Consider the following 57671-nt stretch of genomic DNA (forward strand, 5'->3'; position numbering starts at 1 on the left):
ATACAAAACGCCCGATGCGGTGCATCGAGCGTTAGGGTGAAATAGGTGTAAACCTATTTCAGGACTAGACAAACTGTTTCCGATTAATGCGGAGTTGTTTCCAGGGGTTCCTGCACAGGCACCGGAACAGTTTCAACACTGTCCACGTCCTTCTGGATCTGGTCCAGCAGCGAGCCTGGCTTGGCTGGCGCTTCGGGCGCTTGTTGTGGCTGGTTTTCAGCTGGAACTGTCTGGTTGCTGCTATTACCGAGAATGGCTTCATCGCGGCTTACGCCAGGCATGAAGTCGCCGGACAGGCTGACCAGTTGGTCGTTACCGTTGAAGATCAGGCTGACACGTTCCTGCTGGCGTTCACCGCCACCAGGCTGCAGGCTGTACAGGTAGTCCCAGCGATCAGTGTGAAATGTATCTGTCAACAGAGGGTTGCCCATGATAAACCGTACTTGTCGCCGGGTCATTCCGGGACGTAACTGGTCTATCATGTCCTGCGTGACGACATTTCCCTGTTGGATGTCGATTTTGTAAACCCCGGGGAATGAACAACCGGCGAGTGCGAGCAGTCCCACAAGGGTGAAACTGGTTAGCAAGAGCTTGGTGTTTTGCATCGGTGGGCGACTTCCACTATCTTGGCTGGGACAACGTAAACCCGGATCATACCTGCATTAAGAGAAGCTGCGAAGCAGCGTCTGCGAGAAAGCTGACCATGGTTGAAAATAGCGAACTACGTAAAGCAGGACTTAAGGTGACCTTACCACGGGTCAAAATCCTTCAAATGCTCGATTCTGCCGAGCAGCGCCACATGAGTGCCGAAGATGTCTACAAGGCGCTGATGGAGGCTAGCGAGGATGTCGGTCTGGCCACGGTCTACCGTGTTCTGACTCAGTTTGAAGCTGCTGGATTGGTGGTTCGCCACAATTTCGACGGCGGTCATGCTGTGTTCGAGCTGGCTGATGGCGGCCACCACGACCATATGGTCAATGTGGAGTCCGGCGAGGTGATCGAGTTCTTCGACGAAGAAATCGAGAAACTGCAAAAGGCTATCGTCGAGAGACACGGTTACGATCTGGTAGATCACAATCTTGTGCTCTACGTTCGTAACAAAAAGGCGTAAGCCAGCGACGACAAAGGCGACCTCAGGGTCGCCTTTGTGCTTTATGGGGCATCAGTTTTTGGCGGTGATGACCATTTTCTTCGCGTGGGCCAGGGACTCCTTGGTCAGATCGATGCCGCCAAGCATGCGCGCCACTTCTTCTATGCGTTCGTTCTTGTTGAGCTTCGAGACGGCGGTGCGGGTCGCGTCGCTGCCTCTGACCTTGTGTACGAACAAATGCTGATGGCCCTGCGCTGCCACCTGCGGCAGGTGGGTCACGGTCATCACTTGCCCGCGCTCGCCCAGTCGGCGCAGCAACTGGCCGACAATCTCGGCTGTCGGGCCGCCGATGCCCACGTCCACTTCGTCGAATACCAGAGTCGGCACGCGTGAGGTCTGTGCGGTAATCACCTGGATGGCCAGACTGATTCGTGACAGCTCACCACCCGAGGCTACTTTGGCCAGTGCTTTCAGTGGTTGCCCAGGGTTGGCACTGACCAGCAATTCGACTTGTTCCAGCCCATGGGGAAGCAGGTCGCTGCCGGTATTGGGCTTCAGCTCGATGGTGAATCGCCCGCCGGGCATGCCCAGTCGGTGGATTTCTTCCTCCACGGCGCCGGCCAGCTGGTTTGCGGCGCGCTGGCGCAAATCGCTCAGCTCTCTGGCTTTCTCCTGATAGTGACGGGCAAATGAAGCCAGTTCGTGCTCAAGTCGCTCGATGGATTCATCGTTGGCATTCAGGGTTTCAATTTCATCCAGCAGCTTCTGTTGCAGTTCGCTCAGTTCGGTTGGCTGGATGCGGTGCTTGCGAGCCAGTGTGTAGATGCTGTCCAGACGCTCTTCGAGCTGTTGCAGGCGGGCCGGGTCGGCATCGAAGTGATCCAGGAAGCGATTCAATTCGCCGACGGCTTCTTCTATCTGGATCTGTGCGCTGGACAGCAGGCCTGTGGCTTCACTCAGGGCTGTGGGTGAATTGTTGATGCTGCCCAGGCGGTTCAGGCTGGCGGTCAATGCATTCAGCACATTGCCCGAATCGCTCTCGCTGCATTGCTCCACGACCTGACGGCAGATGCTCAGAAGGCTTTCGGCGTTGGTCAGGTTCTTGTGTTCCTGCTCGAGCTGCTCCAGCTCGTTCTCGCCCAGGCTCAGGCTTTCCAGCTCTTCCAGTTGATAGCTGAGCAACTGGTGCCGTGCGCGCTGTTCGTCGCCGGAGTTGGAAAGGCGCTCCAGCTCCTGACGGGTCTGGCGCCAGCGCTGGGCGGCCAGTTGAACCTGGCGCGCCAGTTCGGTCGCGCCGGCGTATTCATCCAGCAAGCGTCTGTGGGTATCGGTTTTCAGCAGCGACTGGTGTTCATGCTGGCTGTGGATATCGATCAGCAGTTCGCCCAGCGCCTTCAGGTCGCCTTGAGGGCAGGGCGTGCCATTTATATAGGAGCGAGAGCGCCCTTCGGCGGTAATGACCCGCCGCAGAATGCACGGGCCGTCGTTATCCAGGTCGCGCTCCTTGAGCCAGCCTTGCGCTTCGGGAATATCGGCCAGATCGAAGGTGGCCAGGATGTCTGCCTTGTCGGCACCGGGACGAACGACGCCACTGTCGGCGCGATCGCCGAGCGTCAGGCCCAGAGCGTCGAGCATGATCGACTTGCCGGCACCGGTTTCGCCAGTGATTACGCTCATGCCCCGATCCAGTTCCAGATCAAGGTGTTCGACGATGGCGTAGTTATGTACGGAAAGGTGCACCAGCATGGAGTGGCTCCCAAGCGATTTGTCTGGTTATTTATACAGTGTTTTATTTGGTTCTGACAATGCTTGGGTTTAGCTCGTTTTGATCGGGTTGCACGCTTTTTTAGTCCGGAAAGCGATGAAAACCCCTCGGTTCTGTGTGTGCGGCATCCGGGAAATTTTCAGGCAATCCGCATATCCGTGATGCCGAGCCCTTGAAGCCTGAAAATCCGTTCCCATATAGGGGGGCAGAAGCGCGAGATGGGTTCGCGGACGTTTTTGAGAGGAGAACACTATGGCTGACGAACAGAATCTGGATGCGCAGAACCAGGACCAGGCTGGCGAGACAGCTTCGGGTGACGATCTTGCAACTCGTGTGCAGGTGCTCGAAGAGCAACTGGCTGCGGCACAGGATCAGTCCCTGCGTGTAGCTGCGGATCTGCAGAACGTACGTCGTCGTGCAGAACAGGATGTGGAAAAGGCTCACAAATTCGCTCTTGAGAAGTTCGCAGGCGATCTGCTGCCTATCGTCGACAGTCTGGAGCGCGGCCTGGACCTGTCCAGTCCGGACGACGAAAGCATTCGTCCGATGCGTGAAGGTATCGAGCTGACGCTCAAGATGTTCAACGACACCCTCAAGCGCTATCAACTGGAAGCAATCGACCCGCACGGCCAGCCATTCAATGCCGAACATCATCAGGCAATGGCGATGCAGGAAAGCGCGGATGTCGAACCAAACAGCGTTCTGAAAGTGTTCCAGAAGGGTTATCAGCTCAACGGTCGTCTGCTGCGTCCGGCCATGGTCGTGGTCAGCAAGGCACCGTCGCCTGTTTCGCCATCAATTGATGAGCAGGCTTGAAATCGGCTGTCTGGCCCCCATTTATAGGCCAAGCGTTTAAGAGCTACCGCAATTTGTAAACGCAGTTGCGGCAACCAAATCAAAAGTTTCGGGAGAGTCAAAAGATGGGCAAGATTATCGGTATTGACCTGGGGACCACCAACTCCTGCGTCTCTATTCTGGAAAACGGCAACGTCAAGGTTATCGAGAACGCTGAAGGCGCTCGTACTACTCCTTCGATCATTGCCTACGCCAACGATGGCGAAATCCTTGTCGGCCAGTCTGCCAAGCGTCAGGCGGTGACCAACCCGCACAACACCCTGTACGCAGTAAAGCGTCTGATCGGTCGTCGTTTTGAAGAAGACGTCGTACAGAAAGACATCCAGATGGTTCCGTACAAGATCGCCAAGGCTGACAACGGCGACGCCTGGGTTGAAGTCAATGGCCAGAAGATGGCTCCTCCTCAGATTTCTGCCGAAATCCTGAAGAAAATGAAGAAGACCGCCGAAGACTACCTCGGCGAGACAGTCACCGAAGCGGTCATCACCGTTCCGGCCTACTTCAACGACAGCCAGCGTCAAGCCACCAAGGATGCCGGCCGCATCGCGGGTCTGGACGTTAAACGTATCATCAACGAACCCACCGCAGCCGCTCTGGCTTACGGTATGGACAAGGCGAAGGGCGACCACACTGTCATCGTTTATGACCTGGGTGGCGGTACTTTCGACGTGTCGGTCATCGAAATCGCTGAAGTTGACGGCGAGCACCAGTTCGAAGTGCTGGCAACCAACGGTGACACCTTCCTGGGTGGTGAGGACTTCGACATTCGTCTGATCGACTACCTCGTCGACGAATTCAAGAAAGAAAGCGGCATGAACCTCAAGGGTGACCCGCTGGCAATGCAGCGTCTGAAAGAAGCTGCTGAAAAAGCCAAGATCGAGCTGTCTTCCAGCATGCAGACCGACGTCAACCTGCCGTACATCACTGCAGACGCCACCGGTCCCAAGCACTTGAACGTGAAAATCTCCCGTTCCAAGCTGGAATCGCTGGTTGAAGACCTGGTACAGCGCACCATCGAGCCTTGCCGTATCGCATTGAAAGATGCCGGTATCGACATCGGTTCGATCAACGACGTGATCCTGGTCGGTGGCCAGACTCGTATGCCGCTGGTTCAGAAGCTGGTAACCGAGTTCTTCGGTAAAGAAGCGCGTAAAGACGTCAACCCTGACGAAGCTGTTGCAATGGGTGCTGCCATCCAGGGCGCGGTACTGGCTGGTGACGTCAAGGACGTTCTGCTGCTGGACGTCAGCCCGCTGACTCTGGGTATCGAAACCATGGGCGGCGTGATGACTGCGCTGATCGAGAAAAACACCACGATTCCTACCAAGAAATCGCAAGTGTTCTCGACTGCCGATGACAACCAGAACGCTGTAACCATTCACGTACTGCAAGGTGAGCGTAAGCAAGCCGGTCAGAACAAGTCCCTGGGCAAGTTCGACCTGGCCGAGATTCCACCGGCTCCACGTGGTGTTCCACAGATCGAAGTCACCTTCGACATCGACGCCAACGGCATCCTGCACGTAGGCGCGAAAGACAAGGCGACTGGCAAGCAGCAGTCCATCGTGATCAAGGCCAACTCGGGTCTGTCGGATGAAGAAATCCAGCAGATGATCCGCGACGCTGAAGCCAACAGCGAAGAAGACCGCAAGTTCGAAGAGCTGGCATCTGCCCGTAACCAGGGTGATGCACTGGTTCACTCGACTCGCAAAATGATCAGCGATGCTGGCGACAAAGTGACCGCAGAAGAGAAGACCGCTGTTGAAGCTGCTCTGGTTGCTCTGGAAGCTGCCGTCAAAGGCGACGACAAGGCTGCCATCGAAGCCAAGATCGAAGAGCTGTCCAAGGTTTCCGCGCCAATCGCTCAGAAAATGTACGCTGAGCAGGCTGAAAACCCTGAAGCGGCTGCCAAGCCTGCTGAAGAAAAAGCCAAGGCTGATGATGTGGTCGACGCCGAGTTCGAAGAAGTGAAAGACAACAAGTAAGCGCAGGCTTGCTTGAAAGCCAGTTGACCCGTTCCGAGCGGTGGCTGGTAGGATGTCGCCGCGCGGGAGCTTGCTCCCGCGTTGGCGTGTCTGGAACAGGCAAAATTCCGGCGTTCGGGTCAAGGCCCGTACGCCCTGTGGCAAGGTCGTCATGCTCCTGCGTGGCGATTCGTTCTGCCGCTTTCTCGGTCAGGCAACTGGCTGTCTAAACAAGACCAGGATCGTTGAATTGACGTGAGTTGGGTCCGGGCCTGTATGGGGCTCAACGAGTTTGGCAAGGCTCAGGAGGGTTTTGCCGAACGTCCTCAAGAGTGCGGAAGAATTATGGCAAAGCGTGATTATTACGAAGTGTTGGGGGTGGAGCGGGGTGCCAGCGAGGCTGAGCTGAAGAAGGCTTATCGCCGCCTTGCGATGAAGCATCACCCTGACCGCAACCCTGATGACAAGGCTGCGGAAGAGCTGTTCAAAGAGGCCAACGAGGCCTATGAAGTTCTGTCCGATGCCAGCAAACGTGCGGCATACGATCAGTACGGTCACGCCGGCATAGACCCGAGCATGGGTGGCGGTGGTTTCGGTGGCGGTGCTGGCGGTGCGAACTTCTCCGATATTTTCGGTGACGTGTTCAGCGATTTCTTTGGTGGTGGCCGCGGTGGTGGCGGTCGTGGCGGCGCACAGCGCGGCAGCGATCTGCGTTACACCCTGGAGCTGGACCTCGAAGAGGCGGTTCGCGGTACGACCGTGAATATCCGTGTTCCGACGCTGGTCAATTGCAAACCTTGCGATGGCAGTGGCGCGAAGAAAGGTTCTTCGCCGGTCACTTGCCCGACCTGCGGCGGTATTGGTCAGGTGCGCATGCAGCAGGGGTTCTTCTCTGTGCAGCAAACCTGCCCTCGTTGCCATGGCCACGGCAAGATCATTTCCGATCCGTGCGATTCGTGCCATGGCGAAGGCCGTGTCGAAGAGTCCAAGACCCTGTCGGTCAAAGTGCCGCCAGGCGTCGATACCGGTGACCGCATTCGTCTCTCTGGCGAAGGCGAAGTGGGTTCCCAGGGCGGGCCGACCGGCGACCTGTATGTTGTGATCAATGTGCGTGAACACGCCATATTCCAGCGCGACGGCAAGCACCTGTATTGCGAAGTGCCAATCAGCTTCACTGACGCGGCCCTGGGTGGCGAACTTGAAGTGCCGACGCTGGATGGTCGGGTCAAGCTGAAGATCCCTGAAGGTACGCAGACCGGTAAGCAGTTCCGCTTGCGTGGCAAGGGTGTGGCTCCGGTGCGTGGCGGCGGTGCTGGCGACCTGATGTGCCGTGTTGCGGTTGAAACGCCGGTCAATCTCGGCAAGCGTCAGCGTGAACTGCTCGAAGAGTTCCGTACCTCGCTTGAAGGCGACGACTCTCATTCTCCGAAAGCCAGTGGCTGGTTCGAGGGTGTGAAGCGTTTCTTCGGTGATTTGTAAGGGCTGATTCAGCAGGAGAAGGTTATGCGACGTATTGCTGTGGTAGGCGCCGCCGGGCGCATGGGTAAGACTTTGATCGAGGCTGTTCTGTCGGCGCCAGGTGCGGGGTTGACGGCTGCCATTGATCGTCCGGACAGCACGCTGGTGGGGGCTGATGCCGGAGAGTTGGCTGCATTGGGCCGTATCGGCGTGCCTCTATCGGGTGATGTTGCCCGGGTTGCCGATGACTTCGACGTGTTGATCGATTTCACGCACCCTACGGTGACGCTCAAGAACCTGGCTTTCTGCCGCAAGGCGGGCAAGGCCATGATCATTGGCACCACGGGTTTCAGTGCTGAAGAAAAGCTGCAACTGGTTGAGGCGGCGAAAGAGATTCCTATCGTTTTTGCTGCCAACTTCAGTGTCGGTGTGAATCTTTGTCTGAAGCTGCTGGATACGGCTGCTCGCGTGCTGGGTGACGACGTCGATATCGAAATCACCGAAGCTCACCACCGTCACAAGGTCGATGCGCCTTCGGGTACGGCATTGCGCATGGGCGAAGTGGTTGCCGAGGCGTTGGGTCGTGATCTGGAAAAGGTCGCTGTCCATAGCCGTGAAGGCCAGACCGGTGCTCGTGATCGTCAGACCATTGGTTTTGCGACCATCAGGGCTGGGGATATCGTGGGCGACCATACGGTTCTGTTCGCTGCCGATGGCGAGCGCGTCGAAATCACTCACAAGGCTTCCAGTCGCATGACGTTTGCCAAGGGAGCCGTCCGTGCTGCCATGTGGCTCGATGGCAAGGCTCCAGGTCTTTATGACATGCAGGACGTGCTGGAGCTGCGTTGATTGTGAGTGCCGGATTCAGCCTTGTCGCATTCCGTGGGTTTTCGGGCTCATTGGTGGTAGACCAAAAAAGGCTTTTTCTGTAAGCTACAGCTTTAGTGTGTCCACTAAAAGCGCGCAGATGAATCTATAAGAAAGCGGGGTGACGTATCTACGTCATTCCGCTTTTTTGCAACCTGCGAACGCCCTTTCAGGCTTTATTTACGGGAGGTCTTCTTGACTAAGCCAGCCATACTTGCCCTTGCTGATGGCAGCATTTTTCGCGGCGAAGCCATTGGAGCCGACGGCCAGACCGTTGGTGAGGTGGTGTTCAACACCGCAATGACCGGCTATCAGGAAATCCTTACCGATCCTTCCTATGCCCAGCAAATCGTTACTCTGACTTACCCGCACATCGGCAACACAGGCACCACGCCTGAAGACGCCGAGTCGAATCGCGTATGGTCCGCAGGCCTGGTTATCCGTGACCTGCCTCTGGTCTCCAGCAACTGGCGTAACAAGCAGCCACTGGACGAATACCTCAAGGCCAACAACGTTGTTGCCATCGCAGGTATCGATACTCGCCGCCTGACCCGCATCCTGCGTGAGAAAGGCGCACAGAACGGCTGCATCATCGCCGGTGACAACATTTCCGAAGAGGCCGCAATCGCAGCCGCTCGCGGCTTCCCGGGCCTCAAGGGCATGGACCTGGCCAAGGAAGTCAGCACCAAGGAAAGCTACGAGTGGCGTTCCAGTGTCTGGAGCCTGAAAACCGACAGCCATCCTGAAATCGCCGCTGCCGAGCTGCCGTACCACGTCGTGGCCTACGACTACGGCGTCAAGGTCAACATCCTGCGCATGCTGGTCGAGCGCGGTTGCCGCGTTACTGTTGTTCCGGCGCAAACGCCTGCCAGCGATGTACTGGCCTACAGCCCGGACGGTGTTTTCCTTTCCAACGGCCCTGGCGACCCGGAGCCATGCGACTACGCCATCAAGGCCATCAAGGAAGTCCTGGAAACCGAGATCCCGGTTTTCGGTATCTGCCTGGGTCACCAGTTGCTGGCTCTGGCTTCCGGCGCCAAGACGGTAAAAATGGGTCACGGCCACCACGGTGCCAACCACCCGGTCCAGGACCTGGACACCGGCGTTGTCATGATCACCAGCCAGAACCACGGTTTTGCAGTTGATGAGTCGACCCTGCCAGGTAACGTTCGCGCCATCCACAAGTCGCTGTTCGACGGCACCCTGCAAGGTATCGAGCGCACCGACAAGAGCGCGTTCAGCTTCCAGGGTCACCCTGAAGCAAGCCCGGGCCCGAATGACGTTGCCCCGCTGTTTGATCGCTTTATCGAAGCCATGGCCAAGCGTCGCTGACCGGTTGCCTTGAGAATGTAGTAAGCAGGTGCCTTGGGTGGCCCCGGACGGCAAGTCCGGTTGTCGCCACCCAGGTCACCGCAAAGAAATGTTCAAGACGGCTTGCCGACTGACCTACGGATTTGAGTGACAACCCATGCCAAAACGTACAGATATTAAAAGCATCCTGATTCTTGGCGCCGGCCCCATCGTGATCGGCCAGGCCTGTGAATTCGACTACTCCGGCGCCCAGGCCTGCAAGGCTCTGCGCGAAGAGGGTTACCGCGTCATTCTGGTGAACTCCAACCCGGCGACCATCATGACCGACCCGGCCATGGCCGACGCGACCTACATCGAGCCGATCAAGTGGCAGACCGTTGCCAAGATCATCGAAAAAGAGCGTCCGGATGCCGTGCTGCCGACCATGGGCGGCCAGACTGCACTGAACTGCGCACTGGACCTGGAGCGCGAAGGCGTTCTGGAGAAGTTCGGCGTGGAAATGATCGGTGCCAATGCCGACACCATCGACAAGGCCGAAGACCGTTCGCGCTTCGACAAGGCCATGAAGTCCATCGGTCTGGAATGCCCGCGCTCCGGCATTGCCCACACCATGGAAGAAGCCAACGCAGTTCTCGAAAAACTGGGCTTCCCTTGCATCATCCGTCCATCGTTCACCATGGGTGGCACCGGTGGCGGTATTGCCTACAACCGTGAAGAGTTCGAAGAAATCTGTGCTCGTGGTCTGGACCTTTCGCCGACCAAAGAGCTGCTGATCGACGAATCGCTGATCGGATGGAAAGAGTATGAAATGGAAGTTGTCCGCGACAAGAAGGACAACTGCATCATCGTCTGCTCCATCGAAAACTTCGACCCGATGGGCGTGCATACCGGTGACTCGATCACTGTTGCGCCAGCACAGACCCTGACGGACAAGGAATACCAGATCCTGCGTAACGCCTCGCTGGCTGTTCTGCGCGAGATCGGCGTCGAAACCGGCGGTTCCAACGTGCAGTTCGGTATCTGCCCGGACACTGGCCGCATGGTCGTGATCGAGATGAACCCGCGTGTTTCGCGGTCCTCGGCACTGGCTTCCAAGGCTACCGGTTTCCCGATTGCCAAGGTCGCTGCCAAGCTGGCAGTCGGCTACACCCTCGACGAACTGCAGAACGACATCACCGGTGGCAAGACCCCGGCGTCCTTCGAGCCGTCCATCGACTACGTCGTGACCAAGCTGCCGCGCTTTGCCTTCGAGAAGTTCTCCAAGGCCGACGCTCGCCTGACCACTCAGATGAAGTCGGTCGGTGAAGTCATGGCTATCGGCCGTACCTTCCAGGAATCCCTGCAGAAAGCCCTGCGCGGTCTGGAAGTCGGCGTCTGCGGTCTCGATCCAAAGCTGGATCTGAGCCATCCGGAAAGCATGAGCACCCTCAAGCGCGAGCTGACCGTTCCGGGTGCAGAGCGCATCTGGTACGTCGCCGACGCTTTCCGTGCCGGGCTGACCGTCGAAGAAATCTTCGAAATGAACATGATCGACCCTTGGTTCCTGGTGCAGATCGAAGATCTGATCAAGGAAGAAGAGAAGGTCAAGACCCTGGGTCTTTCGGCCATCGATCGTGATCTGATGTTCCGCCTCAAGCGCAAGGGCTTCTCCGATGCGCGTCTGGCCAAGCTGCTGGGCGTTACCGAGAAGAACCTGCGTACTCACCGTCAGAAGCTGGAAGTGTTCCCGGTCTATAAGCGCGTCGACACCTGCGCTGCCGAGTTCGCGACCGACACCGCTTACCTGTACTCGACGTACGAAGAAGAGTGCGAAGCCAACCCGTCGACTCGTGACAAGATCATGATCCTGGGTGGCGGTCCTAACCGTATCGGTCAGGGCATCGAGTTCGACTACTGCTGCGTACACGCAGCTCTGGCGCTGCGCGACGATGGTTACGAGACCATCATGGTCAACTGCAACCCGGAAACCGTTTCTACCGATTACGACACGTCCGACCGTCTGTACTTTGAACCAGTCACTCTGGAAGACGTTCTGGAAATCGTGCGCGTCGAGAAGCCTAAAGGCGTCATCGTCCAGTACGGCGGCCAGACCCCTCTGAAACTGGCTCGCGCCCTGGAAGCTGCTGGCGTGCCGATTATCGGCACCAGCCCTGACGCCATCGACCGTGCAGAAGACCGTGAGCGCTTCCAGCAGATGGTTGAGCGCCTGAACCTGCGTCAGCCGCCAAACGCCACTGTGCGCAGCGAAGACGAAGCCATTCGTGCCGCCGCAAAAATCGGTTACCCGCTGGTTGTGCGTCCGTCCTACGTGCTGGGCGGCCGGGCGATGGAAATCGTCTACCAGGAAGAAGAACTCAAGCGCTACCTGCGTGAAGCCGTTCAGGTTTCCAACGATAGCCCGGTCCTGCTGGATCACTTCCTGAACTGTGCCATCGAAATGGACGTCGACGCTGTCTGCGACGGTACCGATGTCGTGATCGGCGCGATCATGCAGCACATCGAGCAGGCGGGCGTTCACTCCGGTGACTCCGCATGTTCGCTGCCGCCTTACTCGCTGCCGGCTCACATCCAGGACGAGATGCGCGAACAGGTCAAGAAAATGGCTCTGGAATTGGGCGTTGTCGGTCTGATGAACGTTCAGCTCGCGCTGCAAGGCGAAGACATCTACGTCATCGAAGTGAACCCGCGTGCATCCCGTACCGTACCTTTCGTGTCCAAGTGCATCGGTGTTTCCCTGGCGATGATCGCTGCTCGCGTCATGGCGGGTAAAACCCTGAAAGAGCTGGGTTTCACCAAGGAAATCATTCCGAACTTCTACAGCGTGAAAGAGGCGGTCTTCCCGTTCGCCAAGTTCCCGGGTGTTGACCCGATCCTCGGCCCGGAGATGAAGTCGACCGGTGAAGTGATGGGCGTGGGCGACACCTTCGGTGAAGCTTTTGCCAAGGCCCAGGTTGGCGCCAGCGAGATTCTGCCGACAGGTGGTACTGCATTCATCAGCGTGCGCAATGACGACAAGCCACTGGTGGCCGGCGTCGCTCGCGACCTGATCAACCTCGGTTTCGAGATCGTGGCGACCGCCGGTACGGCCAAGCTGATCGAAGCTGCTGGCCTGAAGGTGCGTCGCGTCAACAAGGTGACCGAAGGCCGTCCACACGTGGTCGACATGATCAAGAATGACGAAGTCACTCTGATCATCAACACCACAGAAGGCCGTCAGTCCATCGCTGACTCCTACTCCATTCGTCGTAACGCCTTGCAGCACAAGATTTATTGCACCACTACTATTGCTGCAGGCGAAGCCATCTGCGAAGCGCTCAAGTTCGGTCCGGAAAAGACCGTGCGTCGCTTGCAGGATCTACATGCAGGACTGAAGGCATGATCAAATACCCAATGACTGTCCAGGGCGCTCGCGCCCTGGAAGAAGAGTTGACGCATCTGACCAAGGTGATTCGTCCAAAGCTCAGCCAGGACATCGGTACTGCGCGTGAACTGGGCGACCTCAAGGAAAACGCCGAATACCATGCTGCCCGCGAGCAGCAGGGTATGGTCGAGGCGCGGATCCGTGATATCGAAGGCCGTATGCAGAATGCGGTCATCATCGACGTCACCACCATTCCTCATACCGGGAAGGTGATTTTCGGGACGACGGTCCAGATCGCCAACGTTGAAACCGACGAGTCTGTGACCTATCAGATCGTGGGTGAAGATGAGGCCGACATCAAGCTGGGCAAGATTTCCGTTGGTTCGCCTATCGCTCGCGCCTTGATTGCCAAGGAGGAGGGCGATGTGGTGACGGTGAAAACGCCTAGCGGTGTCATCGAGTACGAGATCGTTGAAGTCCGTCACGTTTGATGGGTTGCGCCCGTTTCCAGCGGGCGCAATAGTCTGGCAGCTTGTCCAGACCTTATGGGTGGGCGGGCTGGTCCTTTTGCACCTGGCGACATTGGCGGTGCTCGATCAGACAGGCCTTGCGCCGCTGTTCATCGACCAGTTCGCCAGTCGTGCGAGTGCTCTGCTGGTAGCTTTTGCGGCAGCCTGTGTGGTGTTGCAACTGGTGTTGCTGGTTCGCTTCGAGCGTCTGGCAAGTGTCTGGCGGGATTTTCGCGGGCAATTGCTTTCAATTGCATTGTTGTCGTCAGCGGTTTATTACGTGCTGCGGCACTGGTTTGCCGGTGCATTGCACTGGCAACTGCTGAGTTATCTGGTGCTGGCGTTGAGCGGCTTGTTGCTGGTCTTGCAGCCGGTGCCGGGAAGGAGCAGCAGGGCGCGCTGAAGGCGCCCTGGCTTTTAAAATCAGCTTGCGCGGTGGACGTTGGACAGTTGCTTGTTTACCTTTTGGTTCTTGCGATAGATCAGCGCCATTTTGCCGATGACCTGTACGAGGTCCGCTGAACCGACCTTGCAGAGTTCTGCAATGGTCTGAAGGCGGCTTTCGCGATCGAGGATATTGAGTTTGATCTTGATCAGCTCGTGATCGCTCAGTGCGCGCTCGAGTTCGGCGAGCACACCTTCAGTCAAACCATTGTCAGCCACTATCAATACTGGTTTCAGATGGTGGCCAATGGATTTGTATTGTTTCTTCTGCTCTTGAGTGAGCGGCATAATCTGACCCCTGCGTCTGATCTTGTAAAAAAGCGGCGGCCAGTTTACCCGAGCGAGTCCGGGACCGCCCAGTTAATCACGACTCGTTTTATTTTTGAGGTGCCCCGTGGCCCGTTCCAAGACAAGCCATAACTGGCTCAAAGAACACTTTGATGACAAATACGTCAAAATGGCGCAGAAGGACGGCTACCGTTCTCGTGCCAGCTACAAGCTTCTGGAGATCCAGGAGAAGGACAAGATCATCCGTCCGGGCATGACGGTCATCGACCTGGGCGCGGCTCCAGGCGGGTGGTCGCAGGTGACCAGTCGTCTGATTGGTGGTCAGGGTCGCCTGATTGCGTCCGATATCCTGGAGATGGACAGCATCCCCGATGTGACCTTCATCAAGGGTGACTTCACCGAGGACGCCGTTCTCGCTCAAATTCTGGAAGCTGTAGGTAATACACAGGTAGACCTTGTGATTTCCGATATGGCCCCCAATATGAGTGGATTGAGCGCAGTGGACATGCCTCGGGCAATGTTCCTGTGTGAGCTGGCTCTGGATCTTGCCGGTCGGGTCTTGCGCCCGGGTGGCGATTTTCTGATCAAGGTCTTCCAGGGTGAAGGCTTCGATGTGTACCACAAGGATATTCGCAAGCTGTTCGACAAGGTGCAGATGCGCAAGCCATTGTCGTCGCGCGACAGGTCTCGTGAGCAATATCTGCTGGCTCGCGGTTTCCGCGCAGTCGAAGGCGCTGCCAGTGATGAGCGTCTTTGAGGGCAGTCGATAGGTTTTTTCAAATGGCTATGCGGATGGCGCATGTATGACCATCATGTAGTCAAAGTTTCACAAAGGGTTACAGACGGTGCCTGCCACATCTGTAGGTTCTGTAGTAAGTTAGGCCGGTGAATATCATGCGAGGCACGCTTCCTGCGTGGAGCTTGCTTCAGAGGGTAGCTAATTGAACGATATGGCAAAGAATTTGATCCTGTGGTTGATCATCGCGGCAGTCCTTGTGACGGTGATGAACAACTTCTCCAGCCCGAACGAGCCGCAGACCCTCAACTACTCCGAGTTCATCCAGCAGGTCAAGGATGGCAAGGTCGAGAAGGTTTCCGTGGACGGCGCTGTCATTACAGGCAAGCGCAGCGATGGCGACACCTTCAAGACCATTCGCCCGGCCATTGCAGACAACGGTCTGATTGGTGATCTGGTCGATAACAATGTAGTTGTCGAAGGCAAGCAGCCTGAGCAGCAGAGCATCTGGACCCAGTTGCTGGTAGCCAGCTTCCCGATCCTGGTCATCATTGCCGTGTTCATGTTCTTCATGCGCCAGATGCAAGGTGGCGCGGGCGGCAAGGGCGGCCCGATGAGCTTCGGCAAGAGCAAGGCGCGCCTGCTTTCCGAAGATCAGGTGAAGACGACCCTGGCCGATGTGGCGGGTTGTGATGAGGCCAAGGAAGAAGTGGGCGAGCTCGTCGAGTTCCTGCGCGATCCGGGCAAGTTCCAGCGTCTGGGCGGTCGTATTCCTCGCGGTGTGCTGATGGTCGGTCCTCCGGGTACCGGTAAGACCCTGCTTGCCAAGGCAATTGCCGGCGAAGCGAAAGTGCCGTTCTTCACCATTTCCGGTTCCGACTTTGTCGAAATGTTCGTGGGTGTCGGTGCAAGCCGTGTCCGTGACATGTTTGAACAAGCCAAGAAGCACGCACCGTGCATCATCTTCATCGATGAAATCGATGCCGTGGGTCGCCATCGTGGCGCCGGCATGGGTGGCGGTCATGATGAGCGCGAGCAAACCCTCAACCAGTTGCTGGTCGAGATGGATGGCTTTGAAATGAACGATGGCATCATTGTCATCGCGGCGACCAACCGTCCTGACGTACTGGACCCCGCGCTGCTGCGTCCGGGCCGTTTCGACCGTCAGGTGGTTGTAGGTCTGCCGGACATTCGTGGTCGTGAGCAGATCCTCAAGGTTCACATGCGCAAAGTGCCGATGGGCGAGGATGTGAATCCTGCGGTCATCGCACGTGGTACCCCGGGCTTCTCGGGTGCCGACCTTGCCAACCTGGTCAACGAGGCTTCCCTGTTCGCAGCCCGTGCCGGCAAGCGCATCGTCGAAATGAAGGAGTTCGAGCTGGCCAAAGACAAGATCATGATGGGCGCCGAGCGCAAGAGCATGGTCATGTCCGAGAAGGAAAAACAGAACACGGCCTACCACGAAGCTGGTCACGCTATCGTGGGTCGTCTGGTGCCTGAGCATGATCCGGTCTACAAGGTGTCGATCATTCCGCGCGGTCGTGCGCTGGGTGTGACCATGTTCCTGCCGGAAGAAGATCGCTACAGCCTGTCCAAGCGTGCTCTGGTCAGCCAGATCTGCTCCCTGTACGGCGGTCGTATTGCCGAGGAAATGACTCTGGGCTTCGACGGTGTGACCACCGGTGCTTCCAACGACATCATGCGTGCAAGTCAGATTGCCCGGAACATGGTGACCAAGTGGGGGTTGTCGGAAAAACTCGGTCCGTTGATGTATTCCGAAGATGAAGATTCAGGTTACCTGGGTCGTGGCGGCAGCCAGAACTCGAACTTCTCTGGCGATACCGCCAAGCTGATCGATCTGGAAGTTCGCAGCATCATCGATCACAGCTACAACACTGCCAAACAGCTTCTCACTGACAACCGTGACAAGCTGGATGCGATGGCTGATGCGCTCATGAAATATGAGACCATCGATTCGGATCAGATCGATGACATCATGGCAGGCCGACCTCCCCGTGAACCGCGGGACTGGGAAGGCGGTTCCGGTACCAAAGGCACGCCTGTACCGGATGCCCGCCCGGAAGCTCCGATCGGCGGTCCTGCTGCTGAACATTAAGGTCTGACATGACTTCTACGCTGTACCCGACCCGGTTGCCTTGCGGCAACCGGGTTCTTGATTTGGCCCGTACGCACGTGATGGGCATTCTCAACGCAACTCCAGACTCATTCTCGGATGGCGGTCGTTACAGTCAGCTCGATGCTGCCTTGCGTCATGCCGAGGCCATGGTGCTGGCTGGTGCAACCCTGATCGATGTCGGTGGCGAGTCAACTCGTCCTGGCGCGCCTCCTGTTTCTCCTGTCGAGGAGCTTGAACGGGTCGCGCCGGTAGTAGAAGCTATTGGCCGCGAACTCGACGTCATTGTCTCGGTTGATACTTCTACGCCTGAGGTGATACTCGAAACGGCTCGTCTCGGGGCAGGGCTCATCAACGATGTACGTTCGCTGGGTCGGCCTGGTGCTCTGGAGGCTGCCGCCCGGACAGGTTTGCCCGTGTGCCTGATGCACATGCTTGGCGAGCCCGGCAATATGCAGGATGACCCGCGTTACACCGATCTGGTGGGCGAGGTTGGTGCCTTTCTGCGGGAGCGAATGACTCAGTGTGCGGCGGCAGGTATCGATCGTGAGCGGATCATCCTTGATCCCGGTTTCGGTTTTGCCAAGACGCTGGATCACAACCTGAGCCTGTTCAAGCACATGGAGGTCCTGCATTCCCTGGGGCGTCCGCTGCTGGTCGGGGTGTCGCGCAAAAGCATGATCGGTGCCGTGCTGGGTCGTCCTGTCGGGGAGCGCCTTTACGGCGGTCTGGCTTTGGCTGCTCTGGCGATGGCCAAAGGGGCTCGAATTCTACGTGTGCACGATGTCGCCGAAACGGCTGATGTGGTGCGCATGATTGCAGCTGTCGAATCGGCTGAGTAAGAAACTGTGGAGCAGCATTTATGACTACAAGAAAGTATTTCGGAACTGACGGCATTCGTGGTCGGGTAGGGCAGTTTCCAATCACGCCTGAATTCATGCTCAAGCTCGGCTGGGCTGCGGGCATGGCCTTCCGTCGCATGGGGGCTTGCAGGATTCTTGTCGGCAAGGACACCCGTATTTCCGGTTATATGTTCGAGTCTGCCCTGGAGGCCGGTATTTCGGCTGCCGGTGCCGATGTCATGCTGCTTGGTCCGATGCCGACACCGGCTATCGCGTACCTGACCCGCACCTTTCATGCCGAAGCGGGTATCGTGATCAGTGCTTCTCACAATCCGCATTACGACAACGGCATCAAGTTCTTCTCGGGCAAGGGCACCAAGCTGCCTGACGAGATCGAGCAGATGATCGAAGAGCTGCTGGATACGCCGATGACCGTCGCCGAATCCGAAAAGCTCGGCAAGGTTTCCCGTATCAACGATGCGGCCGGTCGTTACATCGAATTCTGCAAGAGCAGCGTGCCGACCAGTACCAGCTTTGCTGGTCTGAAAGTGGTGATCGATTGCGCCCACGGTGCTACCTATAAAGTGGCCCCAAGCGTTTTCCGTGAGCTGGGTGCCCAGGTTGTCGTGCTGTCGGCGCAGCCTGACGGGCTCAACATCAACAAGGATTGCGGTTCCACTCATACGGAAGCGCTGCAGGCTGCCGTGGTGGCCGAAAAGGCGGATCTGGGTATCGCCTTTGACGGTGATGGTGATCGGGTCCTGATGGTCGATCATACGGGCGTGGTCGTCGATGGTGACGAGCTTCTGTACATCATCGCCAGTGATCTGCAGGAGCGTGGTCGTCTGCAGGGTGGCGTGGTCGGTACCCTGATGAGCAACCTGGGTCTGGAGCTGGCGCTGGCCGAGCTGAATATTCCGTTCGTGCGTGCCAATGTCGGTGACCGCTATGTGATCGCCGAACTGCTGGAGCGTGACTGGCAGATCGGTGGTGAGAACTCCGGCCATATCGTCTGCTTCCAGCACACCACCACGGGTGACGCAATCATTGCTGCCCTGCAGGTGCTGCTTGCCTTGCGTCGCCGTGGCGTAAGCCTGTGCGAAATCCGTCAGAAGCTGCGCAAGTGTCCTCAGGTCCTGGTCAATGTCCGTTTTGGTGGTGGTGTGGATCCGGTCAATCACCCGTCCGTAAAAGAGGCCTGTGCCCGTGTTACGTCGGAAATGGCGGGTCGCGGTCGCGTCCTGTTGCGCAAGTCTGGCACCGAGCCATTGGTGCGTGTCATGGTCGAGGGTGAGGACGAAACCCAGGTCAGAAACTATGCCGATGAGCTGGCAAAACTGGTTGCTGAAGTTTGCGCCTGATTTTGGCTTGCCAGTGTTGAAAGTGTTGGGTAACATCTGCGCCCACTTTGACCGACGAGGTGTAGCATGCGTCGCCCTATGGTAGCTGGTAACTGGAAGATGCACGGTACCCGCGCCAGCGTCGCTGAGCTGATCGACGGGCTTGCCGGGCAGGTTCTGCCAAGCGATGTTGATATCGCGGTTATGCCTCCAAGTCTCTACATCGCCCAGGCGATCGAAGGGCTGAAAGGTCAGTCAATCGCTGTTGGTGCCCAGGATGCTGCGATTCAGGCAGCACAAGGTGCGCTGACAGGTGAGATAGCGTCGAGTCAGCTGGCTGATGCAGGTTGCAGGTTTGTACTGGTTGGGCACTCCGAGCGCCGCCAATTGATTGGTGAGCAGGATGATGTCCTCAACCGCAAGTTTGCGGCGATTCAGGCGAGCGGCCTGATACCGGTGTTGTGCATAGGGGAAACCCTGGAGCAGCGCGAAGCGGGTCAGACGCTGGAAGTTGTCGGGCAGCAGCTCGACAGCATCATCGCCGAATTTGGCATCGGTGCATTTGTTGAAGCAGTAATCGCTTACGAGCCGGTCTGGGCCATTGGTACCGGGCTGACAGCCTCGCCTCAACAGGCGCAGGAAGTGCACGCAGCTATTCGCGCGCAACTGGCGAAAGAGAATTCCGAAGTCGCACAAGGCGTGCGTCTTCTTTATGGCGGCAGCGTGAAGGCGGCCAATGCGGTCGAGTTGTTCAGCATGCCGGATATCGATGGGGGGCTCATTGGTGGAGCTTCCCTGAATGCAGAAGAGTTCGGTGCGATCTGTCGCGCCGCGGGAAACTGAAAAAATGCTGGAAACAGTCGTAATCGTTTTTCATCTGCTGGGTGCTCTGGGCGTTGTTGTCCTGGTATTGCTGCAGCAGGGTAAAGGTGCGGACGCCGGTGCGTCTTTCGGAGCAGGTGCATCAAATACTGTGTTCGGAGGGCAAGGAACCTCTACCTTTCTCAGTAAGTTTACTGCTATACTCGCCGCAGCTTTTTTCATAACCAGCTTGGGGTTAGGTTACTTTGCTAAAGAGAAAGCTCAAGGGCTGAATCAAGCAGGTTTGCCAGATCCAACAGTTTTGGAAACGAAACAAAAACCGGCAGCAGATGATGTTCCGGTGCTCGAAGCGCAAAAGCCAGCTGTTGTTCCAGCTGACGTACCTCAAGCGCCAGAGCAGAAGTAAAAAGGAATTCGGCGATGTTTGTTGAGGTCGCCAAAAAGAGTTGTAATGCCGAGGTGGTGGAATTGGTAGACACGCAACCTTGAGGTGGTTGTGCCCATAGGGTGTAGGGGTTCGAGTCCCCTTCTCGGTACCAATTAAGCAAGATAGCCCGCACTAGCGGGCTTTCTTGTAGGTGGATGTTGGATTGATTCTTTAGGGGATCGGTCGTATACTTCTGCCCCAGCTTTGTCGCGGGGTGGAGCAGTCTGGTAGCTCGTCGGGCTCATAACCCGAAGGTCGTTGGTTCAAATCCAGCCCCCGCAACCAGTTTCGCGAAGCCCCTATTCTAGGGGCTTTTTGTTAGCTGGACAGTACATGACGCCGATGTTCAACGGCGTTTTCATGATGGGCTTTTGCCCATTTTTTTATTTCTAAAGCATGCACGAGGGGGTTCAGGTGTCGAGCAAGCTAGAACAGTTGCAGGCCTTGTTGGCCCCGGTGGTCGAGGCTCTTGGCTATCAATGCTGGGGAATTGAGTTTCTTTCCCAGGGCCGACATTCACTGCTGCGCATTTATATCGACAAAGAAGGCGGCGTTCTGGTGGAGGACTGCGAAACAGTCAGTCGCCAGGTCAGCGGTGTTCTGGATGTTGAAGATCCCATCAGTGCTGAATACACGCTTGAAGTGTCTTCTCCTGGCATGGATCGCCCGCTGTTCACTCTTGAACAGTTTGCTTTGCACGCTGGGGAACAAGTGAAAATAAAGCTGCGCTCGCCCTTCGATGGTCGACGCAACTTTCAAGGCCTTCTCCGCGGGGTGGAGGAGCAGGATGTCGTGGTGCATGTAGAAGACCACGAATACCTTTTGCCGATCGACTTGATCGACAAAGCCAACATTATTCCCACGTTTGACTGAGACGTGCCAGATACAGCGGATCCCGCGGATCCAATGGCTTGCGAAAGGCGAGGCGTACGATGAGCAAAGAAGTACTGCTGGTTGTTGAGTCGGTGTCCAATGAAAAGGGCGTTCCGGCAGGAGTAATTTTTGAAGCGCTGGAGCTGGCTCTTGCCACTGCTACCAAGAAGCGTTTTGAAGATGAGGTTGAGCTGCGTGTGGAAATCAACCGCCACACCGGTAACTACGAGACTTTCCGTCGCTGGAATGTGGTCGAAGACGAAGATCTGGACGATCCGGCCTACGAGCTGGCTGTAGACCAGGCCCAGGCCAGAAAGCCGGGTGCTGTCGCTGGCGATCTGATCGAAGAGAAGATCGAGTCCATCGAATTCGGTCGTATTGCTGCACAGACCGCCAAGCAAGTCATTGTGCAGAAGGTTCGTGAAGCCGAGCGTGCTCAGGTGGTCGATGCCTATCGCGAGCGTCTGGGCGAAATCATTTCCGGTACTGTTAAAAAGGTTACGCGTGACAATGTCATCGTTGATCTGGGTAACAATGCCGAAGCATTGCTGGCTCGTGAAGACATCATCTCCCGTGAGACTTTCCGGGTAGGTGTGCGTCTGCGGGCTTTGCTGAAAGAAATCCGCACTGAAAACCGCGGCCCTCAGCTGATTCTGTCGCGTACTGCGCCAGAAATGCTGATCGAGCTTTTCCGTATCGAAGTACCGGAAATTGCCGAAGGTCTGATCGAGGTGATGGCTGCCTCCCGTGACCCGGGTTCGCGTGCAAAAATCGCTGTTCGCTCCAAGGACAAACGAATCGACCCGCAAGGCGCCTGCATCGGCATGCGCGGTTCGCGTGTTCAGGCCGTATCCGGCGAGTTGGGTGGCGAGCGTGTGGATATCGTGCTCTGGGACGATAACCCGGCACAGTTCGTGATCAACGCAATGTCCCCTGCTGAAGTGGCTGCAATCATCGTCGATGAAGATGCCCATGCAATGGATATCGCTGTTGGTGCGGACAACCTGGCTCAGGCCATTGGTCGTGGCGGTCAGAACGTGCGTCTGGCAAGTCAGTTGACTGGCTGGACCCTGAACGTGATGACCGAATCGGACATCCAGGCCAAGCAGCAGGCAGAGACTGGCGACATTCTGCGCAACTTCATCGACGAGCTGGAAGTCGACGAAGATCTGGCGCAGGTGCTGGTCGATGAAGGCTTCACCAGCCTGGAAGAGATTGCCTACGTACCGCTGGAAGAAATGCTCAACATCGATGGCTTTGACGAAGAAACCGTCAACGAGCTTCGCGCTCGTGCCAAGGATCGCTTGTTGACTAAAGCCATCGCTACTGAGGAAAAGCTGGCAGACGCCCATCCGGCCGAAGACCTGCTCTCGCTTGAGGGTATGGACAAGGATTTGGCGATGGAACTGGCGGTGCGCGGCGTAATTACCCGCGAAGACCTGGCCGAGCAGTCTATAGATGACCTGCTCGACATCGACGGCATTGACGATGATCGTGCCGGCAAGTTGATCATGGCCGCCCGAGCCCATTGGTTCGAGTAACAGGCGCGGCCTGAGGAGAGAAGTGCATGACGCAAGTCACGGTGAAACAACTGGCCGATGAGGTCAAAACACCGGTAGAGCGCCTGCTGCAGCAGATGCGTGAGGCAGGTCTGCCGCACACCGCCGCCGAGGAACATGTGTCCGACAGTGAAAAGCAATCGTTGCTGACTCACTTGAAAAGCAGCCACAAGGCTAAAGTGGAAGAGCCGCGCAAGATTACCTTGCAGCGCAAGACCACCAGCACCCTGCGCGTTGCCGGCAGCAAAAGTATCAGCGTTGAAGTGCGCAAGAAGAAAGTTTTCGTGCAACGCAGCCCGGAAGAAATCGAAGCCGAGCGCAAACGTGAGCTGGATGAACGCCGTGCGGTAGAAAATGCCGCCCGTCAAAAGGCTGAAGAAGAAGCCAAGCGTCGCGCCGAAGAAGAAGCGCGTCGCCAGCCTGCTGCTGAACAGACCGCGGCACCTGCTGCTGCGCCAGCCCCTGTGGCTGCCGAGCCAGTGCGTGAAGCGCCTGCTGCCCCTGCGGCACCTGCGCCAACATCCGCACCTGCTGCGCCTGTTGTCGAAGTTCGCAAGCGTGACGATCAGCGTCGCCCGGACAAGACCCGTGGCGATGACCGCAATGCTCGTGGCGGCGACGGCGAGCGCAAGAACGCTCCGCATCGCGCTTCGGTAAAAGAGAAGGCACCGGCTGTTCGCGTTGCGCCTCGTACTACCGACGAAGAAAGCGATGGTTTCCGTCGTGGTGGTCGTGGCAAGTCCAAGCTGAAGAAACGCAATGCCCACGGTTTCCAGAACCCTACCGGTCCGGTTATTCGTGACGTTGCCATCGGCGAGACCATCACTGTCGGCGAACTGTCGGCGCAGATGTCCGTCAAGGCAGCTGAAGTCATCAAGTTCATGTTCAAGCTGGGCACTCCGGTGACCATCAACCAGGTACTGGATCAGGAAACTGCCCAGTTGATCGCCGAAGAGCTGGGCCACAAGGTCACGCTGGTCAGCGACAACGCCCTGGAAGACTCCCTGGCCGAATCCCTGAAGTTCGTGGGTGAAACCTTCTCCCGTGCTCCGGTCGTGACCGTAATGGGCCACGTTGACCACGGCAAGACTTCCCTGCTCGACTACATTCGTCGTGCCAAGGTTGCTGCTGGCGAAGCCGGTGGTATCACCCAGCACATCGGTGCCTACCACGTTGAAACCGAACGCGGCATGGTTACCTTCCTCGACACCCCGGGTCACGCCGCGTTTACCGCAATGCGTGCACGTGGTGCCAAGGCAACCGATATCGTCATCCTGGTTGTTGCAGCAGACGACGGCGTAATGCCGCAAACCATCGAAGCCGTTCAGCATGCCGTGGCTGCTGGCGTACCGCTGGTTGTTGCAGTGAACAAGATCGACAAGCCGGGCGCAGACCTTGATCGCATCCGTAGCGAACTGTCGGTCCATGGCGTGACTTCCGAAGAGTGGGGCGGTGATACGCCTTTCGTTCCGGTTTCCGCGAAAATGGGTACCGGCGTCGACGAACTGCTCGAAGCGGTCCTGCTGCAGGCTGAAGTTCTGGAACTCAAGGCCACTCCATCGGCTCCTGGTCGTGGTGTTGTCGTTGAGTCCCGTCTGGACAAAGGCCGTGGCCCGGTTGCCACGGTTCTGGTTCAGGACGGTACGCTGCGTCAGGGCGACATGGTTCTGGTCGGCTCGAACTTCGGTCGCATCCGCGCCATGCTCGACGAAAACGGCAAGCCTGTAAAAGAAGCTGGCCCGTCGATTCCGGTCGAGATCCTTGGTCTGGATGGCACGCCGGATGCTGGCGACGAGATGAGCGTACTGGCTGACGAGAAGAAGGCCCGTGAAGTCGCTCTGTTCCGTCAAGGCAAGTTCCGTGAAGTCAAACTGGCTCGCGCACATGCTGGCAAGCTGGAAAACATCTTCGAGAACATGGGCCAGGAAGAGAAGAAGACGCTTAACATCGTCCTCAAATCCGACGTTCGTGGTTCGCTGGAAGCACTGCAGGGCGCCCTGGGCGGCCTGGGTAACGACGAAGTGCAAGTGCGTGTCGTCGGTGGCGGTGTCGGTGGTATCACCGAGAGCGACGCCAACCTGGCACTGGCCTCCAACGCTGTACTGTTCGGCTTCAACGTGCGTGCCGATGCCGGCGCTCGCAAGATCGTCGAGCAGGAAGGTCTGGATATGCGTTACTACAACGTGATCTACGACATCATCGAGGACGTCAAGAAAGCACTGACCGGTATGCTGGGCAGCGATGTTCGCGAGAACATCCTCGGTATTGCCGAAGTGCGTGACGTGTTCCGCTCGCCGAAATTCGGCGCGATCGCAGGCTGTATGGTCGTTGAAGGTGTTGTCCACCGTAACCGTCCAATCCGCGTTCTGCGTGACGACATCGTTATCTTTGAAGGCGAGCTGGAATCCCTGCGCCGCTTCAAGGACGATGCTTCTGAAGTCCGTGCCGGCATGGAATGCGGTATCGGCGTCAAGAGCTACAACGACGTCAAGGTCGGTGACAAGATCGAAGTCTTCGAGAAGGTCCAGGTTGCTCGCAGCCTCTAAATCGCGAGCTACAGGAGCCATGGCAGAACCACGCATGCAAATGCACGGGCTGTCATGGGCTCTCAACGCAACGCCCGGTCTGGCAATTGTCAGGCCGGGCGTTTGCCGCTTTCAGACTGTCAGGGTTTGGTCCCGAGTCAGTAACAGGTAGCAAACCATGGCAAAAGAATATAGCCGTACCCAACGAATCGGCGATCAGATGCAGCGCGAACTGGCGCAGTTGATCCGTCGCGAAATCAAGGACCCACGTGTGGGTCTGGTCACTATCACTGCTGTCGATGTCAGTCGTGATGTGGGTCATGCCAAGATTTTCATGACCGTAATGGGGCAGGACAGCGCCGAGGAAATCGCGCAGAGCATCAAGGTGCTCAACTCCGCCGCCGGCTTCCTGCGCATGCAGCTGGCCCGTGAGATGAAACTGCGCAGCGTGCCGCAGTTGCATTTCCATTACGACGAAAGCGTGGCTCGTGGCGCACATCTCTCGGCATTGATCGAGCGTGCAGTGGCCGAAGACGGACAACATCAGGAAGGTTCCGCGCCACAAGGCGTGAAGCCGGACAGTAGCGAGGAGTAAGGCGTGGCTCAGGTCAAGCGTATACGCCGCAACGTCAGCGGAATCATCCTGCTCGACAAGCCACTGGGCTTTACTTCCAATGCGGCCCTGCAAAAGGTGCGCTGGTTGCTCAATGCCGAAAAGGCCGGGCATACCGGCAGCCTCGACCCACTGGCAACAGGTGTGTTGCCGTTGTGCTTCGGTGAAGCCACCAAGTTCTCTCAGTACCTGCTCGATTCGGACAAGTCCTACGAGACGCTGATGCAACTGGGCAAGACCACCACCACGGCAGACTCCGAAGGCGAAGTGTTGCAGACTCGCCCGGTGACCGTTGGTCGTGAAGATATCGAAGCGGTATTGCCGGATTTTCGCGGTCAAATCAGCCAGATACCTCCGATGTACTCGGCTCTCAAGCGTGATGGCCAGCCTCTTTACAAGCTGGCTCGTGCAGGTGAAGTAGTGGAGCGTGAGCCTCGTTCTGTTACTATTGCGCGCCTGGAATTGCTGGCTTGCGAGTCTTCCGAGACCGCGCGTCTTTCGGTCGATTGCAGCAAAGGCACCTATATTCGGACCCTGGTCGAGGATATCGGTGAGAAACTGGGCTGTGGAGCCTATGTTGCAGAGCTGCGTCGTACCCAGGCCGGGCCTTTCAACCTGAGCCAGACGGTCACGCTGGAAGAGCTCGAGCAGGTCCACGCCGACGGTGGCAACGAAGCGGTCGACCGTTTCCTGATGCCATCGGACAGCGGTCTGCTACATTGGCCACTGCTGCAGTTTTCGGAACACAGTTCTTTCTACTGGCTGCATGGTCAGCCGGTAAGAGCACCGGATGCGCCGAAGTTCGGCATGGTCCGGGTGCAGGATCACGAAGGTCGCTTCATCGGTATCGGTGAAGTAAGCGAGGACGGGCGTATAGCGCCGCGTCGTCTGATTCGGTCAGAATGACCGGAACCAGGCTGTCTGCATGCAGGCGGACTGGAACGAGGGTGGCTGTCAACAGGCACGGTCACATCTCATTTTTTAATACGGGGTTTGTCCCCGGCCTGTTGGAACCGTCTTCTCCGGAAGCGGCTCCTTTACTGAAGGATTGCCCACATGGCACTCAGCGTTGAAGAAAAAGCTCAGATCGTAACCGACTACCAGCAAGCTGTTGGTGACACTGGTTCGCCAGAAGTGCAAGTTGCACTGCTGACCGCCAACATCAACAAACTGCAAGGCCACTTCAAGGCCAACGGTAAGGACCACCACTCGCGTCGTGGTCTGATCCGTATGGTAAACCAGCGTCGCAAGCTGCTGGATTACCTGAAAGGTAAGGACGTTAGCCGTTACAGCGCCCTGATCGGTCGTCTGGGTCTGCGTCGCTAATAACGACGTTGCGAGAGGTTGGTTGTCTGTCACGATTCATCGGTATACCGATGGTTCTGGCAGGCTTCCAGCCTCTAGTTTTATCTGGACTGCCGAAGGGTCCGATTCCCCTCGCTGCCCAAGAATTCGCAAGAAACCAGTTCCCCAAGAGCCACAGAAAAGGTAGGAAACCGTGAACCCGGTAATCAAGAAATTTCAGTTCGGTCAATCGACCGTAACCCTGGAGACTGGCCGCATCGCCCGTCAGGCTTCCGGCGCAGTACTGGTCACCGTTGACGACGACGTCAGCGTATTGGTGACAGTGGTCGGTGCCAAGAACGCCGATGCCAGCAAAGGCTTCTTCCCTCTGTCAGTGCACTACCAGGAAAAAACCTACGCTGCCGGCAAGATCCCTGGTGGTTTCTTCAAGCGTGAAGGCCGTCCTTCCGAGAAAGAAACCCTGACTTCGCGTCTGATCGACCGTCCGATCCGTCCGTTGTTTCCAGAAGGCTTCATGAACGAAGTGCAGGTTGTCTGCACCGTTGTTTCCACCAGCAAGAAAACCGATCCGGACATCGCTGCGATGATCGGTACTTCGGCTGCCCTGGCCATCTCCGGCATTCCGTTCGACGGTCCTGTCGGCGCTGCCCGTGTTGCTTTCCACGAAAGCACCGGTTACCTGCTGAACCCGACTTACGAGCAACTGCAGGCTTCGAGCCTGGACATGGTCGTAGCCGGTACTTCCGAAGCTGTTCTGATGGTTGAATCCGAAGCCAAGGAACTGACCGAAGACCAGATGCTGGGCGCCGTTCTGTTCGCCCACGACGAGTTCCAGGTCGTGATCAACGCTGTCAAGGAACTGGCCGCCGAAGCCGCCAAGCCTCTCTGGAGCTGGCAGCCAAAGCCGGAAGCCACCGAGCTGCTGGGCGCGATCCGTTCCGAGTTCGGCGACGCGATCTCCCAGGCCTACACCATCACCGTCAAGGCCGACCGCTATGCGCGTCTGGGCGAGCTGCGTGATCAGGTCGTTGCCAAGCTGGCTGTTGAAGAAGGCAGCCCGTCTGCTGGCGAAGTCAAAGCGGCTTTCGGCGAAATCGAATACCGCACCGTGCGTGAGAACATCGTCAACGGCAAGCCACGTATCGATGGCCGTGACACCCGCACCGTTCGTCCTCTGAACATCGAAGTCGGCGTTCTGCCAAAGACCCACGGTTCGGCACTGTTCACCCGTGGCGAAACCCAGGCTCTGGTTGTCGCGACGCTGGGTACTGCCCGTGACGCACAGCTGCTGGACACCCTCGAAGGCGAGAAAAAAGACCCCTTCATGCTGCACTACAACTTCCCTCCGTTCTCGGTAGGCGAGTGTGGCCGCATGGGTGGCGCTGGTCGTCGTGAAATCGGCCACGGCCGTCTGGCTCGTCGCAGCGTTCAGGCCATGCTGCCTGAAACCGACGTGTTCCCGTACACCATCCGTGTCGTATCGGAAATCACCGAGTCCAACGGTTCCAGCTCCATGGCTTCGGTCTGCGGTGCTTCCCTGGCTCTGATGGACGCCGGTGTACCGATGAAGGCTCCTGTTGCCGGTATCGCCATGGGTCTGGTCAAGGAAGGCGGTAAATTCGCCGTTCTGACTGACATCCTGGGTGACGAAGACCACCTGGGCGACATGGACTTCAAAGTGGCCGGTACCTCCAAAGGTGTTACCGCGCTGCAGATGGACATCAAGATCAAAGGCATCACCGAAGAAATCATGGAGATCGCCCTGGGCCAAGCCCTGGAAGCTCGCCTGAACATCCTCGGCCAGATGAACCAGATCATTGGTCAGTCGCGTACCGAACTGTCGGCCAACGCTCCGACCATGATCGCGATGAAGATCGACACCGACAAAATCCGTGACGTCATCGGTAAAGGCGGCGCGACCATCCGTGCAATCTGTGAAGAAACCAAGGCTTCGATCGACATCGAAGACGACGGCTCGATCAAGATCTTCGGCGAAACCAAGGAAGCGGCTGAAGCAGCACGTCAGCGCGTTCTGGGTATCACCGCAGAAGCGGAAATTGGCAAGATCTACGTGGGCAAGGTTGAGCGCATCGTCGACTTCGGCGCATTCGTGAACATCCTGCCTGGCAAGGACGGTCTGGTTCACATCTCCATGCTGAGCGATGCCCGCGTAGAGAAAGTGACCGACATTCTGAAAGAAGGCCAGGAAGTCGAAGTTCTGGTACTGGACGTGGACAACCGCGGCCGTATCAAGCTGTCGATCAAAGACGTAGCCGCTGCAAAAGCGTCTGGCGTCTGATAGCTCGCCAGGCTTCGCCAAAGAAAGGATCCTTCGGGATCCTTTTTTTATGAGCCTAAATAAAGGCTTGCGTAAAACCCACTCAAAACGCCCGATGGGAACATGCATCTTGCAAGTGGGGTTTTTGGTCGAGCGGGCAATCTGCACGATCGTGCAAAATGGTAAAAATTATAACCTGTTGTATTTAAAGGATTTTATTTTTTGTGGCAGATTGGCACACCCCTTGCGATATAACCAATAACCCTGCAACCAATGATGTTGGTGCAGTTTCTGAGAAAAACAGGAGTTATCGTATGAAGAAGTTTGCTATCGCTGCTGCCACTGCAACTGCCCTGACACTGACCATGGCTAACGCTGCATTCGCTCAGACCAACACCCAGGCTCCACTGATGCTGGCTGCCGGTGAAGCGGCCCAAGCCAAGGAAGCGACTACCGATACCTGGATCACCACCAAGGTCAAAGCTGACCTGCTGACTGAAAAAGGCATCCCAGGCTCGGACATCAAGGTTGAAACCAACAAAGGCGTGGTTTCCCTGTCCTCGACAGTAGCAGTGACTGAAGCCCAGAAGAAAACTGCTGTGGCTATCACCAAGAAAATCAAAGGCGTTCAGGCTGTTTCGGCTGATGGCCTGAAGGCTGAGTAACCCTTTGTAATGAGCATCTGACGTCGAGTCGACGGCCTTACAGGTCGTCGGCAGACAGGAAGTTCATGCGAGAGGCCACAAGGATGTGGCCATTACAGGCCCCGGTGTTCGCACTGGGGCCTGTTCTATTTCAGGCGGTCAATTGCCGCGCTTGCTATCGATACGGACCAGCCGGCCACCCTCGAAACGCAGGTATTGATACATGCCGTTAAAGGGGCCGTAAACCCACTCCTCAATCCTCACTTCCTCGGACCTTCGGTAGTTGCTGCTGTAGGTTTCCTTGCTCCCGATAACCTCCTGGCTCAGGGGCGCGCCGCACTTCTGTTGAACCTCGAAAACCCTGTCCCCGGTGCTGATCAACTGGCTACCGCAACGCAAGGTCGAAGCCTGTACGGTTGTTGCCGCCAGCGCTCCAGAGAGCGCCAGCAGAGTGAAGCCAGTGATCGGGGATTTAGCCAAGTCGTTTACTCGCTGTCCAGATGAAGTGGGCTGATAACCCGGCCATCCGCTTGTGCCTGGCCCAGGTGCGCATCGACGAAATAGATACGTTCGTCTTCCAGTTGCCCCTTCTGTACCAGATAGTCCTTGATACTGCCAGCCCGGTCCTGACCCAGCTCACGCAACAGGACCTCGTTGCTGCTCCAGAACTTGAGTACGGCGGCGCGCATTCTGTTCAGGCGTTCTTCCTTGCCCAGGTCTGCCCACTCTGCCGGTGGTTGCTGCTTGAGACGAGCGCGATAGATGCCTTCGAGCATCGGACCTTTCTCGTCATCAGGCACTTGCAGCAAGGCGGCTCTGGCCGGGACCTTGTCGCCACGGCGTTGCATGATCTTGTAGTAAGTGGACTGATATTCGCGCTCCAGACGCTGCTGGGCGATCAATGGGCCGTCGCTGCTGGCCGCGCTGGTGCCTTCGATCTCCAGGCGCAGTGTCGGGCGCTCCTTGAGTGCGGCTGCAAGCGTATCCAGAGCTTTTGTGGCGTCACTGCTCAGTTCGCTGGAACCTGCTGCGAAACTGATATTGCCCAGGTCCTCTGAACCTCCACCGCTCACCAGACCTCCCAGCATCTTGAAAGGTGCCTGCGCCGCCCGCAGCACAAGGTTGCGCAGGGTTTGCCAGACAATCGGCATGACGCTGAATTGCGGGTTGTTCAGATCGCCTTCGACCGGCAGTTCAAGGGCAATCCTGCCCTGAGTGTCCTTGAGCAAGGCGACCGCCAGACGAATCGGCAAGTCCACGGCATCGGGACTGTCGACTTTCTCGCCCAGTTGCAGTTGCTCGACGAGCACCTTGTTTTCGGCCTTCAGCTTGCCTTGGGTAATCAGGTAATGCAGGTCGAGATTGAGGCGACCCTTGCGGATTCGGAACCCGGCGAACTTCCCGGAGTAGGGCGTCAGTGTGGTCAGTTCCACACGTTTGAAGCTGGTGGCGATATCGAGGCTGGCCATCGGGTTGAACGGGTTGAGGCTGCCTTTGATGGTGACCGGTGCATAACGGTCCACCTTGCCCTCGACATTCACTGGTGCCGGTTTGGTCTGGCGGTTATCGATGGTCCCGATGCGGCCATTGAGCTGCTGCACGGCGGTGATGAAGTTGGGCGTCAGGGTCAGGTCGGCGAAGTTGGCCGAGCCGTCCTTGATGTTCACCTCGCCGATATGAATGCCCAGCGGTTTGTCATTGCTGGCGGTCTTGGGTGATGCGGAAGCGGGCTGCTTGTCGGCAGGCTGCGGAATAAGCAGGTCATCGATGTTGGTGCTGCGATCATCATTGATCATGAAGCGGGCGTAAGGCTGCTCCAGATTGACCTGGGTAATCGACAGATTGTCGCCATGCTGATAATTCAGGCCCTCAACCTCCAGCCTCTGCCACTTCATGAAGTCGCGTTGCTTGAGGGTGTCCAGCGTATGCAGTTGGTTGACCTGAGCCTTGCCGGTCACACCCAAGGCCAGAGGCTCGGTGCTTTTCAGGTCTACGGCGAGGTCGCTGTCCAGCATCCCGCTGCGCATTTCCAGGCGAATGAACGGGCTGATATAGGCTTGGGCAAGACGCAGGTCGATATCCCGTGTCGTGACATTCAGGTGCGCACTGACCGGGCTGAGATTGACGTCCCCGGCGGCTGTCAGCTTGCCCTGTTTGCCCAGCCCGGTATCGAGCTTGAGGGTGAAAGGCGATTTGTTCAGGCTGTCGAAGTTCTGCAGATCCAGATTCAAGGGGCCGACGTCCAGCGTAACGGCTTCTGCTGGCACTCGATCAGCCAGGTGAACCTGATAGTCGCGCAATTGCACGTCCCGCAGCAGCACTTGCCAGGGTTTGGACGCGACGGCAGTTTTTGGCTTGGCATCGGCAACCGGTGGTGGCTCTACGGCCTTGGCATCGATTTCCGGTTTTTTCGGCGATGGTTTTGCCGGTTGGCTGGTAAACAGTTTCTGCCAGTCCAGCTGGCCATCGGCTTCACGGGCAGCCCAGGTTTCCAGCTTGTTGCTGCGTATCTTGCCGACGGTGACAAGCTGTCTGGCCAGATCCACCGAAGTCTCGCTGACTTCCAGGCGTTGCAGGCGCACCAGAGGTCGTCCATCAGGTGCATCGAGCGCGAATGGTGAGACGCTGGCGGCGGCGTTGCTGAGCTTGAGTTCGGTCTCTTTGCTCAGGTCGAGGGTGTAGCTGGTGCTGAAGTTCAGGATGCCGTCTTTCAGTGCCAGTGGCAGTGCATCGCGTACATAAGGCCACCAGAGCTTCATCTTGCTGTCGGTGACCTTGAGTGTGCCTTCGGAGGTGATCGGCACCAGACTGATACGTCCCTTCCAGTCGATCTGGCCGCCGTCGGGGCCGATGGCGACCATGGTCATGTCGGCGTTGTCTTGCGGGAGCGTGCTGAGGTTTTTCAGCTCCAGGTTCAGTTTGTCGTAAAGGAATTCGATGGGCTCGCCGGGGCGCATGTCCTGAAAGTGTACATAGCCGTCAGCCAGTCTTATTTCATCGATACGCAGCGGGAAGGGTTTGCCGGCAGGCTCATTGGTTGCAGGTTCGCTGGGTGGCAGCTTGAACAGTTGCGCCAGATTCAATTTGCCTGTCTTGTCGAACAGCACCTCGGTTCTGGGATTGGTCAGCTCCACCTTCAGCAGATGCAGGGCACCGCTCCAGAGGCTGTCGATCTGCAGATTGGCATATAGCTTCTCGAATGCAATCTGCTCTTTGCCGGGAACGCCGATGTTCAGGCCCCAGAGCGTCAGCTCCAGAGTGTATGGATTGAGCTCCAGGCGTTCGAGCTTTGCCGGAACGGTGGAATAGTTGCTCAATTGCTGGTTGGCAATACGCAAGGCAACGCCGGGCAGAATGAAAAAGCCCAGCAGGCTGTAAAGCACACCTACAGCCAGCAAAGTGCCAAGAGTACGTTTCAATCCTTTGGACATTGGGGCGTTGTCTCTTTCTTTCGGAGCTCCTTGGAGTATGGCACGCCCATTGGGTTCAAAAGGCCAAGCCGTCTAGTGCTGTAGGAAATTTCCTTTAAAACGGGGCGATATCAGAACTGCAGAATCAGTGTCTTGAGTGGAGGCTGATTGTCCTGGGACGGAAAGTCTTCGGCAGGCTTCATGACCTGGCAATCACGTACTGGTCGGCCCGCTTTGCTGGCGCAACGCAGAACCTGCTCGCGCCAATCGTCCATGCTGACTTTTGCCAGGTTATTGCAGCAGATCAACACGCCGTCTTCGGCAGTGCTCAAGAGTGCCGGTTTGAGCAGGCTCTGGTAATCACGCAGCAGATCGACCGTGCCGAAAGCGCTCTTGGCCCAGGCAGGTGGATCGAGCAGCACCAGATCATATTGGCGCTGTTCAAGCTTTAGGTAATCCGGAAGTTTTTGTCCGCGACGCGAGCTGATCGGCAAGCCTGCCAGTTGCCGGATGGCCGGGAAGTAGTCCGACTGGATGAACTGCATCGGTGGCAATTGCGGGTTGAGTGCGCCGTTCTCGCGGCCCACGGCCAGGTTGCTCTCGGCAAAGTCCAGATTGCAGACTTCACTCGCGCCACCGGCAGCAGCGCTCAGGCCGACGCCGCAGGTGTAGGAAAACAGGTTCAGTACGCTCTTGCCCTTGCTGTGTGCCTTGACCCAGCCGCGGGTATTGCGCAGGTCGAGAAACAGCAGCGGGTCTTGACCGTTATGACGGCCGCGTACCCGGTAGTTCAGGCCCCATTCGTGGCCGATCAGGTCTTGTAGCGCGGCCTCATGAGCCTTGTAGATCGGGTCCTGGCGGTTGATGCGCGAGTTGCCCTGCGAACGGTCGTTATAGACCAGCAAGGTTTCCAGACCCAGCCGGGCATTGACCAGCGCATGCAGCCCAAGCAGCGAGTCCAGATCCAGCGTGTGATGAAAGCTTTGTACCAGCAGTTGCGGGCCATAGCGGTCGATGCTCATGCCGCTGGCACCTTCCTGGCTGCCGTGAAACAGGCGATAGCAGTCCGTCCCTTGCTGATGCAGCTCGGCCAGCAGGTTTTGACGGTTATCGAGGGCGACGCTGAGCGCCTGATTCAAGGAAGACATGCAGAGCGCCTTGGGCTGGAATTAGGCGCGGGAGTTTACCAGTTACAGGGCGAAGGTAGATTGCCGATCGCTCCCATGAACCTGAGAACGATCGGTCAGACACCATAAATCAGCGTGCCAGCGCCAGCGCTACACCCTGACCGCCACCAATGCAGAGCGTGGCCAGGCCCTTTTTGGCGTCGCGTTTGATCATTTCATGCAGCAGTGTCACCAGCACGCGGCAACCCGAAGCACCAATGGGATGGCCCAAGGCGATGGCTCCGCCATTGACGTTGACCTTGTCCAGGTTCAGGCCCAGCTCCTTGGCGACCGACAGCGACTGAGCGGCAAACGCTTCGTTGGCTTCTATCAGGTCCAGCTCTTCCAGTGACCAGCCAGCCTTGTCCAGGCAGCGGCGGGTCGCGCTGACCGGGCCGATGCCCATGATGGCCGGGTCTACGCCCGCATTGGCATAACCGGCTATGCGCGCCAGTACCGGCAGGCCCAGTTGCTCGGCCTTGGCTGCACTCATCAGCATGACGGCCGCTGCGCCGTCGTTGATGGACGAAGCGTTGCCAGCGGTGACTGTGCCGTCTTTCTTGAAGGCTGCCTTGAGCTTGCCCAAAGACTCGGCGGTGGTGCCCGCGCGTGGTTGTTCATCGGTGTCGAAGCGCAGCGGATCGCCTTTGCGCTGGGGAATCAGGATCGGAGTGATTTCATCCGCGAAACGTCCGGCTTCGATGGCGGCAACGGCGTGCTGCTGGGACGTGGCAGCGAATTCGTCTTGTGCCTGACGGCTGATGTCGTACTTGTCGGCGAGGTTTTCTGCGGTAATGCCCATGTGATAGTCGTTGAAGGCGTCCCACAGGCCGTCGCTGATCATGGTGTCTACCAGAGAGGCGTGGCCCATGCGCAGACCGGTGCGTGCGCCGGGCATCACATAGTTGGAGAGGCTCATGTTTTCCTGGCCACCGGCGATGATGATCTCGGCATCGCCGCAACGAATCGCCTGGGTGGCCAGGTGCAGCGCCTTGAGGCCTGAGCCACAGACCTTGTTCAGCGTCATGGCGGGCACTGCAAACGGCAGCCCGGCCTTGATTGCGGCCTGACGCGCCGGGTTTTGTCCGGCACCTGCGGTCAGAACCTGGCCCATGATGACTTCATCGATCTGCCCGCCATCCACGCCGGTCTGGGTCAGGAGCTGGCGAATGACGGCTGCGCCCAGCTCCACGGCAGGAATACTGGCCAGTGAGCCCTGGAAGCTGCCGACGGCAGTCCGGGTGGCGGCAACGATAACGACGTCTTGCATGGTGCTGATCCTCATTGTTATTGGGCTGGGCCGGCTGACGGCGCGGCGTGATCAATGGACTCATGTTGGCACATATGCAAAGCCCGATTCCAACCGGGAACCCGGTGGTCATCTTATACAGGGGCCATTCTTCGTTGCGCCCGATGAATGGAACCGTTGCGCACCGCCCAGCGCAGGATCGGCGCGCAGCCATTGACGCCTGTGCGAATCATCCTGCGCCGCCAGGGACCTTGTTCGACATCGAGCATTTCGCAGGCCCAGAGTGGCAGCAGGTCGATCCCGGCCTGCATCATCAGGGCGCCAAAGGGTTTGACCAGCCTGTTGGGGGCTGGCTCGTTGAGCAGCAGGCGCATCACCTCGCGGCTGCGGTCGTCGCACAGCAGATGCCCGCGAATGTTGTCCAGATAATCGGCAATCTGTTGGCGTGAGCGCGGTACATCACGGGCGCCCAGGCGTTCGGCGATGAGGGCGGTTTCGGCGTAGTAGGTATCCTGCCCGTCCAGTGACAGCTCAGGGTCGAGATAGCGCAGGTGCGCAGCAAGAAAACTGCTGACTTCCGCCACATGCACCCAGGTCAGCAAGTCAGGGTCGCTGGCGGCATAAGGCCGGCCGTCTGGTGCAGTACCCGTGACTTGCAGATGGATGGTGCGGACCTTTTCGATCAGCCAGTTCGCGTCATGGGTGGCGCCGAACGTGGTGCCTGCAAGGAACTGTCCGGTTCTTCGCAAGCGGCCGAGCATGTCCTCGCGAAAACTGGAGTGATCCCAGACCCCGGCCAGCGCCAGTGGGTGCAGCGCCTGAAGCATCAAGGCGCTGATGCCGCCGATCAGCATGCTGGTGAAGTCTCCATGCACTCGCCAGCAAATGGCTTGAGGGCCGAACAGGCCGGGATCTCCCTTGGGATTTTCCAGATCCAGTTGGCCCAATGACAATCCGGTCAGGCTCATGACCTGGGTTTCTATATGACGACGAATGAATTCCATGTGCTCTCGGTTACAGCGGCGGGCATGGTGCAGACCATGCCTCGCTTGCCTCATCGATTCAAGCGTTTGTCGATCAGGTTATCCACAACCCCGGGATCGGCCAGGGTCGAGGTATCGCCCAGGTTATCGAGTTCGTTGCTGGCGATCTTGCGCAGGATACGCCGCATGATCTTGCCCGAGCGGGTCTTGGGCAGTGCAGGCGCCCACTGGATCAGGTCGGGCCGGGCGAATTTGCCGATCTCCTTGCTGACATGGGCCAGCAACTCGTTTTGCAGGTCATCGCTGGGTTCGATGCCGTTGATGAGGGTGACAAAGGCATAGATGCCCATGCCTTTCACGTCGTGGGGATAACCCACCACCGCGGCTTCGGCGATCTTGTCGTGCAGCACCAGCGCGCTTTCGACTTCGGCTGTCCCGATCCGGTGGCCAGACACATTGAGCACGTCGTCCACACGGCCGGTGATCCAGTAATCGCCATCTTCGTCACGGCGTGCCCCGTCGCCGGTGAAGTAATACCCTGCACAAGGTTTGAAGTAGGTGTCGATCATGCGTTGCGGGTCGCCGTAGACACTGCGGATCTGTCCCGGCCAACTGGCTTTGATGGCCAGCAGGCCGCTGCCGGGGCCCTGGATTTCCTGGCCTTGCTCATCAAGCAGTACGGGCTGCACGCCAAACATGGGCTGTGTCGCGCAGCCGGGTTTGAACTGGCTGGCGCCGATCAGGGGCGTGAGCATGATGCCGCCGGTTTCGGTCTGCCACCAGGTATCGACGATAGGGCAGCGCTCTTTGCCCACTTGATGAAAATACCATTCCCAGGCTTGGGGATTGATCGGTTCGCCGACACTGCCCAGCAGCCGCAGGCTTTCCCGTGAAGTACCTTGCAGAGGCGCCGGGCCTTCGCGCATCAAGGCTCGCAGGGCGGTGGGTGCGGTGTAGAAGATATTGACCTGATGCTTGTCGATGACCTTCCAGAAGCGTGAGGCATCCGGGTAATTGGGTACGCCCTCGAACATCAGCGTCGTCGCGCCATTGGCAAGCGGGCCGTAGACGATGTAGCTGTGGCCGGTGACCCAGCCGACGTCCGCCGTACACCAGAAAACCTCGCCATCGCGGTAATCGAACACATGCTTGTAAGTCATGGCCGCCTGCAGCAGATAGCCGCCGGTGGTATGCATCACGCCCTTGGGTTTGCCGGTGCTGCCGGAGGTATAAAGAATAAACAGCGGGTCTTCGGCGTCCATGGGTTCTGGCGGGCAGTCATCGCTGATGCCGTGAAGTGCCTCGTGATACCAGAGGTCGCGGCCCTTGACCCAGTCGACTTCTCCCTGGGTTCGCTCCACTACCAGCACGGTGCTCACGTTCGGGCAGCTTTGCAGCGCCTTGTCGACGTTGTGTTTCATGGGGATATATTTGCCGCCCCGTATGCCTTCATCGGCGGTGATGACCGTGTGGCAGTCCGAGTCCAGGATCCGGTCGCGCAGGGCATCGGGAGAAAAGCCGCCAAATACCACCGAATGCACGGCGCCGATGCGAGCGCAGGCGAGCATGGCGTAGGCGGCTTCAGGAATCATCGGCATGTAGATACACACCCGGTCGCCTTTGCGGACGCCGCGAATCTTCAGGACATTGGCCAGCCGGGAAACGTTGTGGTGCAGCTTCCTGTAGGTGACTTCTGCGGATTCGGTCGGGTTGTCGCCTTCCCAGATCAGCGCGATCCGGTCGCCTCTGCCTTGCAGGTGACGGTCGATGTAGTTGTAACTGACATTGAGTTTGCCGCCCTTGAACCAGCTTGCCTGTCCGGTGCTGAAGTCTGAGCTGTGGACCTCGTCCCAGGGCGCCGACCAGTCGAGAAAAGTGGCGGCTTGTTCGGCCCAGAATTGCTCGGGGTTATCCACAGACTGGCGATACAGGCGTTTATAATCGACCGGGCTCAGTTGTGCGGCCAGGCTTGTGGCGTAGGCTTTGGGGAATGCGCGGATATCGAACATGATCGGCTTCCTTGTTCTTGTGTGGGTACAAGAATAGAAGCCGGTGAGGGATAGCGAATGGATTCACTCCCACACTGCAGGAGCGGATTCATTCGCGAGGGCGGGCAGGCGCGGTGGCGGCCCCGGGAGGTGTTGATCAGGCCTTGGGTCGAAGCATCTTCGGCAGGGTCTTCGATACCGCCTGTCAGGCGCTGGTAAACACCTTTGCCCAGCTCCTTGCCCAGCTCGACGCCCCATTGGTCGAAGGCGTTGATGCCCCAGATCACGCTCTGTACGAAAACCTTGTGTTCGTACATTGCCACCAGTGCGCCCAGACGGCGCGGGCTGATGCGCTCCACCACCAGGGTGTTGCTCGGACGGTTGCCCGGAATGACCTTGTGCGGCGCAATCTGCTGCACCTGTTCTTCCGGTACGCCCTTTTCACGCAACTCGGCTTCGGCTTCGGCGCGGGTCTTGCCCAGCATCAGCGCCTGGCTCTGGGACAGGCAGTTGGCGTACAGCCACTGGTGATGGTCGGCAACCGGGTTGAAGCTGACGATCGGCACGATGAAATCCGCCGGGATCAGTTGGGTGCCTTGATGCAGCAACTGGTGATAAGCGTGCTGACCGTTGCAGCCTACGCCGCCCCAGATGACCGGACCGGTATCGGTGGACACCGGCGTGCCGTCCTGGCGTACGCTCTTGCCGTTGGATTCCATGTCCAGCTGCTGCAAGTGCTTGGTGATGTTACGCAGGTAGTGGTCGTAAGGCAGGATCGCGTGGCTCTGGGAGCCCCAGAAGTTGCCATACCACACGCCCAGCAAGGCCAGCAGCACCGGCATGTTCTTCTCGAACGGCGCGCTCTGGAAGTGCTGGTCCATGGTGTAGGCACCCGACAACAGCTCCTTGAAGTTGGACATGCCGATGGCCAGCGCGATAGGCAGGCCGATGGCCGACCACAGCGAGTAACGACCGCCGACCCAGTCCCACATCGGGAAGATATTCTCTTCACGGATACCGAATGCAACCGCTGCCGCGTTGTTGCTCGATACCGCGATGAAGTGACGGTACAGCTCGGCCTCGGAGCCCCCTTGAGCCAGATACCAGGCGCGTGCTGCCTGGGCGTTCTTCAGGGTTTCCAGGGTGTTGAAGGATTTCGACGAAACGATGAACAGCGTGGTTTCGGCGCGGATCTTCATCGACAGTTCGTGGAATTCACTGCCGTCGATATTGGCCAGGTAATGGCAGCGCACGCCTTTGTGGGCGTACGACAACAGGGCTTCGGACACCAGCTCCGGGCCGAGGAACGAGCCACCGATGCCGATGTTCACCACGTCGGTGATGGGCTTCTCGGTGTAACCGCGCCACAGGCCATCGTGAATGCGTCCGACCAGCTCGGTGATCTGGTTGAGAACCTTGTGGACTTCCGGCATCACGTTGACGCCATTGACCAGCAGCTTGTCGCCAACCGGGCGGCGCAGCGCGGTGTGCAGCGCCGGACGACCTTCGGAGGAGTTGACCAGTTCGCCGTCGTATTGTGCCTGGATAGCTTCCTTCAGGCCGACCTCATTGGCCAGGTTGACCAGCAGGTCCTGGGTTTCGCCGGTAATCAGGTTTTTCGAGTAGTCGAGAAACAGGCCGCAACTGCTGAGGGTGAATTGGCTGAAGCGTTGCGGATCTGCATTGAACGCATCGCGCATGCTGAAATCCTGCATGGCTTGGCGGTGTTGACTCAGCGCCTGCCAGGCGGGCAGAGCGGTCACATCAGAAGGATTGCGGTAGTACGCCATCGCTGCGGGTTTCCTTTAACTTGAACTGCCTTGGAGGTTGAAAAGCCAGATCGCAAACTTGAATGCTCGGCAACTCAACGGAGACTACCCCCCGCATGCCTGTTTGTCTGCGCTCTGTCTTACATGAGGCCGGTACTATTTCACACAAGCTGAGTGTTGTGCTGTGTATGGGATTGCCTAAGCAACCTGTACCGGTATGGCATTACTGGTATGGCTAAGTTCATTGCCCGGCGCCATATAAAGCATGCGTGGCTTGAAATCGACCAGTTCGGCATCGGAATACTGAGCATAGGCGCAGATGATCACACGGTCGCCGACTTTCGCCTTGTGAGCGGCGGCACCGTTGACCGAAATCATGCGCGAACCTTCTTCACCACGGATGGCATAGGTGGTGAAACGCTCGCCGTTATCGATGTTGTAGATCTGGATCTGCTCGTATTCGCGAATCCCCGACAGGTCCAGCCACTCGCCATCGATGGCGCATGAGCCTTCGTAGTCGAGCACGGCGTGAGTGACTTCTGCACGGTGCAGTTTGGCTTTGAGCATCACGGTGTGCATCTTGTTGTTATTCCTTGGTCAGGTGCAGATTGTCGATCAGGCGGGTCTTGCCCAGAAAGGCGGCAACCAGAATGACCAGATCACGGTCTTCTTCGGTGGCAGGGCGCAGGCTGGTGGCGTCGCGCACTTCCAGATAGTCGATACGGAAACCTTCGGCTTCCAGGGTTTTCTTGCCGATGTCGACCAAGCTGTTGATCGCTTCGTTGCTGCGAATGCCATCGGCTACGGTGCTGAGAACGCGATACAGCGCAGGCGCCTTGGCGCGCTGCTCTTCGCTCAGGTAACCGTTGCGCGACGACAAGGCCAGGCCATCGGCGGCGCGAACGGTCGGCTCGCCAATGATCTGGATCGGCATGTTCAGATCCCGGACCAGTGCCCGGATCACTGCCAGTTGCTGAAAGTCTTTCTCGCCAAACACGGCCAGGTCAGGCTGAACCATGTTGAACAGCTTGCTGACCACGGTGGCAACGCCGTCGAAATGGCCGGGTCGGCTGGCACCGCACAGTCCTTCGGACAGATGTGGAACGCTGACCAGCGTCTGATCGGCCATGCCGTGTGGGTACATTTCTTCGACGCTGGGCGTGAACAGCAGGTTGCAACCGGCTTCCAGCAGTTTTTCCTTGTCGGCATCGAGGGTGCGCGGGTAGCTCGCCAGGTCTTCGTTGGGGCCGAACTGCAGCGGGTTGACGAAAATGGTGGCGACCACGAAGTCCGCCCGCTGGCTCGCCCGGGTCACCAGTGCGGCGTGACCGCTGTGCAGGTTGCCCATCGTGGGCGTCAAGGCAATCCGTTTACCTTCGCTGCGGGCGCGAGCGACGGCGGCGCGCAGGTCCAGTACGGTTTTTACTGTGTTCATGCCGAGAATCCGTGTTCAGTTGCCGGGAAGCTGACGTTTTTGACTGCGCTGACGTAGGCCTGGATGGCCGACTGAATGTCAGGCTGGCCGACCATGAAGTTCTTGACGAACTTGGGGACGCGACCGCTGATGGACAGGCCGAGCATGTCATGCAGCACCAGCACCTGACCGTCGGTGGCGCTGCCGGCGCCGATACCGATGACAGGGACTTTCACCGCCTGGGTGATTTCCTCGGCCAGTTCGCTCGGTACGCACTCCAGCAGGATCATGGCGGCGCCAGCCTGTTCCAGGGTAATGGCATCGGCACGCATCTGGCGGGCCTGGGCTTCCAGACGGCCCTGAACCTTGTAGCCACCCAGCACGTTCACCGATTGTGGCGTGAGGCCCATGTGGGCGCAGACCGGAATGCCACGGTCGGCGAGCAGGCGTATCGACTCGGCCAGCCACGCAGCACCTTCGACCTTGACCATGTGCGCACCCGCCTGCATGAGCGTGGTGCTGTTGGTGAAGGTCTGTTCGAGGGTGGCGTTGGCCATGAACGGCAGGTCGGCAAGAATCAGCGCGCCCTGATTGCCGCGTTTGACGCAGGCAACGTGATAGGCCATTTCGGCGGTCGTCACCGGCAAGGTGCTGTCATGGCCCTGCAGGACCATACCCAGCGAGTCACCCACCAGCAACACTTCGACACCCGCCTGGCTGGCGGTATGGGCGAAGGTCGCGTCGTAGCAGGTCAGCATGGTGATTTTCTCACCTTTCTGCTTGAGGGCCAGCAGCGACGTAACAGTTATATCAGGCATCTAAAAGTCTCCATCAGGCGCTGTGCACACTGCGGCGATTCATCTTGGAAAAGCAGGCACACCGTCGTGTCGCGGTGTTTCGCAAAGGCCTGTTTCGCGCCCATTCACCAACGGGTTGGCGGCGGGAGGCCTATCTTCGTGAGGAGGGGGCATGAAGTCAATTGCAGGTGTTACCCGTTTTCATCATCGGTTACAGATGTGTAGTAACGGGTGACACGTCAGGTTTACGCCGTAGCGGACAAACGCTCCAGGCCCTCGTATGGGCAAGCGGCCAGTAACTGCTCCAGCGTGCGCCCGTCAGCCAGATCCAGCCGGGGAGCGAGTTCTGCCAGCGGGTAGAGAACGAAGGGGCGGGCCTGCATGTGATAGTGCGGCACTTTCAGGCGTGGCTCGTCGATCAGCCGCTCGCCGAACAGAAGAATATCCAGGTCCAGCGTGCGCGGGCCCCAGCGTTCATGACGCTCGCGGCCCTGGTCCAGTTCGATGACTTGCAAGGCATCGAGCAGTTCCAGCGGTGCCAGTGCGGTGTCCAGTGCTGCAACGGCATTGGTATAGCGGGGCTGGCCGGGCAGCAGCGAGTCGCTGACGTAAAAGGACGAAACGCCTGCCAACTGGCTCTGTGGCAATAGCGCCAGTGCGTCGAGTGCATGGCGCAACTGCTCGGCCGGGTCAGCGAGGTTGCTGCCCAGGCCTATATAGACACGTTCGCGGCTCGAGACCTTACTCACCGGACGCCTCGGCGTCCCGTTTGCGTTTGGCGCCGCTGCTGCGACGACGCTTGCGAGGGCCTGTGCCGGTTGCTTCGGGCTTGTTGCCCAAGTCACGAATCATGTCTCGGCGCTGGCTGTCGTTGCTGTCCTGATAATCGGTCCACCACTCGCCCAGACCGTCGGTCTGCTCGCCTGCGGTTTCGCGCAGCAGCAGGAAGTCGTAACCGGCACGGAAGCGTGGATTGTCGAGCAGCAGGTCGGCGCGTTTGCCGGAGCGGCGCGGCAGACGTTCCTGCATGTCCCAGATCTCGCGGATCGGCATGGTGAAACGCTTGGGAATCGCGATGCGCTGGCATTGCTCGATGATCAACTCGTGCGCGGCTTCCTGCATGGCCGCAATCGGCGGCATGCCGCGCTCTTGCAGGCGCAGCACCTTGGCAGGCAGGGCTGGCCACAGCAGGGCGGCGAACAGGAACGCCGGTGTTACCGGCTTGTTCTGCTTGATGCGCAGGTCGGTGTTGATCAAGGCATTGCTGATCAGGGTATGGGTGTAGGTCGGGTTGTATTCCAGGGCCTTGGAGCTGGCCGGGAACAGGGGATCGAACAGCTCCAGGTCCACCAGCATTTCAAAGGTGGGTTCGGCGTGGCCGGACAGGAACAGCTTGAGCACTTCTTCGAACAGACGGGCCGAGGGTATATCACGCAGCATCGGCGCCAGCGGGCGAATCGGCAGGGTGCTGTGCTTTTCGATACCGAAATCCAGCTTGGCTGCGAAACGCACGGCGCGCAGCATGCGCACCGGATCTTCCTTGTAACGCTGCTCGGGGTCGCCGATCAGGCGGATCAGGCGGTTGCGAATGTCGTGTACGCCGTTGGCGTAATCGAGCACCCGTTCGCTGACCGGATCGTAATACAGCGCGTTGATCGTGAAGTCCCGGCGCTGGGCGTCTTCTTCCAGCGTGCCATAGACGTTGTCACGCAGGATGCGGCCGCTTTCATTGCGCGAGGACTGGTTGCTGTCCTCTTCTTCCTCGTCCTGAGGATGATTGGCGCGGAAGGTCGCAACTTCGATGATTTCCCGGCCAAAGTGGATATGGACCAGCTTGAAGCGGCGTCCAATGATCCGGGCGTTACGGAATTCTGCACGCACCTGTTCAGGTGTGGCGCTGGTTGCTACGTCGAAATCCTTGGGCTCGATATTGAGCATCAGGTCGCGCACGCAGCCACCGACCAGATAGGCCTGGTAGCCAGCGTTTTGCAGGCGCTCGACGATATTGACCGCATGACGGCTGAACTGGCTGCGCTGCAGCGAATGCTGGCTGCTATTGAGCACTTCAGGCGTGGTGCGCGTGTGTTGCTGCGGTTTACGCACCGGGGAACGGAATGACTGGAACAGCTTCTTCAGCATGGGATGCACTGTTTGAAGGAATATTCGGCCAAAATGAAGAATGGCCGCACGATGGGCGGGGATTCTAGCATTTAGTCGGGGGATGGTGTAGGACGCTGCGCATCGGGCATCAAAGGAAGGGATTCAAAAGCTCTGGAAGCTACTGGGGGAGCCGAAGCTCCCCCAAAGTGCGTGCTCTTTATTTTTATTGTCTTGTCGGGCTTCTTGTTTTTGTTGAGTGCCCATTCACAGGGTTTAGCCTGTGAAATCTCCCAATCGGGAGTCAAGAGCAAACGGATTGCTTTGGTCGCTGCGTTGCAATGATCATTCGATCCAACCAGTTCAGGCGCTACCTAAGGGTAGTTTTTATTATTCTCGGCCTGGTTGCGGGGCAAGCCCCAAATACAACTCCTCTCCAAAAGAATCAGTTAGCTGCGCCTCCGCGGTCTTGTTCTTGTTATGCGTGAGTCGATTCGTCTTATTTTTATTATGGGTGTCGTACTGCTTGTTGTTCTTCTTGTACTAAGCATATAGCAGAAGGTGTGCCAACTTTGTTAAACCCAATGAAACCGGGGCTTTGCGGGGTTTCGGCTTTTTGGGCAGGTACAAAAAAGCCGGGCTTCGTTACCGTAAGACCCGGCTTTTGTTACGTAGGAGGTACGAAGGTAACAGTTTTGTTAACTGGCCTGCGCATCCCGACGCAGAGCCTTTTCAGGTTTCGTTGGCGACCCCTTTGCGGCGCGGAATACCCAGTCGCTGGCGGCGTTCCCACAGGCACTTGCGGCTGACGCCCAGTTTGCGTGCCAGTTCGGTCTCTGTCATGTGATCCTGATGTTCCAGGACGAAGTGCTGGAAGTAGTCTTCCAGTGACAGGTCTTCGGTGGGCTCGCTGTTGGTCGAGTTCGCCGAGGCGGGCAGGGGCGCCAGGCCCATGTACTCGTCGTCATTCAGACCGTCGAGCTCGATGTCGATACCCAGCAGGTCGGCAGAGATTTCCGGGTTCTCGCACAGAATCACCGAGCGTTCCACGGCGTTTTCCAGCTCTCGCACGTTACCCGGCCAGCTGTAATGACGGATGGCCTGTTCGGCGTCGGGGGCAAACTTCAGATCATTGCGGCCAGCCTTGGCGCTTTGGCGAACCAGAAAGGCGCGGGCGATTTCGAGCACGTCGTTACCGCGTTCGCGCAATGCAGGCAGTTTCAGCGCGATCACGTGCAGACGGTAATAAAGGTCTTCGCGAAACTCGCCATTCTTGGCCAGGGTCTTGAGGTCCCGGTGGGTCGCGGCGATCAGGCGTACATCGACTTTCTGTGACTGCACGGAGCCGACGCGACGAATCTCGCCTTCCTGCAGGACGCGCAGGAGCCTGGCCTGTGCTTCCAGAGGCAGCTCACCGATTTCGTCGAGAAACAGGGTGCCGCCATCGGCCGCTTCAACCAGACCTGCGCGACCTGCGCTGGCACCGGTAAAGGCACCTTTTTCATGGCCGAACAGCTCGGACTCGATCAGGGATTCGGGAATCGCTGCGCAGTTCACGGAAATCATCGGTGCCTTGGCGCGTCGCGACAGATTATGCAGTGCGCGGGCGACCAGTTCCTTGCCGGTCCCGGATTCGCCCTGAACCAGAACGTTGGAATCTGTGGGCGCGACTTTGCGGATCTTGCTGTAGAGATCGAGCATGGGCGGGCAGGAGCCGATGATGCCGATCTCGCCGTTCTGCGTAGCGCCCTTGTCGGCACCGTTGGCTTTGGCGGGGGCGTTGCGTTCGGCCTGCTGGTTTGAGCTGGTCTGACGATCACGCAGGATGCGCGCAACAGCCTGCAGCATTTCATCGTGGTCAAAGGGTTTGGCGATGTAATCCACCGCGCCCATTTTCATGGAGTCCACGGCCGAGCGCAGGCTGGCATAGCTGGTCATGATCAGCACAGGCTTGCCTTCACCGAGCTTGATCAGTTCGGTGCCAGGAGCGCCAGGCAGTCGCAGGTCGCTGACGATCAGGTCGAACGAGGGGATGTTGAAACGCTCCTGAGCCTCGGGTACCGAACCTGCCTCGCTGACTTCGTACTGGTTACGCTCAAGCAGACGGCGCAGGGCCGAGCGGATAATGGTTTCGTCTTCGACGATCAAAATATGCGGCATCGATTCAGTTCTCTCGACGGTCTCAGTTCACGGCGGACGTCGCTTCGACATGGCGCGGCAAGGTTATCCGGATACGGGTTCCTCGCTGCTGCTCGGGGTCAGCCGGGCTGTCGATGGTGATTTGTCCATAATGCTCTTCAACGATGGAATAGACCAGTGCGAGACCTAGCCCGGTTCCTTCTCCCGGTTCCTTGGTGGTGAAGAATGGTTCAAACAATCGATCCATGATTGCCTTGGGAATTCCACTGCCTTCGTCTTCGACGATCAGATCCACAGTATGTTCGGATGCTTCGCTCTTGACCCTGACAGCGCTGCCGGAGGGCGAGGCGTCACGGGCGTTGGAGAGCAGATTGATCAGGACCTGTGCCAGCCGTTGCGGGTCGCCATCGACCTTGTGCTGCGGGTTGCACAGGTTATAGAAATGGACTTCGAAGTTGCGACGGTTGAGCGCCAGCAGACCAATGGCATCCTGCGCGACCTCGGCCAGACAGACGGCCTCGTCGTTATGCTGGTGAGCGCCGGCGTGAGCGAAGCTCATCAAGGATTGCACGATGCGCGAGACACGTTTGGTCTGTTCGAGGATCTGACTGCTGATCTCTTTGATCTCGTCATCTTCCTCTCGTTCCTCGCGCAGGTTCTGTGCAAGGCAGGCGATGCCGGTAATGGGGTTGCCGATTTCATGAGCTACGCCGGCCGCCAGACGACCGATGCTGGCCAGACGTTCCGAGTGCACCAGCTTGTCTTCCAGCATCTGGGTTTCGGTCAGGTCTTCGACCAGCACTACCAGACCGCTGCTACCGGGGGCCAGCGGCTCGTCGATAGCGGCCTTGTGCAGGTTGAGCCAGCGGGTCTGGCCGTCCAGGGCGAGCTTCTGTTTGTGCAAGTGCTCATCCGGCACATTGATAAAACCCGTCAGCAGGCCTTTCCAGGGTTCGCCGATGGTTTCCAGTCGCGAGCCCACGACACGCTGGGCGACAATGCCGGTCAGTTCTTCCATGGCCCGGTTCCACATCAGGATTTCCTGATCCTTGGCCAGCGAGCACACCCCCATGGGCAGTTCCTGAAGCGTCTGGCGGTGATAGCGGCGCAAGGCATCGAGCTCGGCGGCAAGACCGGTCAGGCGCGAGTGATAGTCTTCGAGGCGACTCTCGATGAAGTGAATGTCTTCGGTGACGTATTTCTCGTTGCCGGACTTATAAGGCAGAAAGGTTTCCACCATGTCCTGGGCCACGCTCGGCCCCATCAGGCCGGACAGGTTGGCTTCGATCCGGTCACGCAGGCGACGCAAGGCATAAGGACGGCGCTCGTCAAAAGGCAGATACAGGTCGCGCAGCGCCTGCTCGACTTCCTTCTGTGCGGCCTTTGCACCCAGCGGTTTGGCCAGTTGCGTGGCGAACTCCTGGGGCGACACGGCATACAGTTCGCGGCGCTGCGGGCGACGAACATTGTCGACGGCACAGGCCTCGGCGGCGCTGACTTCTTCCGGGCTTGCATTGGTGAACAGCGAGATCAGGGTGAACAACAGGACGTTGGCTGCCAGCGAGGCGATGGCTGCCATGTGCCAACTGGTGTCGTCCAGCACGTAGATCATGTTCAGCAAGGGAATATAGAAACCCTGCAGGTTGCCGATCAGCGGTAGCAGCATGCCGACGATCCAGACCACCGTTCCGGCCAGCAGGCCTGCAATGAAACCGCGCCGGTTGGCGGTCGGCCAATACAGCACCGACAGCACGCCGGGCAGGAATTGCAGGGTCGCGACGAAGGCGACGATGCCCAGGTTGGCCAGATCCTGTTGCGCGCCGAGCATGAGGTAGAAGCAGTAGCCCGCCGTGATGATCGCCACGATCAGGCCGCGACGTGTCCACTTCAGCCAGCGATAGATATTGCCCTCGGCCGGTGGCTGATAAAGCGGCAGCACCAGATGGTTGAGGGCCATGCCCGACAGCGCCAGGGTGGTGACGATAATCAGCCCGCTGGACGCCGCGAGCCCGCCCACATAAGCCATCAGCGCCAGTGGCTTGCTGTTGGCGGCGATGCCGATCCCCAGGGTGAAATACTCGGGGCTGGTGGTAGCGCCCAGCTTGAGGCCCGCCCACAGAATCAGAGGCACGGCGAGGCTGATCAGCAGCAGGAAAAGCGGCAGGCCCCAGCTTGCGCTGACCAGTGCGCGGGGATTGAGGTTTTCGGTGAAGGTCATGTGATACATGTGCGGCATCACGATGGCCGAGGCGAAAAACACCAGCAGCAATGTGCGCCATGGACCTTCCTGCAAAGGCGTGTGCAGCGAGGCCAGGGCGGTCTGGTTTTGCAGCAGCCAGAGTTCCAGATGCTGCGGGCCGTCGAATACGCCATACAAGGCATAAAGGCCGATACCGCCCAGGGCGATCAGTTTGATCAGCGACTCGAAAGCAACAGCGAACACCAGGCCTTCATGCTTTTCCCGGGTCGCGATATGCCGTGAGCCGAAGAAAATGGTGAACAGTGTGATCAACGCACAGAACGCCACGGCGACCCTGTCCTGCACCGGTTCGCGGGTCAGGATGCTGATGGAATCGGCCACCGCCTGAATCTGCAGCGCCAACAGCGGCAGCACGCCAATCAGCATGAAAACCGTGGTCAGCGCGCCTGCCCAGGTACTTCTGAAGCGAAAGGCAAACAGATCGGCCAGGGATGAAAGCTGGTAGGTTCGGGTGATCTTGAGAATGGGATAAAGCAGCACCGGCGCCAGCAGAAACGCTCCGGAAACCCCGAGGTAACTGGACAGGAAGCCATAGCCATACTGATAGGCCAGACCGACCGAACCATAGAACGCCCAGGCACTGGCATACACGCCCAGCGAGAGGGTATAGGTCAGCGGGTGACGAATGATCCAGCGTGGGATGACGCCACGCTCACTGATCCATGCAACGCCGAACAGGAGCAGCAGATACCCGGCGCTGACCAGCAGCATCTGCGTGAGGCTAAAGCTCATCGGCATCTCGCTGGCTCTGAAGAATGAAGGTCACCACGATCAGGATCAGCCACAGCATATAAGGGCGATACCAGGCACCTGTCGCATCGATCCACCAGTCCATGATGGCCGGGGAGAAGAGGTAGATGCCTACCACCAGGAGCAAGACCAAACGGTAAATATACATGCGGTCTCCTTCGTTCCTGAGGGTGATGAGGTGCGGCATGGTAACGGATGCCGTACAACCTGCAAGTGTACTTATGCAGGAGTTTTACGCGACCGCTCTAGCTCAGTCTATTCGTGCTTCTTCAATTGTGCTCGTGCGCGGTATTGCCATGGCATCCCAGTGTGCGATACCCCAGTCGAGTACTTCCCTTGCGCTGGCGCAGGACAGTTCGGGTGTCGTGGGCTGACCGAGGGCTCGCAGTGCCCTGAGCAATAAAGGCGTCGCCTGATCGGCTGGCAATGGGGGAGAGCGATAGGATTTGCCGAGTTTGTGGCCGTCCGGCTGGGTAATCAGCGGCACATGCAGGTAACGCGGCTGTGGCAGCCCGAGCAGTTCCTGGAGATAGAGCTGGCGAGGCGTCGAGTCCAGCAGGTCTGCGCCGCGCACGATATCGGTCACGCCCTGCCAGGCGTCATCAATCACTACCGCCAGTTGATAGGCATACAGGCCGTCGCGCCGCTGAATGACAAAATCCCCGGAGTCGCGCCCCAGGTGCTGTTGAAAGGCGCCCTGTACCCGGTCGATGAAGCGGTATTCCAGTTCTGGCACACGAATGCGTATCGCGGCGTCTTCGGTCCCGTGCCCGGCATTGCGGCAAAAGCCGGGGTAGATGCCTTGAAAACCTTCCAGTTGTTTGCGCGAACAGGTGCAGGCGTAGGCCAGGCCATGACTGAACCAGCGATTCAGGACTTCGGCATAGGCATCGTGACGCTGGCTCTGGCGCACGACTTCGCCGTCCCATTCAAAGCCATAACGCTCAAGGGTTTCCAGAATCGCAGCCTGCGCCCCGGCAACCTCCCGAGGCGGGTCCAGGTCCTCCATGCGCATCAGCCATTTGCCACCCGCGGCGCGGGCGTCGAGGTAGGACGCGAGCGCTGCGACCAGCGAGCCGAAGTGCAGGTAACCACTGGGGGTTGGCGCAAAGCGTCCGATATAGGCCGGGTTTTTCATGGTTGCATCCAAACCATAGCGCGGGTGGGAGCGAATTCATTCGCGAAAAACACTACTCATGAAACCAAAAAAGACGCCGAAGCGTCTTTTTGTTCAAGGCAGTCAGCAGATCACTTGCCGACCTGTTTTTCCTTGATTTCTGCCAGTGTCTTGCAGTCGATGCAAAGATCGGCAGTCGGGCGTGCTTCAAGACGGCGAAGGCCGATTTCCACACCGCAGGACTCACACCAGCCGTACTCTTCGTCCAGGATCAGTTGCAGCGTCTTGTCGATCTTCTTGATCAGCTTGCGCTCACGATCGCGGGCACGAAGTTCCAGGCTGAATTCTTCTTCCTGGCTGGCTCGGTCTGCCGGGTCAGGGAAATTTGCAGCTTCGTCCTTCATGTGGTCTACCGTGCGGTCGACCTCTTGCATCAGATCCTGTTTCCACTTGTTCAGGATCTTGGTGAAATGCGCGCGCATCGGCTCGCCCATGTACTCTTCACCCTTTTTTTCCACGTAGGGTTCAAAGCCACTGATTAGATGATTCTGTTGCTTTTCTGGGGTGGGCATTTAGGGACCGCCTCTCACTCTTCTAATCTATTGCGCAGGATTGTTCCATCACCGACCCCTGTCGGCCCTGCAACTGCAAGCGGGCGAACTTACCAGATCAAATCGTGGTGCGCTACTCCCGGTTGTCGAGCATCGTCTCGCTTGTTCCCCGAACGGGACGCCTGTCATGCAAGCTCGCTGTCATCAAGGCGTGTAGCGGCTGTCCCCGTCTTTTTATTTTCTATTCAACAAGTACTGACGTTTCATGATTTAAAGTAGTGCATTGCAAACGGTTGGTTAGAATCCCGCCGAATGTTCATGACCGTTATGTTTCTGATTCGTGTTTCATTTAAGGAAGAAAAATGGCCCAGCCTTACAGTGAGCGTAGTCGCGCCATCGAACCTTTTCATGTCATGGCGCTGTTGGCGCGGGCCAATGAATTACAGGCGGCGGGCCACGATGTCATTCACCTGGAAATCGGCGAGCCCGATTTCACCACGGCAGAGCCCATCGTTGCGGCCGGGCAGGCGGCGCTGGCGGCCGGCAAGACCCGCTACACCGCTGCCCGTGGCCTGCCGGAATTGCGCCAGGCCATCGCCGGTTTCTATGCCCGGCGTTATGGGCTGGATATCGACCCGGAGCGAATTCTTGTCACGCCCGGTGGTTCAGGAGCGCTGCTGCTGGCCAGCAGTCTGCTGGTGGATCCCGGCAAGCACTGGCTGCTGGCCGATCCGGGTTACCCGTGCAACCGGCACTTTCTGCGTCTGGTGGAAGGTGCTGCGCAACTGGTACCGGTCGGGCCGAAGGAGCGTTATCAACTGACACCTGAACTGGTTGCGCAGCACTGGAATCAGGACAGCGTCGGTGCTCTGGTCGCCTCTCCGGCCAACCCAACAGGCACGCTTCTGCATGTGGATGAGCTGGCCGCGTTGTCCCGCACGCTCAAGGCACGCAACGGCCATCTGGTGGTGGATGAGATCTATCACGGCCTGACCTACGGCGTTGACGCGAGCAGCGTGCTGGAGGTCGATAACGACGCGTTCGTCCTTAATAGTTTTTCAAAATATTTCGGGATGACGGGTTGGCGTCTGGGCTGGCTGGTGGCGCCTCCCGAGGCGGTTGCCGATCTGGAGAAGCTGGCGCAGAACCTCTATATCAGCGCCCCGAGCATGGCTCAATATGCAGCGCTGGCCTGTTTCGAGCCGCAGACCATCGAGATTTTCGAGCAGCGCCGCGCCGAGTTCGGACGCCGCCGCGATTTCCTTTTGCCTGCCTTGCGCGAGCTGGGTTTTGGTATCGCCGTGGAGCCTGAAGGGGCTTTCTATCTGTATGCCGATATCAGCGCCTTTGGTGGCGATGCCTTTGATTTCTGCCGGCACTTCCTCGAGACCGAACACATTGCGTTCACTCCGGGTCTGGATTTCGGGCGTTATCAGGCGGGGCATCATGTGCGCTTTGCTTACACCCAAAGCCTGCCAAGGCTTGAAGAGGCGGTGGAGCGGATTGCTCGTGGCTTGCGGAGCTGGAAAGGCTGATGCGTTTTTCTCCTGAACTTGAGCAGGGTCGTCTGCTGATTCGCTACAAACGCTTCCTGGCCGACATCGAAACCGATAGCGGCGAGCTGCTGACCATTCACTGTCCCAATACCGGTTCGATGTTCAATTGCATGCTGCCGGGCGGGCGCGTCTGGTTCAGTCGCTCCAATGATCCCAAGCGCAAGCTGCCGGGGACCTGGGAAATCAGCGAAACACCTCAGGGACGTTTTGCCTGCATCAATACCGGACGAGCCAATACCCTGGTCGAGGAAGCATTGCGCGCCGGGGTCATCAGCGAGCTCAACGGCTTTATGGCGCTCAAGCGCGAAGTGGCTTACGGGCAGGAAAAAAGCCGGGTGGATTTTCGCCTCGAATACCCCGAAGGCTATGCCTATGTAGAGGTCAAGAGCGTCACGCTGGGCTTCGATGAGTCGGCTGTTGCGGCGTTTCCCGATGCGGTTACCCAGCGTGGTGCCCGGCATTTGCGTGAGCTGGCGGCTCTGGCTCGCGAGGGTGTGCGTGCCGTCTTGCTGTATTGCGTAAACCTCACCGGTATTGATGCTGTGCGTCCGGCAGAAGAAATCGACCCGGCCTATGCCGCTGCCTTGCGCGAAGCGGTAGCAGCGGGTGTCGAGGTACTGGCCTATGGGGTGCAACTGACGCCTGAAGAGATTCGCATCGACAGGCGTCTGCAGGTTCAGGGCCTTATCTGACTATTCGTTATCGTCAGGCAGCATGACCCAGATGCCTTCGGCGTCTTCCCGGCAGGGGATTGCAGTCAGCGATTGTCCTTCGCAAGGCCCCGCAACACATTCTCCATTCTCGACCAGAAACAGTGCGCCATGGCTGGCGCACTGGATCAGGCTCGCGCTGTCATCCAGAAACCGGTCCGGCTCCCATTCCAGCGCAATGCCGCGATGGGGGCAGCGATTCTTGTAGACGAACACCTGACCATGGCGACGTACTGCCAGCAGTTTCAGCCCTTCGGTTTCAAACCCGCGACTTTCTGCCTCGGGAAGGTCGGCAGCGGCACATAGACGTTTCATGAAGCGTGCTCACCGGCTTGACGTTTAAATGAAAACAATTATCAAATGACTCCGATTCTCGAATTGACGACGGCAAGAGAGCAATGAGGCCTGCCTCTTAATGCAATCTTAATCCGTCGATCCTGCATGTTCGCGGACAATTTCGCCCCTTGTTGCGAGCGCCTCCCAAGGAGTGCTTGCCACGTTGAAACGTTTTGCCCATCACCGGTGCTCATTAAAACTGCCAGGGTCCGGGCTTCTTGAAAGGAAATCTTCATGCGATTTTTCAATAGCAGCGTATGTGCGGCTCTGGTCGGAATTGCCTTCAGTCATATGGCGCAAGCTGCACAACCTGCCAGCGCCGAAGCCCCGCAACGCTGGGTCAGTGCTGGTGGTGCATTGAGTGAGTGGATCGTTGCGTTGGGCGGCCAGTCCAGGCTGGTGGGTGTCGATACCACCAGCCAATACCCGGAAGCGCTCAGGTCGTTGCCGAGCATCGGTTATCAGCGCCAATTGTCATCCGAAGGCATTCTCAGCCTGCGTCCGGACGTGCTGGTCGGGACCGAGGAGATGGGGCCTCCACCTGTGCTGGAACAATTGCGTGCGGCCAAGGTACAGGTTGAAGTGCTCCCGGCAGGGGCGGACATGGCAACCCTGAAAAGCAACCTGCAACGCCTTGGGGTGCTGTTGGGTGCTCCGCAGCAGGCCGCTCGCCTGATCGAACGTTACCAACAGCAACTGGATAACCAGCAGCAGTGGATCGTCCAGGCGCAGAAAGGTGCTGAGGCTCCAGGTGTCCTGCTGTTGGTGGGCCATGGCGGCGGCAAGCCCATGGTTGCCGGCAAGGGGACGGCTGGCGACTGGTTGATTCAACAGGCGGGCGGTCGCAATCTGGCGACCCATAACGGGTACAAGGTGTTTTCGGTCGAGGCCATGGCCGGGCTGGCTCCACAGGTACTGATCGTGGCCGATCGCGCCCTGCGTGGTGATGCTGCTCGCAAGGCGCTGTTCAGGGAAAACCCTGCATTGTCCGCCACGCCTGCGGCGCGTGATGACCGGGTGTTCGATCTGGACCCGGCGCTGCTGGTGGGTGGTCTGGGCCCACGTCTGCCCGACAATCTGCAACAGTTGTCTCAGGCGCTTTACCCTGCGGCCAAGCCTTTGAGCGCTGCCGTTCGCTCTGAACCATGAAAGCCCTGATATCAGCGCGTGCTCTGTTTATCGGGCTGACAGTCCTGTGCATCGCTGCATTCTGGCTGTCGCTGGCCCTCGGGCCGGTGAGTCTGCCGTTGGCCGATACCTTGCGTGCGGCTTTGCGGCTGCTGGGGATGCCGGTGGCGGGGGAGAATCTTGAGCAAGCTGAACTGATCCTCGGCCAGATTCGTGTGCCGCGCACTTTGCTGGGCCTGGCGGTTGGCGCGGTGCTGGCGTTGTCCGGGGTGGCGATGCAGGGGCTGTTCCGCAATCCGCTGGCCGATCCGGGGTTGGTCGGGGTTTCCAGTGGTGCTGCGCTGGGGGCGGCACTGGCGATTGTGGGCGGTGCCTTGTGGGGAAATGTCCCGCAGGTTATCGCGCCTTATCTGTTGTCGATCTGTGCGGTGGTCGGTGGGCTGGTGGTGACCAGCATGGTGTACCGGCTAGGCCGGCGAGATGGCCAGACCAGCGTTGCTACCATGCTGCTGGCCGGTATTGCGCTGACGGCGTTGTCGGCATCGATCATCGGTCTGCTGACCTATCTGGCGGATGACGCCACGCTACGTACGCTCACTTTCTGGAACATGGGCAGCCTCAATGGCGCTACTTATGCCCGTTTATGGCCGCTGCTGCTGGTGTGCGTGGCGATTATCTTCTGGCTGCCTCGTCGGGCCAAAGCCCTGAATGCCTTGCTGTTGGGGGAGTCCGAGGCGCGTCATCTGGGCATCAATGTTGAAGCCCTCAAGCGTGAGCTGGTTTTTTGCACGGCGCTGGGTGTCGGAGCGGCGGTGGCGGCTGCCGGGCTGATCGGTTTCATCGGTCTTGTGGTGCCGCATCTGGTGCGTTTGCTGGTGGGGCCGGATCACCGGGTTCTTTTACCTGCCTCGGCGTTGGCGGGTGCCAGCCTGTTGCTTTTTGCCGACATTTTTGCCCGTCTGGTGCTGGCGCCTGCGGAGTTGCCTATCGGCATCGTCACGGCATTGCTGGGCGCGCCATTCTTCCTGTATCTGCTGGTGAGAGGGCGTCACTGATGTTACGAGCCGAAAATCTGCACATTCATAGGGGCACGCAAAGTGTTCTGGCGGATATCGATCTGCAATTGCTACCCGCAGAAGTGCTGGGAGTGCTCGGTCCCAATGGGGCCGGCAAAAGTACGCTGCTGGCAGCCCTGTGCGCAGAACTCGAACCTTCTCAAGGAGACGTCTGGTTGCAGCAGCGGCTGCTCTCGCAGTGGCCGGGTGCCGAGCGGGCACGAAACCTGGCGGTGCTGCCGCAAAGCTCTACCCTGAGTTTCGCGTTTCGTGTCGATGAAGTCGTTTCCATGGGACGCTTGCCTCATGAAACCGGCCGTGAAGTCGATGAACAGGTGGTGCGTGAAGCGCTTCAGGCTGCCGATGCCCTGCACCTTGCCGAACGCAGTTACATGACTCTGTCGGGCGGTGAGCGTCAGCGAGTGCATCTGGCACGGGTGCTGGCGCAACTCTGGCCCGGAACAGGCAATTGCACGCTTCTGCTTGATGAGCCGACGTCCATGCTCGATCCCTTGCATCAGCACACCACGTTGCAGGCGGTGCGAGATTTTGCCAATCGCGGCGCGGCCGTGATGGTCATCCTGCATGACCTGAACCTGGCGGCTCGTTACTGTGATCGACTATTGTTGCTCGACAAGGGAAGAGTCTATTCGCTGGATCGTCCCGAGGTTGTCTTGCAGCCGGATGCGCTCAAGGCCGTGTTTGGCCTGGAAGTATTGGTGCAGAGCCATCCCGAGAGGGGACATCCGCTGATCATTGCGCGTTGAAAGGGCAAGTCCACCAAGCGTCTTTTTCTGGCTGTGGTCTTGATATGCCTCAATACTTGCCAAATATCACTTCATTTGCCAAATTTACTCTCCCGGCAAGGCCCGGGTGAGCATGGGCATTTGGACTTACGCATGATTCGTGACAACAAGAGTGGCCAGGCGCTGAGCGCGCAACAACTGGCCGAGCGTCTGGCAGTTGCTTCGCGTGTTCTGGTTGGCGAGCAGCACGACAACCCCGATCACCATGCATTGGAGTTATGGCTTATGCAGGTGCTGGCTGCCCGTCGTCCGCAAGGCAGTCTGTTACTGGAGATGCTGAACCCCGATCAGCAGGCCAGGGTCACTGCGGTTCAGTCTGATCTGGCCCAGGAGAAATACCCGTCCGATTTGCCAGTAGCGCTGAATTGGCAAAAGGCCTGGGA

At 58.3% G+C, this 57671-nt stretch carries 49 protein-coding genes, 2 tRNA genes and 1 pseudogene (1 of these 52 running past the window's edge); 31 read left to right on the forward strand and 21 right to left on the reverse strand.

Annotated elements, in window-relative coordinates; all coding sequences use genetic code 11:
* Positions 1-83 precede the first annotated feature (83 nt).
* Positions 84-605 (reverse strand): outer membrane protein assembly factor BamE, encoded by a 522-nt coding sequence (locus tag K5D32_RS19645; RefSeq protein ID WP_025258483.1) that lies wholly within the window; start codon positions 603-605, stop codon positions 84-86.
* 98 nt (positions 606-703) lie between these two features.
* Between K5D32_RS19645 and fur the strand changes: the two genes are divergently transcribed.
* Complete coding sequence (gene fur, locus K5D32_RS19650) at positions 704-1111, forward strand: ferric iron uptake transcriptional regulator (RefSeq protein WP_025258484.1); 408 nt, start codon at positions 704-706, stop codon at positions 1109-1111.
* A gap of 51 nt (positions 1112-1162) precedes the next feature.
* On the opposite strand, the gene recN is transcribed toward fur, so the two are convergent.
* Positions 1163-2836: a DNA repair protein RecN gene (recN, locus tag K5D32_RS19655; RefSeq protein WP_221530964.1), complete on the reverse strand. Its 1674-nt coding sequence runs from the start codon at positions 2834-2836 to the stop codon at positions 1163-1165.
* Positions 2837-3107: 271 nt separating this feature from the next.
* Here recN and grpE point away from each other — a divergent pair, with 271 nt between their 5' ends.
* The 8 genes from grpE (at position 3108) to K5D32_RS19695 (ending at position 13580) form a co-directional block, all read left to right on the forward strand.
* Complete coding sequence (grpE, locus tag K5D32_RS19660) at positions 3108-3671, forward strand: nucleotide exchange factor GrpE (RefSeq protein ID WP_117166321.1); 564 nt, start codon at positions 3108-3110, stop codon at positions 3669-3671.
* A 65-nt stretch (positions 3672-3736) separates the two neighbouring features.
* A complete protein-coding gene (gene dnaK, locus K5D32_RS19665) occupies positions 3737-5692 on the forward strand; it encodes a molecular chaperone DnaK (RefSeq protein WP_260406993.1) in 1956 nt (651 codons plus the stop codon).
* Positions 5693-6016: 324 nt separating this feature from the next.
* Positions 6017-7150 carry a molecular chaperone DnaJ gene (gene dnaJ / locus K5D32_RS19670; RefSeq protein WP_025258488.1) on the forward strand — a complete coding sequence of 378 codons (1134 nt, stop codon included), beginning with the start codon at positions 6017-6019 and terminating at the stop codon, positions 7148-7150.
* 24 nt (positions 7151-7174) lie between these two features.
* Complete coding sequence (dapB, locus tag K5D32_RS19675; protein WP_216704894.1) at positions 7175-7978, forward strand: 4-hydroxy-tetrahydrodipicolinate reductase; 804 nt, start codon at positions 7175-7177, stop codon at positions 7976-7978.
* 213 nt (positions 7979-8191) lie between these two features.
* Positions 8192-9328, forward strand: a complete 1137-nt coding sequence (gene carA / locus K5D32_RS19680) for a glutamine-hydrolyzing carbamoyl-phosphate synthase small subunit (protein ID WP_198726532.1) — start codon at positions 8192-8194, stop codon at positions 9326-9328.
* A 136-nt stretch (positions 9329-9464) separates the two neighbouring features.
* On the forward strand, positions 9465-12686 hold the full coding sequence (carB, locus tag K5D32_RS19685) for a carbamoyl-phosphate synthase large subunit (RefSeq protein WP_221577718.1): 3222 nt from the start codon (positions 9465-9467) through the stop codon (positions 12684-12686).
* Positions 12683-13159 carry a transcription elongation factor GreA gene (gene greA, locus K5D32_RS19690; RefSeq protein ID WP_025258492.1) on the forward strand — a complete coding sequence of 159 codons (477 nt, stop codon included), beginning with the start codon at positions 12683-12685 and terminating at the stop codon, positions 13157-13159. Before carB ends, greA begins: the two co-directional genes overlap by 4 nt.
* Positions 13160-13163: 4 nt before the next feature.
* On the forward strand, positions 13164-13580 hold the full coding sequence (locus K5D32_RS19695) for an MFS transporter (protein ID WP_260407463.1): 417 nt from the start codon (positions 13164-13166) through the stop codon (positions 13578-13580).
* 20 nt (positions 13581-13600) lie between these two features.
* On the opposite strand, the gene K5D32_RS19700 is transcribed toward K5D32_RS19695, so the two are convergent.
* The gene (locus K5D32_RS19700) at positions 13601-13909 is read right to left on the reverse strand and encodes a YhbY family RNA-binding protein (protein ID WP_221601522.1); all 309 of its coding nucleotides are present in this window, start codon (positions 13907-13909) and stop codon (positions 13601-13603) included.
* A 106-nt stretch (positions 13910-14015) separates the two neighbouring features.
* On the opposite strand from K5D32_RS19700, the gene rlmE reads away from it, so the two are divergent.
* From rlmE to K5D32_RS19780, 16 genes are all read left to right on the forward strand, one after another.
* Positions 14016-14666: a 23S rRNA (uridine(2552)-2'-O)-methyltransferase RlmE gene (gene rlmE, locus K5D32_RS19705; protein WP_025258494.1), complete on the forward strand. Its 651-nt coding sequence runs from the start codon at positions 14016-14018 to the stop codon at positions 14664-14666.
* A 193-nt stretch (positions 14667-14859) separates the two neighbouring features.
* Complete coding sequence (gene ftsH / locus K5D32_RS19710) at positions 14860-16761, forward strand: ATP-dependent zinc metalloprotease FtsH (protein ID WP_200994757.1); 1902 nt, start codon at positions 14860-14862, stop codon at positions 16759-16761.
* Between the two features lie 8 nt (positions 16762-16769).
* Positions 16770-17621, forward strand: a complete 852-nt coding sequence (folP, locus tag K5D32_RS19715) for a dihydropteroate synthase (protein ID WP_221601524.1) — start codon at positions 16770-16772, stop codon at positions 17619-17621.
* Between the two features lie 20 nt (positions 17622-17641).
* A complete protein-coding gene (gene glmM, locus K5D32_RS19720) occupies positions 17642-18982 on the forward strand; it encodes a phosphoglucosamine mutase (RefSeq protein ID WP_221577721.1) in 1341 nt (446 codons plus the stop codon).
* A gap of 66 nt (positions 18983-19048) precedes the next feature.
* Positions 19049-19804 carry a triose-phosphate isomerase gene (gene tpiA, locus K5D32_RS19725; protein WP_221601525.1) on the forward strand — a complete coding sequence of 252 codons (756 nt, stop codon included), beginning with the start codon at positions 19049-19051 and terminating at the stop codon, positions 19802-19804.
* Between the two features lie 4 nt (positions 19805-19808).
* Positions 19809-20189 (forward strand): preprotein translocase subunit SecG, encoded by a 381-nt coding sequence (gene secG, locus K5D32_RS19730; RefSeq protein ID WP_198726546.1) that lies wholly within the window; start codon positions 19809-19811, stop codon positions 20187-20189.
* A 47-nt stretch (positions 20190-20236) separates the two neighbouring features.
* A tRNA-Leu gene (locus K5D32_RS19735) sits at positions 20237-20322 on the forward strand.
* 96 nt (positions 20323-20418) lie between these two features.
* A tRNA-Met gene (locus K5D32_RS19740) sits at positions 20419-20495 on the forward strand.
* A gap of 129 nt (positions 20496-20624) precedes the next feature.
* Positions 20625-21083, forward strand: coding sequence for a ribosome maturation factor RimP (rimP, locus tag K5D32_RS19745; protein WP_025258500.1), 459 nt, complete (start codon positions 20625-20627; stop codon positions 21081-21083).
* Between the two features lie 59 nt (positions 21084-21142).
* A complete protein-coding gene (nusA, locus tag K5D32_RS19750; RefSeq protein WP_025258501.1) occupies positions 21143-22624 on the forward strand; it encodes a transcription termination factor NusA in 1482 nt (493 codons plus the stop codon).
* 26 nt (positions 22625-22650) lie between these two features.
* The gene (gene infB / locus K5D32_RS19755) at positions 22651-25188 is read left to right on the forward strand and encodes a translation initiation factor IF-2 (protein WP_221577723.1); all 2538 of its coding nucleotides are present in this window, start codon (positions 22651-22653) and stop codon (positions 25186-25188) included.
* Positions 25189-25345: 157 nt separating this feature from the next.
* Entirely contained in the window at positions 25346-25762 is a 417-nt protein-coding gene (rbfA, locus tag K5D32_RS19760) for a 30S ribosome-binding factor RbfA (RefSeq protein ID WP_221577724.1), read from the forward strand.
* 3 nt (positions 25763-25765) lie between these two features.
* Positions 25766-26686, forward strand: a complete 921-nt coding sequence (truB, locus tag K5D32_RS19765; RefSeq protein ID WP_221577725.1) for a tRNA pseudouridine(55) synthase TruB — start codon at positions 25766-25768, stop codon at positions 26684-26686.
* A 150-nt stretch (positions 26687-26836) separates the two neighbouring features.
* A complete protein-coding gene (rpsO, locus tag K5D32_RS19770) occupies positions 26837-27106 on the forward strand; it encodes a 30S ribosomal protein S15 (protein WP_002555121.1) in 270 nt (89 codons plus the stop codon).
* A gap of 172 nt (positions 27107-27278) precedes the next feature.
* Positions 27279-29384, forward strand: a complete 2106-nt coding sequence (gene pnp, locus K5D32_RS19775) for a polyribonucleotide nucleotidyltransferase (RefSeq protein ID WP_221577726.1) — start codon at positions 27279-27281, stop codon at positions 29382-29384.
* A gap of 293 nt (positions 29385-29677) precedes the next feature.
* Entirely contained in the window at positions 29678-30028 is a 351-nt protein-coding gene (locus K5D32_RS19780) for a BON domain-containing protein (RefSeq protein ID WP_221577727.1), read from the forward strand.
* Positions 30029-30166: 138 nt separating this feature from the next.
* On the opposite strand, the gene K5D32_RS19785 is transcribed toward K5D32_RS19780, so the two are convergent.
* The 17 genes and pseudogenes from K5D32_RS19785 to dksA form a co-directional block, all read right to left on the reverse strand.
* Positions 30167-30472 carry a DUF2845 domain-containing protein gene (locus tag K5D32_RS19785; RefSeq protein ID WP_374107969.1) on the reverse strand — a complete coding sequence of 102 codons (306 nt, stop codon included), beginning with the start codon at positions 30470-30472 and terminating at the stop codon, positions 30167-30169.
* Between the two features lie 20 nt (positions 30473-30492).
* Positions 30493-33438: a DUF748 domain-containing protein gene (locus K5D32_RS19790; protein ID WP_221601526.1), complete on the reverse strand. Its 2946-nt coding sequence runs from the start codon at positions 33436-33438 to the stop codon at positions 30493-30495.
* A 110-nt stretch (positions 33439-33548) separates the two neighbouring features.
* Entirely contained in the window at positions 33549-34565 is a 1017-nt protein-coding gene (locus K5D32_RS19795) for a class I SAM-dependent rRNA methyltransferase (RefSeq protein ID WP_221601527.1), read from the reverse strand.
* Positions 34566-34674: 109 nt separating this feature from the next.
* The gene (locus K5D32_RS19800) at positions 34675-35853 is read right to left on the reverse strand and encodes an acetyl-CoA C-acetyltransferase (protein WP_221601528.1); all 1179 of its coding nucleotides are present in this window, start codon (positions 35851-35853) and stop codon (positions 34675-34677) included.
* A gap of 113 nt (positions 35854-35966) precedes the next feature.
* Positions 35967-36836: an oxygenase MpaB family protein gene (locus tag K5D32_RS19805; RefSeq protein ID WP_221593816.1), complete on the reverse strand. Its 870-nt coding sequence runs from the start codon at positions 36834-36836 to the stop codon at positions 35967-35969.
* A gap of 50 nt (positions 36837-36886) precedes the next feature.
* Positions 36887-38824: an acetate--CoA ligase gene (gene acs, locus K5D32_RS19810; RefSeq protein ID WP_221601529.1), complete on the reverse strand. Its 1938-nt coding sequence runs from the start codon at positions 38822-38824 to the stop codon at positions 36887-36889.
* Positions 38825-38934: 110 nt separating this feature from the next.
* Positions 38935-40593: pseudogene (gene pgi / locus K5D32_RS19815) on the reverse strand (glucose-6-phosphate isomerase); the annotation flags it as partial.
* Positions 40594-40770: 177 nt separating this feature from the next.
* The gene (gene panD, locus K5D32_RS19820) at positions 40771-41151 is read right to left on the reverse strand and encodes an aspartate 1-decarboxylase (protein WP_025258514.1); all 381 of its coding nucleotides are present in this window, start codon (positions 41149-41151) and stop codon (positions 40771-40773) included.
* Between the two features lie 7 nt (positions 41152-41158).
* Entirely contained in the window at positions 41159-42007 is an 849-nt protein-coding gene (panC, locus tag K5D32_RS19825; RefSeq protein WP_221577734.1) for a pantoate--beta-alanine ligase, read from the reverse strand.
* The gene (gene panB / locus K5D32_RS19830; RefSeq protein ID WP_025258516.1) at positions 42004-42804 is read right to left on the reverse strand and encodes a 3-methyl-2-oxobutanoate hydroxymethyltransferase; all 801 of its coding nucleotides are present in this window, start codon (positions 42802-42804) and stop codon (positions 42004-42006) included. The genes panC and panB overlap by 4 nt, the downstream gene beginning before the upstream one ends.
* Positions 42805-43028: 224 nt before the next feature.
* Positions 43029-43532: a 2-amino-4-hydroxy-6-hydroxymethyldihydropteridine diphosphokinase gene (folK, locus tag K5D32_RS19835; RefSeq protein WP_221577735.1), complete on the reverse strand. Its 504-nt coding sequence runs from the start codon at positions 43530-43532 to the stop codon at positions 43029-43031.
* Positions 43525-44922, reverse strand: coding sequence for a polynucleotide adenylyltransferase PcnB (locus K5D32_RS19840; RefSeq protein ID WP_221577736.1), 1398 nt, complete (start codon positions 44920-44922; stop codon positions 43525-43527). Before K5D32_RS19840 ends, folK begins: the two co-directional genes overlap by 8 nt.
* A 690-nt stretch (positions 44923-45612) precedes the next feature.
* Positions 45613-47040 (reverse strand): sigma-54 dependent transcriptional regulator, encoded by a 1428-nt coding sequence (locus tag K5D32_RS19845; protein WP_221601530.1) that lies wholly within the window; start codon positions 47038-47040, stop codon positions 45613-45615.
* A 22-nt stretch (positions 47041-47062) separates the two neighbouring features.
* Positions 47063-50017 carry a sensor histidine kinase gene (locus K5D32_RS19850; RefSeq protein WP_025258520.1) on the reverse strand — a complete coding sequence of 985 codons (2955 nt, stop codon included), beginning with the start codon at positions 50015-50017 and terminating at the stop codon, positions 47063-47065.
* Positions 50001-50177, reverse strand: a complete 177-nt coding sequence (locus tag K5D32_RS19855) for a hypothetical protein (protein WP_002552060.1) — start codon at positions 50175-50177, stop codon at positions 50001-50003. The genes K5D32_RS19850 and K5D32_RS19855 overlap by 17 nt, the downstream gene beginning before the upstream one ends.
* Positions 50178-50279: 102 nt before the next feature.
* A complete protein-coding gene (gene gluQRS, locus K5D32_RS19860) occupies positions 50280-51167 on the reverse strand; it encodes a tRNA glutamyl-Q(34) synthetase GluQRS (RefSeq protein WP_221577738.1) in 888 nt (295 codons plus the stop codon).
* 110 nt (positions 51168-51277) lie between these two features.
* The gene (gene dksA / locus K5D32_RS19865) at positions 51278-51718 is read right to left on the reverse strand and encodes an RNA polymerase-binding protein DksA (RefSeq protein ID WP_025258522.1); all 441 of its coding nucleotides are present in this window, start codon (positions 51716-51718) and stop codon (positions 51278-51280) included.
* Positions 51719-52059: 341 nt separating this feature from the next.
* Here dksA and K5D32_RS19870 point away from each other — a divergent pair, with 341 nt between their 5' ends.
* Both K5D32_RS19870 and sfsA read left to right on the forward strand, forming a co-directional pair.
* Positions 52060-53232, forward strand: a complete 1173-nt coding sequence (locus K5D32_RS19870; protein ID WP_221593813.1) for a pyridoxal phosphate-dependent aminotransferase — start codon at positions 52060-52062, stop codon at positions 53230-53232.
* Positions 53232-53945: a DNA/RNA nuclease SfsA gene (sfsA, locus tag K5D32_RS19875; RefSeq protein ID WP_221593812.1), complete on the forward strand. Its 714-nt coding sequence runs from the start codon at positions 53232-53234 to the stop codon at positions 53943-53945. Before K5D32_RS19870 ends, sfsA begins: the two co-directional genes overlap by 1 nt.
* Here the strand turns inward: sfsA and K5D32_RS19880 are convergent, their stop codons facing one another.
* A complete protein-coding gene (locus K5D32_RS19880; RefSeq protein WP_221577741.1) occupies positions 53946-54278 on the reverse strand; it encodes a Rieske (2Fe-2S) protein in 333 nt (110 codons plus the stop codon).
* Positions 54279-54590: 312 nt separating this feature from the next.
* Between K5D32_RS19880 and K5D32_RS19885 the strand changes: the two genes are divergently transcribed.
* The 4 genes from K5D32_RS19885 to K5D32_RS19900 all read left to right on the forward strand — a co-directional run.
* The gene (locus tag K5D32_RS19885) at positions 54591-55448 is read left to right on the forward strand and encodes a hemin ABC transporter substrate-binding protein (RefSeq protein WP_409372884.1); all 858 of its coding nucleotides are present in this window, start codon (positions 54591-54593) and stop codon (positions 55446-55448) included.
* Positions 55449-55498: 50 nt separating this feature from the next.
* Positions 55499-56482 carry an iron ABC transporter permease gene (locus K5D32_RS19890; RefSeq protein WP_221601543.1) on the forward strand — a complete coding sequence of 328 codons (984 nt, stop codon included), beginning with the start codon at positions 55499-55501 and terminating at the stop codon, positions 56480-56482.
* Positions 56482-57249 carry a heme ABC transporter ATP-binding protein gene (locus K5D32_RS19895; protein WP_221601532.1) on the forward strand — a complete coding sequence of 256 codons (768 nt, stop codon included), beginning with the start codon at positions 56482-56484 and terminating at the stop codon, positions 57247-57249. Before K5D32_RS19890 ends, K5D32_RS19895 begins: the two co-directional genes overlap by 1 nt.
* 132 nt (positions 57250-57381) lie before the next feature.
* Positions 57382-57671, forward strand: the 5' end (the start) of a protein-coding gene (locus tag K5D32_RS19900) for a ChaN family lipoprotein (protein ID WP_221601533.1). 493 nt of this gene lie beyond the right edge of the window; 290 of the gene's 783 nt are visible here — the first part of the coding sequence; the start codon lies at positions 57382-57384; its stop codon lies beyond the right edge, outside the window.

It is taken from the genome of Pseudomonas cichorii (genome assembly GCF_019719005.1).
In the GTDB taxonomy this organism is placed as follows: Bacteria; Pseudomonadota; Gammaproteobacteria; order Pseudomonadales; family Pseudomonadaceae; genus Aquipseudomonas; species Aquipseudomonas cichorii_E.

Bases quoted from the DNA above. Each gene is read 5' to 3' on its own strand.
- K5D32_RS19645 (WP_025258483.1), bottom strand. From the start codon at position 605: ATGCAAAACACCAAGCTCTTGCTAACCAGTTTCACCCTTGTGGGACTG.
- fur (WP_025258484.1), top strand. From the start codon at position 704: ATGGTTGAAAATAGCGAACTACGTAAAGCAGGACTTAAGGTGACCTTA.
- recN (WP_221530964.1), bottom strand. From the start codon at position 2,836: ATGCTGGTGCACCTTTCCGTACATAACTACGCCATCGTCGAACACCTT.
- grpE (WP_117166321.1), top strand. From the start codon at position 3,108: ATGGCTGACGAACAGAATCTGGATGCGCAGAACCAGGACCAGGCTGGC.
- dnaJ (WP_025258488.1), top strand. From the start codon at position 6,017: ATGGCAAAGCGTGATTATTACGAAGTGTTGGGGGTGGAGCGGGGTGCC.
- dapB (WP_216704894.1), top strand. From the start codon at position 7,175: ATGCGACGTATTGCTGTGGTAGGCGCCGCCGGGCGCATGGGTAAGACT.
- carB (WP_221577718.1), top strand. From the start codon at position 9,465: ATGCCAAAACGTACAGATATTAAAAGCATCCTGATTCTTGGCGCCGGC.
- greA (WP_025258492.1), top strand. From the start codon at position 12,683: ATGATCAAATACCCAATGACTGTCCAGGGCGCTCGCGCCCTGGAAGAA.
- K5D32_RS19700 (WP_221601522.1), bottom strand. From the start codon at position 13,909: ATGCCGCTCACTCAAGAGCAGAAGAAACAATACAAATCCATTGGCCAC.
- ftsH (WP_200994757.1), top strand. From the start codon at position 14,860: ATGGCAAAGAATTTGATCCTGTGGTTGATCATCGCGGCAGTCCTTGTG.
- folP (WP_221601524.1), top strand. From the start codon at position 16,770: ATGACTTCTACGCTGTACCCGACCCGGTTGCCTTGCGGCAACCGGGTT.
- glmM (WP_221577721.1), top strand. From the start codon at position 17,642: ATGACTACAAGAAAGTATTTCGGAACTGACGGCATTCGTGGTCGGGTA.
- tpiA (WP_221601525.1), top strand. From the start codon at position 19,049: ATGCGTCGCCCTATGGTAGCTGGTAACTGGAAGATGCACGGTACCCGC.
- secG (WP_198726546.1), top strand. From the start codon at position 19,809: ATGCTGGAAACAGTCGTAATCGTTTTTCATCTGCTGGGTGCTCTGGGC.
- nusA (WP_025258501.1), top strand. From the start codon at position 21,143: ATGAGCAAAGAAGTACTGCTGGTTGTTGAGTCGGTGTCCAATGAAAAG.
- infB (WP_221577723.1), top strand. From the start codon at position 22,651: ATGACGCAAGTCACGGTGAAACAACTGGCCGATGAGGTCAAAACACCG.
- rbfA (WP_221577724.1), top strand. From the start codon at position 25,346: ATGGCAAAAGAATATAGCCGTACCCAACGAATCGGCGATCAGATGCAG.
- rpsO (WP_002555121.1), top strand. From the start codon at position 26,837: ATGGCACTCAGCGTTGAAGAAAAAGCTCAGATCGTAACCGACTACCAG.
- K5D32_RS19780 (WP_221577727.1), top strand. From the start codon at position 29,678: ATGAAGAAGTTTGCTATCGCTGCTGCCACTGCAACTGCCCTGACACTG.
- K5D32_RS19790 (WP_221601526.1), bottom strand. From the start codon at position 33,438: ATGTCCAAAGGATTGAAACGTACTCTTGGCACTTTGCTGGCTGTAGGT.
- K5D32_RS19795 (WP_221601527.1), bottom strand. From the start codon at position 34,565: ATGTCTTCCTTGAATCAGGCGCTCAGCGTCGCCCTCGATAACCGTCAA.
- K5D32_RS19800 (WP_221601528.1), bottom strand. From the start codon at position 35,853: ATGCAAGACGTCGTTATCGTTGCCGCCACCCGGACTGCCGTCGGCAGC.
- K5D32_RS19805 (WP_221593816.1), bottom strand. From the start codon at position 36,836: ATGGAATTCATTCGTCGTCATATAGAAACCCAGGTCATGAGCCTGACC.
- acs (WP_221601529.1), bottom strand. From the start codon at position 38,824: ATGTTCGATATCCGCGCATTCCCCAAAGCCTACGCCACAAGCCTGGCC.
- panD (WP_025258514.1), bottom strand. From the start codon at position 41,151: ATGCACACCGTGATGCTCAAAGCCAAACTGCACCGTGCAGAAGTCACT.
- panC (WP_221577734.1), bottom strand. From the start codon at position 42,007: ATGAACACAGTAAAAACCGTACTGGACCTGCGCGCCGCCGTCGCTCGC.
- panB (WP_025258516.1), bottom strand. From the start codon at position 42,804: ATGCCTGATATAACTGTTACGTCGCTGCTGGCCCTCAAGCAGAAAGGT.
- K5D32_RS19840 (WP_221577736.1), bottom strand. From the start codon at position 44,922: ATGCTGAAGAAGCTGTTCCAGTCATTCCGTTCCCCGGTGCGTAAACCG.
- K5D32_RS19845 (WP_221601530.1), bottom strand. From the start codon at position 47,040: ATGCCGCATATTTTGATCGTCGAAGACGAAACCATTATCCGCTCGGCC.
- K5D32_RS19850 (WP_025258520.1), bottom strand. From the start codon at position 50,017: ATGCCGATGAGCTTTAGCCTCACGCAGATGCTGCTGGTCAGCGCCGGG.
- K5D32_RS19855 (WP_002552060.1), bottom strand. From the start codon at position 50,177: ATGTATATTTACCGTTTGGTCTTGCTCCTGGTGGTAGGCATCTACCTC.
- gluQRS (WP_221577738.1), bottom strand. From the start codon at position 51,167: ATGAAAAACCCGGCCTATATCGGACGCTTTGCGCCAACCCCCAGTGGT.
- dksA (WP_025258522.1), bottom strand. From the start codon at position 51,718: ATGCCCACCCCAGAAAAGCAACAGAATCATCTAATCAGTGGCTTTGAA.
- K5D32_RS19870 (WP_221593813.1), top strand. From the start codon at position 52,060: ATGGCCCAGCCTTACAGTGAGCGTAGTCGCGCCATCGAACCTTTTCAT.
- sfsA (WP_221593812.1), top strand. From the start codon at position 53,232: ATGCGTTTTTCTCCTGAACTTGAGCAGGGTCGTCTGCTGATTCGCTAC.
- K5D32_RS19880 (WP_221577741.1), bottom strand. From the start codon at position 54,278: ATGAAACGTCTATGTGCCGCTGCCGACCTTCCCGAGGCAGAAAGTCGC.
- K5D32_RS19885 (WP_409372884.1), top strand. From the start codon at position 54,591: ATGGCGCAAGCTGCACAACCTGCCAGCGCCGAAGCCCCGCAACGCTGG.
- K5D32_RS19895 (WP_221601532.1), top strand. From the start codon at position 56,482: ATGTTACGAGCCGAAAATCTGCACATTCATAGGGGCACGCAAAGTGTT.